Origin of the sequence: Pseudonocardia terrae (genome assembly GCF_021343995.1) — a bacterium.
Taxonomy (GTDB): domain Bacteria; phylum Actinomycetota; class Actinomycetes; order Mycobacteriales; family Pseudonocardiaceae; genus Pseudonocardia; species Pseudonocardia terrae.
Genome location: NZ_JAJTTE010000054.1, coordinates 1 through 44008, shown reverse-complemented (window position 1 = coordinate 44008; position 44008 = coordinate 1). Strand labels below are relative to the sequence as shown.

46 protein-coding genes are annotated in these 44008 nt (G+C 74.4%); 16 read left to right on the top strand and 30 right to left on the bottom strand.

The window, feature by feature from the left end; all coding sequences use genetic code 11:
• Window positions 1-629: 629 nt before the first annotated feature.
• The 4 genes from LWC33_RS27800 to LWC33_RS27785 all read right to left on the bottom strand — a co-directional run bounded on the left by LWC33_RS27800 (window position 630) and on the right by LWC33_RS27785 (window position 3378).
• Window positions 630-1163: a hypothetical protein gene (locus LWC33_RS27800; protein WP_233307648.1), complete on the bottom strand. Its 534-nt coding sequence runs from the start codon at window positions 1161-1163 to the stop codon at window positions 630-632.
• Between the two features lie 71 nt (window positions 1164-1234).
• Window positions 1235-1687, bottom strand: a complete 453-nt coding sequence (locus LWC33_RS27795) for a hypothetical protein (protein ID WP_233307647.1) — start codon at window positions 1685-1687, stop codon at window positions 1235-1237.
• Complete coding sequence (locus LWC33_RS27790; RefSeq protein ID WP_233307646.1) at window positions 1684-2430, bottom strand: SDR family oxidoreductase; 747 nt, start codon at window positions 2428-2430, stop codon at window positions 1684-1686. Before LWC33_RS27790 ends, LWC33_RS27795 begins: the two co-directional genes overlap by 4 nt.
• 15 nt (window positions 2431-2445) lie before the next feature.
• Window positions 2446-3378, bottom strand: a complete 933-nt coding sequence (locus LWC33_RS27785; RefSeq protein ID WP_233307645.1) for an RNA polymerase sigma-70 factor — start codon at window positions 3376-3378, stop codon at window positions 2446-2448.
• Between the two features lie 76 nt (window positions 3379-3454).
• On the opposite strand from LWC33_RS27785, the gene LWC33_RS27780 reads away from it, so the two are divergent.
• The 4 genes from LWC33_RS27780 to LWC33_RS27765 all read left to right on the top strand — a co-directional run bounded on the left by LWC33_RS27780 (window position 3455) and on the right by LWC33_RS27765 (window position 6880).
• On the top strand, window positions 3455-4531 hold the full coding sequence (locus tag LWC33_RS27780) for a serine hydrolase domain-containing protein (protein ID WP_233307644.1): 1077 nt from the start codon (window positions 3455-3457) through the stop codon (window positions 4529-4531).
• A gap of 4 nt (window positions 4532-4535) precedes the next feature.
• Window positions 4536-5414, top strand: coding sequence for an RNA polymerase sigma factor SigJ (sigJ, locus tag LWC33_RS27775; RefSeq protein WP_233307643.1), 879 nt, complete (start codon window positions 4536-4538; stop codon window positions 5412-5414).
• A 73-nt stretch (window positions 5415-5487) separates the two neighbouring features.
• Entirely contained in the window at window positions 5488-6213 is a 726-nt protein-coding gene (locus LWC33_RS27770) for an HNH endonuclease family protein (protein ID WP_233307642.1), read from the top strand.
• 133 nt (window positions 6214-6346) lie between these two features.
• Window positions 6347-6880, top strand: coding sequence for a DUF732 domain-containing protein (locus LWC33_RS27765; protein WP_233307641.1), 534 nt, complete (start codon window positions 6347-6349; stop codon window positions 6878-6880).
• Here LWC33_RS27765 and LWC33_RS27760 read toward each other — a convergent pair.
• The 4 genes from LWC33_RS27760 to LWC33_RS27745 form a co-directional block, all read right to left on the bottom strand.
• Window positions 6862-7452 carry a carboxymuconolactone decarboxylase family protein gene (locus LWC33_RS27760; RefSeq protein ID WP_233307640.1) on the bottom strand — a complete coding sequence of 197 codons (591 nt, stop codon included), beginning with the start codon at window positions 7450-7452 and terminating at the stop codon, window positions 6862-6864. The two genes, LWC33_RS27765 and LWC33_RS27760, sit on opposite strands and share 19 nt — an antisense overlap.
• Before the next feature lie 70 nt (window positions 7453-7522).
• Window positions 7523-8935, bottom strand: a complete 1413-nt coding sequence (locus LWC33_RS27755) for a deoxyguanosinetriphosphate triphosphohydrolase family protein (RefSeq protein WP_233307639.1) — start codon at window positions 8933-8935, stop codon at window positions 7523-7525.
• 11 nt (window positions 8936-8946) lie between these two features.
• A complete protein-coding gene (locus LWC33_RS27750) occupies window positions 8947-9564 on the bottom strand; it encodes a YdcF family protein (RefSeq protein ID WP_308191019.1) in 618 nt (205 codons plus the stop codon).
• A gap of 152 nt (window positions 9565-9716) precedes the next feature.
• The gene (locus tag LWC33_RS27745) at window positions 9717-10760 is read right to left on the bottom strand and encodes an XdhC family protein (RefSeq protein WP_233307638.1); all 1044 of its coding nucleotides are present in this window, start codon (window positions 10758-10760) and stop codon (window positions 9717-9719) included.
• Between the two features lie 208 nt (window positions 10761-10968).
• Between LWC33_RS27745 and LWC33_RS27740 the strand changes: the two genes are divergently transcribed.
• The 3 genes from LWC33_RS27740 (at window position 10969) to LWC33_RS27730 (ending at window position 14322) form a co-directional block, all read left to right on the top strand.
• On the top strand, window positions 10969-12336 hold the full coding sequence (locus tag LWC33_RS27740; RefSeq protein ID WP_233307637.1) for a hemolysin family protein: 1368 nt from the start codon (window positions 10969-10971) through the stop codon (window positions 12334-12336).
• Complete coding sequence (locus LWC33_RS27735) at window positions 12333-13319, top strand: CNNM domain-containing protein (RefSeq protein WP_233307636.1); 987 nt, start codon at window positions 12333-12335, stop codon at window positions 13317-13319. The genes LWC33_RS27740 and LWC33_RS27735 overlap by 4 nt, the downstream gene beginning before the upstream one ends.
• Before the next feature lie 136 nt (window positions 13320-13455).
• Window positions 13456-14322, top strand: a complete 867-nt coding sequence (locus LWC33_RS27730; RefSeq protein ID WP_233307635.1) for a type IV toxin-antitoxin system AbiEi family antitoxin domain-containing protein — start codon at window positions 13456-13458, stop codon at window positions 14320-14322.
• Between the two features lie 69 nt (window positions 14323-14391).
• On the opposite strand, the gene LWC33_RS27725 is transcribed toward LWC33_RS27730, so the two are convergent.
• Window positions 14392-15789 carry a glycine--tRNA ligase gene (locus tag LWC33_RS27725; RefSeq protein ID WP_233307634.1) on the bottom strand — a complete coding sequence of 466 codons (1398 nt, stop codon included), beginning with the start codon at window positions 15787-15789 and terminating at the stop codon, window positions 14392-14394.
• 87 nt (window positions 15790-15876) lie between these two features.
• Window positions 15877-16203 (bottom strand): antibiotic biosynthesis monooxygenase, encoded by a 327-nt coding sequence (locus LWC33_RS27720; protein ID WP_233307633.1) that lies wholly within the window; start codon window positions 16201-16203, stop codon window positions 15877-15879.
• Window positions 16204-16310: 107 nt separating this feature from the next.
• Here LWC33_RS27720 and LWC33_RS27715 point away from each other — a divergent pair, with 107 nt between their 5' ends.
• Window positions 16311-16682 (top strand): ArsR/SmtB family transcription factor, encoded by a 372-nt coding sequence (locus LWC33_RS27715; RefSeq protein WP_372476704.1) that lies wholly within the window; start codon window positions 16311-16313, stop codon window positions 16680-16682.
• Window positions 16679-17080 carry a Fur family transcriptional regulator gene (locus tag LWC33_RS27710; RefSeq protein WP_233307631.1) on the top strand — a complete coding sequence of 134 codons (402 nt, stop codon included), beginning with the start codon at window positions 16679-16681 and terminating at the stop codon, window positions 17078-17080. The genes LWC33_RS27715 and LWC33_RS27710 overlap by 4 nt, the downstream gene beginning before the upstream one ends.
• Window positions 17081-17108: 28 nt before the next feature.
• Here the strand turns inward: LWC33_RS27710 and LWC33_RS27705 are convergent, their stop codons facing one another.
• Complete coding sequence (locus LWC33_RS27705; RefSeq protein WP_233307630.1) at window positions 17109-17882, bottom strand: SDR family NAD(P)-dependent oxidoreductase; 774 nt, start codon at window positions 17880-17882, stop codon at window positions 17109-17111.
• Window positions 17883-18077: 195 nt separating this feature from the next.
• On the opposite strand from LWC33_RS27705, the gene LWC33_RS27700 reads away from it, so the two are divergent.
• The gene (locus LWC33_RS27700) at window positions 18078-18692 is read left to right on the top strand and encodes a hypothetical protein (RefSeq protein ID WP_233307629.1); all 615 of its coding nucleotides are present in this window, start codon (window positions 18078-18080) and stop codon (window positions 18690-18692) included.
• A 30-nt stretch (window positions 18693-18722) separates the two neighbouring features.
• Here the strand turns inward: LWC33_RS27700 and LWC33_RS27695 are convergent, their stop codons facing one another.
• The 3 genes from LWC33_RS27695 to LWC33_RS27685 are packed head-to-tail and all read right to left on the bottom strand — an operon-like array spanning window position 18723 to window position 21074.
• Window positions 18723-19919 (bottom strand): multidrug effflux MFS transporter, encoded by a 1197-nt coding sequence (locus tag LWC33_RS27695; protein WP_233307628.1) that lies wholly within the window; start codon window positions 19917-19919, stop codon window positions 18723-18725.
• Window positions 19912-20289, bottom strand: a complete 378-nt coding sequence (locus tag LWC33_RS27690) for a hypothetical protein (RefSeq protein WP_233307627.1) — start codon at window positions 20287-20289, stop codon at window positions 19912-19914. Before LWC33_RS27690 ends, LWC33_RS27695 begins: the two co-directional genes overlap by 8 nt.
• A complete protein-coding gene (locus LWC33_RS27685) occupies window positions 20286-21074 on the bottom strand; it encodes an isoprenyl transferase (protein ID WP_233307626.1) in 789 nt (262 codons plus the stop codon). The genes LWC33_RS27690 and LWC33_RS27685 overlap by 4 nt, the downstream gene beginning before the upstream one ends.
• A 62-nt stretch (window positions 21075-21136) precedes the next feature.
• Here LWC33_RS27685 and LWC33_RS27680 point away from each other — a divergent pair, with 62 nt between their 5' ends.
• Window positions 21137-22051 (top strand): hypothetical protein, encoded by a 915-nt coding sequence (locus tag LWC33_RS27680; RefSeq protein WP_233307625.1) that lies wholly within the window; start codon window positions 21137-21139, stop codon window positions 22049-22051.
• Window positions 22052-22162: 111 nt separating this feature from the next.
• On the opposite strand, the gene recO is transcribed toward LWC33_RS27680, so the two are convergent.
• Window positions 22163-22954, bottom strand: a complete 792-nt coding sequence (gene recO, locus LWC33_RS27675; RefSeq protein ID WP_233307624.1) for a DNA repair protein RecO — start codon at window positions 22952-22954, stop codon at window positions 22163-22165.
• A gap of 136 nt (window positions 22955-23090) precedes the next feature.
• On the opposite strand from recO, the gene LWC33_RS27670 reads away from it, so the two are divergent.
• The gene (locus LWC33_RS27670; protein ID WP_233307623.1) at window positions 23091-23399 is read left to right on the top strand and encodes a hypothetical protein; all 309 of its coding nucleotides are present in this window, start codon (window positions 23091-23093) and stop codon (window positions 23397-23399) included.
• 62 nt (window positions 23400-23461) lie between these two features.
• Here the strand turns inward: LWC33_RS27670 and LWC33_RS27665 are convergent, their stop codons facing one another.
• The gene (locus LWC33_RS27665) at window positions 23462-24295 is read right to left on the bottom strand and encodes a class II glutamine amidotransferase (RefSeq protein ID WP_233307622.1); all 834 of its coding nucleotides are present in this window, start codon (window positions 24293-24295) and stop codon (window positions 23462-23464) included.
• Window positions 24296-24425: 130 nt separating this feature from the next.
• Here LWC33_RS27665 and LWC33_RS27660 point away from each other — a divergent pair, with 130 nt between their 5' ends.
• Window positions 24426-24935 carry a HugZ family pyridoxamine 5'-phosphate oxidase gene (locus tag LWC33_RS27660; RefSeq protein WP_233307621.1) on the top strand — a complete coding sequence of 170 codons (510 nt, stop codon included), beginning with the start codon at window positions 24426-24428 and terminating at the stop codon, window positions 24933-24935.
• On the opposite strand, the gene era is transcribed toward LWC33_RS27660, so the two are convergent.
• The 8 genes from era to dhaK all read right to left on the bottom strand — a co-directional run bounded on the left by era (window position 24911) and on the right by dhaK (window position 33969).
• Window positions 24911-25837, bottom strand: a complete 927-nt coding sequence (era, locus tag LWC33_RS27655; protein ID WP_233307620.1) for a GTPase Era — start codon at window positions 25835-25837, stop codon at window positions 24911-24913. The genes LWC33_RS27660 and era overlap by 25 nt on opposite strands.
• A gap of 28 nt (window positions 25838-25865) precedes the next feature.
• Entirely contained in the window at window positions 25866-27113 is a 1248-nt protein-coding gene (gene lhgD / locus LWC33_RS27650) for an L-2-hydroxyglutarate dehydrogenase (RefSeq protein ID WP_233307619.1), read from the bottom strand.
• Window positions 27110-27466, bottom strand: a complete 357-nt coding sequence (locus LWC33_RS27645) for a cytidine deaminase-like protein (RefSeq protein ID WP_233307618.1) — start codon at window positions 27464-27466, stop codon at window positions 27110-27112. The genes lhgD and LWC33_RS27645 overlap by 4 nt, the downstream gene beginning before the upstream one ends.
• On the bottom strand, window positions 27453-28838 hold the full coding sequence (locus tag LWC33_RS27640; protein ID WP_233307617.1) for a hemolysin family protein: 1386 nt from the start codon (window positions 28836-28838) through the stop codon (window positions 27453-27455). The genes LWC33_RS27645 and LWC33_RS27640 overlap by 14 nt, the downstream gene beginning before the upstream one ends.
• A gap of 28 nt (window positions 28839-28866) precedes the next feature.
• On the bottom strand, window positions 28867-29424 hold the full coding sequence (ybeY, locus tag LWC33_RS27635) for an rRNA maturation RNase YbeY (protein WP_233307616.1): 558 nt from the start codon (window positions 29422-29424) through the stop codon (window positions 28867-28869).
• Window positions 29425-29523: 99 nt separating this feature from the next.
• On the bottom strand, window positions 29524-32343 hold the full coding sequence (gene ptsP, locus LWC33_RS27630; RefSeq protein ID WP_233307615.1) for a phosphoenolpyruvate--protein phosphotransferase: 2820 nt from the start codon (window positions 32341-32343) through the stop codon (window positions 29524-29526).
• 4 nt (window positions 32344-32347) lie between these two features.
• Entirely contained in the window at window positions 32348-32974 is a 627-nt protein-coding gene (dhaL, locus tag LWC33_RS27625; protein WP_233307614.1) for a dihydroxyacetone kinase subunit DhaL, read from the bottom strand.
• Window positions 32971-33969 carry a dihydroxyacetone kinase subunit DhaK gene (gene dhaK, locus LWC33_RS27620; RefSeq protein WP_233307613.1) on the bottom strand — a complete coding sequence of 333 codons (999 nt, stop codon included), beginning with the start codon at window positions 33967-33969 and terminating at the stop codon, window positions 32971-32973. Before dhaK ends, dhaL begins: the two co-directional genes overlap by 4 nt.
• A gap of 91 nt (window positions 33970-34060) precedes the next feature.
• Between dhaK and LWC33_RS36270 the strand changes: the two genes are divergently transcribed.
• Window positions 34061-34825, top strand: coding sequence for an IclR family transcriptional regulator (locus LWC33_RS36270; protein ID WP_233307612.1), 765 nt, complete (start codon window positions 34061-34063; stop codon window positions 34823-34825).
• A gap of 384 nt (window positions 34826-35209) precedes the next feature.
• On the opposite strand, the gene LWC33_RS27610 is transcribed toward LWC33_RS36270, so the two are convergent.
• From LWC33_RS27610 to hrcA, 6 genes are all read right to left on the bottom strand, one after another.
• Window positions 35210-36268, bottom strand: coding sequence for a PhoH family protein (locus LWC33_RS27610; RefSeq protein ID WP_233307611.1), 1059 nt, complete (start codon window positions 36266-36268; stop codon window positions 35210-35212).
• A gap of 199 nt (window positions 36269-36467) precedes the next feature.
• Complete coding sequence (locus LWC33_RS27605; protein ID WP_233307610.1) at window positions 36468-38090, bottom strand: thiamine pyrophosphate-binding protein; 1623 nt, start codon at window positions 38088-38090, stop codon at window positions 36468-36470.
• A gap of 7 nt (window positions 38091-38097) precedes the next feature.
• On the bottom strand, window positions 38098-38871 hold the full coding sequence (locus LWC33_RS27600; protein ID WP_233307609.1) for a cyclase family protein: 774 nt from the start codon (window positions 38869-38871) through the stop codon (window positions 38098-38100).
• Between the two features lie 170 nt (window positions 38872-39041).
• Window positions 39042-39806, bottom strand: coding sequence for a 16S rRNA (uracil(1498)-N(3))-methyltransferase (locus LWC33_RS27595; protein ID WP_233307608.1), 765 nt, complete (start codon window positions 39804-39806; stop codon window positions 39042-39044).
• Window positions 39807-39813: 7 nt separating this feature from the next.
• Window positions 39814-40974, bottom strand: coding sequence for a molecular chaperone DnaJ (gene dnaJ / locus LWC33_RS27590; RefSeq protein ID WP_233307649.1), 1161 nt, complete (start codon window positions 40972-40974; stop codon window positions 39814-39816).
• Window positions 40975-41039: 65 nt separating this feature from the next.
• Window positions 41040-42059, bottom strand: coding sequence for a heat-inducible transcriptional repressor HrcA (gene hrcA, locus LWC33_RS27585; protein ID WP_233307607.1), 1020 nt, complete (start codon window positions 42057-42059; stop codon window positions 41040-41042).
• 330 nt (window positions 42060-42389) lie between these two features.
• Here hrcA and LWC33_RS27580 point away from each other — a divergent pair, with 330 nt between their 5' ends.
• Both LWC33_RS27580 and LWC33_RS27575 read left to right on the top strand, forming a co-directional pair.
• Window positions 42390-43256 (top strand): DMT family transporter, encoded by an 867-nt coding sequence (locus tag LWC33_RS27580; protein ID WP_233307606.1) that lies wholly within the window; start codon window positions 42390-42392, stop codon window positions 43254-43256.
• A gap of 58 nt (window positions 43257-43314) precedes the next feature.
• Window positions 43315-44008 (top strand): LolA-like protein (locus LWC33_RS27575; protein WP_504937562.1); only part of this gene is annotated, 694 nt, incomplete at its 3' end.

The window sequence follows — 44008 nt, the reverse complement described above, 5'->3', positions numbered from 1 at the left end:
GGACCGACGATTTCCGACCCTCCACGTCCACGAACCACGATCATGGGCAGAGCGGTGGGACTCCGACCGCCCGCGCCGGCGACCAGCCGCGAGCCGCCGACAGCCCGCTCCGACCACCGAGGCCGGGATCCGCCCGAGTCGAGATCACCGCTTTTGGACGTGGACCGACGAATTCCGACCCTCCACGTCCACGAACCACGATCATGGGCAGAGCGGAGGGACTCCGACCGCCCGCGCCGGGGACCAGCCGCGAGCCGCCGACAGCCGCTCCGACCACCGAGGCCGGGATCCACCCGAGTCAAGATCACCGCTTTTGGACGCGGACCGACGATTTCCGACCCTCCACGTCCACGAACCACGATCATGGGCAGAGCGGTGGGACTCCGACCGCCCGCGCGGGGGACGAACCGCGAGCCGCCGAACCCGCCGCCTGATCCGCAGCCACCGCCTCATCCGCAGCCACCGCCTGATCCGCAGCCACCCCCTGATCCGCAGCCACCCCCTGATCCGCAGCCACCGCCTGATCCGGAGCCGTGATGAAGGGCGAAGGGGTGGTCCGCCGGACCCGCGGACCCCGTTCTTCCCTTGATCACGACGGCCGGGGCCACCTCCGGCCGCGCACCACGAACTCAGCTGAAGCGGGAGACCCGGCGCTGGAGCGGGATGACCGGGGCGAGTGCGGTGCGCTGCAGGGGCAGGCTGATCTCCCGCGCCGCGCCCCGGACCGTCAGCGTGCGCCGGGTCTGCTCGGGTGCCGCGACGGGTTCGGCCTGCTCGGCGGGGCCGGCCTGCACGGGCACGTCCACGCCCGCCGGTGTGCTTCCGCGCTCCTGCACGGGCACCTCCACCCGCGGCGTCGCACCCTTCGGCGCCCTCTCCGACGCCGCACCCTCCGGGGCAACACCCCCCGGCGCCACGCCCTCCGACGCCGCACCTGCCGACGCCGCACCTGCCGACGCCGCACCCTCCAGGGACATCGCGACGGACTCGACGGACGCCGGGACCGGCAGGGTGCCCACCGCACCACCGGGGAGTCGCCGCCTGCGGGGGCCGACCAGGTCGGCCAGGAGCGGCGCGCCGGCGACCAGGAGCAGCACGGCGATCGCGGCGGCGGCACCGAGCGCGGTCAGCGTGTCGGCGAAGGGTCCGGCGGAGTAGCTCATGCCCTACGAATCTGCCCGAAGAAGCTGAGCGTTACATCAGTCGGAGGTAGGAGGAGGCGAAAGATGCTCCGTCATTCGGAGGAGTGAACGACACGCCGGTGCGACACACCCACGCGGAGTGTCGCGACGAGGACCGCCACCCCCACCCCGAGCTGCAGCGCGAACCCGACCGTCTGGGCCACGGCGTCGACGGCCGGGAACCCGTGCAGGTGCAGGCTGTGGAACACCGCGTGCGGCACCGTCGCGGTCAGGAACGCCAGCAGCACGACGACGGTCAGCCGCCGCTCCGGCCGCAGGGCCGCCCCGACCAGGGCGACGGTGAGGGCGAGGCTCAGCGCCCCGACGTCGCGGACCAGGTGCTCGTTGTACGGCGGCAGCAACGACACCCACGGGTGCCCGGGCGCCGGGAAGCCCACGTAGAACCACGCCGGGGCGAACAGCGCCCACGCCCCCACCACGACCTCGGTGAACGCGAGGAACCACAGTCCGGCGCGCACCGCCGGCCCGGCCACGACCGGCCTCACCGCCCCACCCCCGCAGCCTGCAGGTACTGCTCGAAGGTGATCCGGCCGGCGGCGTGTTCCGGCGCCAGGTTCGCCCCGCCCCGCACCGCGGCCGCCAGCCGTCCGGGCACCGGGAGGGTCACGACCCGGCGTCGTCGGCCATCGGCGGCGAGCCAGGCCCGGGCGAGGTCGTCGAACGCCCGCACCTCCGGCCCGCCGAGGTCCGCGACCCGACCGGCGGGCGGACCGGCGGCCAGCGCGGCGAGCCGCCCGGCGACGTCCCGCACGTCGACCGGTTGGAACGCCACCCCGCGCGGCACCGCCAGCACCCCCGGCACCCGGCCGAGCGCCCCGAGCATCGCGACGACGAGGTCGTGGAACTGCGTGGCGCGCAGGATCGTGTGCGGGAGGCCCGAGTCGGCGAGCAGCCGCTCGACGGCCAGCTTCTGCCGGTAGTAGCCGAACGGGATGCGGTCGATCCCGACGATCGACACGTACACGAGGTGCGGCGAGCCGTTCCGTCGCACCGCCTCGACCAGCCGCGCCGAGGTCTCGACGTCCTTGCGCCCGGTCGCGCAGTGCACCACCACGTCGCAGCCGCGGACGGCGGCGTCGATCCCCTCGCCCGTCGCGAGGTCGCCCACCACGTGTCCGTCGCCGGGCCTGCGGCTGAGCACCCGGGCCGGCCGCCCGTCCTCCCGCAGCCGTTCGACCAGGACCCTGCCGAGGGTGCCCGTCCCCCCGGTCACCAGCGTGTCCGCCATGTCGGACTCCTTCCGTCAGGAGAGGTGACCGGGCAGCGCCTCCGAACGTGACAGCTGCCCCGCGAGGAAGGCGAGCTTGTCGGGGTTCAGCACGAACCGCAGCCCCGTGACCTGCGATCCCGACCGCTCGATCGCGAGCACCGAGGTGAGCCCCCCAGAGCGCAGGGCGAGCACCGCGGGCTCCCCGTTCACCTGAGCGACCCGCCCCTCCAGGCCGGCGGTGAACTTCGCGAACACGCCCGCCAGGAACCGCGCCACCTCGGCACGGCCGCGCACCGGTCGTCGTGCGGCGCTGACCCGGCCACCGCCGTCCGACCAGGCGGTGACGTCGGCGGCCAACAGGGCCTCCAGCTCGGCGATCTCGCCCTCGCGGGCGGCCGCGAGGAACCTCTCGACGAGGGCGCCCCACGCCGCCGGGTCGGCCTCCGGCGGGTCGGCGGGTGCCTCGGCGAGGTGCCGCCGGGCACGCGTGTGCAGCTGACGCGAGTGCGCCTCACCGATCTCGAGGATCGCCGCGACCTCGGCGTGCGTGTGCCCGAAGGCCTCCCGCAGCACGTAGACCGCGCGCTCGAGCGGGGTCAGCCGCTCCAGGGTCACGAGCAGCGCCAGCGACACCGACTCGCGTTGCGCCGCCGTCTCCGCCGGCCCGACCGCGGGATCGGTCGTGAGGATCGGTTCCGGCAGCCAGGGCCCGACGTACGCCTCGCGGCGGGCCCGTGCCGAGGTCAGCCGGGTCAGGCAAAGCCGGGTCAGCGCAGTCGTCAGCCAGGCGCCGGGGTTCGCGACGGCCGCGTGGTCGACGCCCGACCACCGCAGCCAGGCGTCCTGCACCGCGTCCTCGGCGTCCTGCGCCGAGCCGAGCAGGCGGTAGGCGAGCCCGAACAGGCGCGGCCGCTGGTCCTCGAAACCCGCCAGCGCGTCCCCGTCGAGATCCCTGTCGAGATCCATGTCGAGAAGACTGCCATCGCTCCGACCGATGACCGACGGCGGCGGCGCCGGTCCACCACCCCGGAGAGGAGTCGACATGACCGACGTGCAGGAGATCGTGGCGGAGAAGGCGGAGGAGCTGGTGCGGTCCGGCGGCGAGCGGGGCCTGCAGGTCGCCGCGTACGTCGACGGACGGCCGGTGGTCGAGGTAACCGCGGGCGTCGCGGATCCCGCCACGGGCCGGCGGGTCGAGCCCGGGACGCTCTTCTCCAACTGGTCGATCGGCAAGGGCGCCACCGCGACGCTCGTCCACCGCCTGGTCGACGACGGCACGCTGACCTACGACACCCGCGTCGCCGAGGTGTGGCCGGAGTTCGCGGCCCACGGCAAGGACGCGGTCACCGTGCGGCAGGCGCTCGACCACAGCGCCGGCGTCCCCGGCCTGCCCGCCGGCGTGACGGTCGACGACGTCTGCGACTGGTCCCGCATGGTCGCCGCGCTGGAGCAGGCGGAGCCGTGGTGGGAGCCGGGCACCGCCGTCGGCTACCACGCGTACACCTTCGGCTTCCTCAACGGTGAGATCGCCCGCCGGGCGAGCGGCCGCGAGCTCGCCGACCTGCTCGGTGACCTGACGACGGCGATCGGGTTCCCCGGCGAGATCCGGTTCGGCACGGCCGACACCTCGGCCCTGGCCGTGCTCGAGGACGCGCCGATGCCGGAGACGGCCGACTTCACGCTGCCCGAGGACATGCTCCGGGCCGTCCCGATGGCGCTGTTCCCGACCGCCGCGCTCGGCGCCGACCCGCGGATCCTCGCCGCGGACATCCCGGCCGGGGCGAAGGTCTCCGCGCGGGGGATCGCCCGGATGTACGCGGGCTGGCTCGACGGCACCGTGGTCTCCCGCGGCCTGGCCTCGGGGGCCTACACCGAGTCGTCGTCGGGGACGGACCGGGTCTACGGCAACCCGAGCCGGTGGGGCCTCGGGTTCGGCCTGGGCCTGCCGTGGGACCAGGAGGGCACGCCGCGGGTGTTCGGCATGGCGGGCGCGGGCGGCACTTGGGCCGGCGCCGACCCGGACCGCGGCGTCGCCGTGGCCGTTACGCGGAACGTGATGAGCATGGACTTCGAGACCGTCCGGGTACTGGTCACGGCGGTGCTCGACGCGGTCCGATAGGCGGGTGGACTTCGAGGAGCTGCGGCCGCACCTCCTGCGCGTCGGGTACCGGATCACCGGCAGCCTGGCCGACGCCGAGGACGCCGTGCAGGAGGCCTGGCTGCGCTGGTCCGCCCACGAGGCGGAGGTGCGGGACCCGCGGGCCTGGCTGACGACCGTGGTCGGCCGGATCTGCCTGGACCGGCTGACCTCGGCGGCGGCCCGGCGGGAGACGTACGTCGGGCCGTGGCTGCCCGAGCCGCTGGTGACCGCGCCCGACGACGAGGGCCCGCTCGCCGCCGTCGTCCGCGGGGAGGACCTGCGACTGGCCGCCCTGTTGCTCCTCGAGCGGCTCACCCCCGCCCAGCGGGTCGCCCTGGTCCTGCACGACGCGCTGGGCGAGGCCCATGCGGAGATCGCCGCCGTGCTGGGCTGCAGCGAGGCGGCGGCGCGGCAGCACGCCGCGCGGAACCGGCGGATCGTGGCCGGGGCCGGGCCGCTCCCACCCCGGGTGCCGGCCGCGGCCGAGGAGAAGGTGCTGGCCGCGTTCGCCGACGCCCTGGCCCGCGCGGACCGGCAGGCGCTGCTCGGGGTCCTGCACCCGGACGTCGTGCTGACCAGCGACGGCGGCGGCGCGGTGCGGACGGCGCTGCGGCCGGTCGTCGGGGCCGAGCCGATGGTCCGGCTCCTGGCCGGCCTCCTGCGGCAGTACGGCGCCGACCTCGACCCGGCCGGCTGGATCCCGGTGCGGGTCAACGGCGAGCCCGGCTTCGCCACCCCGGCCACGGCGGGGGTGACGGCCTCGGCGACGGCGATCACCGTCGTCCTCGACGAGGCGGGCGAGCCCCGCATCGCGGCGGCCCGGCAGGTGATGAACCCGGCGAAGCTGCGCGTGTGGTGGTGACACGTGTGGCAGTGATGCAGTCGTCACGGCGTGTCACCACGGCGCCCCGGCTGCGGGACGGCAGGATCGTCCGGTGCACGGCGCCCGGATCCTCACCGCAGTCCTTCTCGTCCTCCTGACGGCGTCCGGGTGTGCCACCCTCGCCGACCGGTACACGCCCTTCACCGCCCCGGCCGCGGCACCGACCGGCACCGCCGCACAGGCCCTGGAGAAGCTCGCGGTGAAGGGGCGGGCCCCGAAGACCGGGTACGCTCGCGACCAGTTCGGCCCCAGCTGGTCCGATGTCGACCGCAACGGCTGCGACCAGCGCAACGACGTCCTCGCCCGGGACATGACCGGCGAGACCTTCAAGCCCGGTACGCACGACTGCATCGTCCTCACGGGCACGCTCGCGGACCCGTACACCGGGAAGACGATCTCCTTCACCCGCGGCCAGGGCACGAGCGAGGCCGTGCAGATCGACCACGTCGTCGCCCTGTCCGACGCCTGGCAGAAGGGCGCCCAGCAGCTCGACGCCGACACCCGCAAGCGCCTCGGGAACGACCCGCTGAACCTCCTCGCCGTCGACGGGCCCACCAACAACGCGAAGAGCGACGGCGACGCCGCGACCTGGCTCCCGCCGAACCGCGCCTTCCGCTGCGACTACGTCGCCCGGCAGGTCGCCGTGAAGGCCAAGTACCAGCTGTGGGTCACCCAGGCCGAGCACGACGCCATCGCCGGTATCCTCGCGGGGTGCCCCGGTGAGCCGATCCCGGTGGACGACACCGTGCCGGGCGCGGTTCACTCCTCCGGGGCGTAAGGCCCGCCCCCGAGAAGGCGATGAACCGGGGGACGGGGTTTCGCGGCAGTCGGGGGGAACGATGGCCGGGCACGAGAACGGGCACCCGGTGCCGCGCCAGCGCGGACCGGTGGGCACACCGCCGGGATCCCCCGTGCCCGCCGGCCCCCCGGGGCGTCACGTCTCCGGGCCCCGCCACGCCCCACCGCAGGTCCCCGCGCCGCGTGATCCGTCGCTCGGGCAGCGGTTCGCACCCTCCGCCCCGCCGCCCGGGTACGGGGTGCCGGGGTACGGGCCGCAGCCCTACACCCCGCCGCTCCCGCCCGCGCCGGCCTCACGCGTGCCGCGGTGGGTGCTGCCCGCCGCGCTGGTCGCCGTGATCCTCGGCGCCGGCGCCGCCATCGGCGGGATCTCCGCGGCGGCCCTCGCCACCGGCACCGGCGACACCACGACCGTCGCCGCCGGCACCGGGGACCGCGCCTTCCTGGCCGCGGTGTCGACCCGGCCGGCGCTGGCCGAGGTCCCGCCGGACACGTTGATCGAGGTCGGTCACGGCGTCTGCTCCTCGCTCGAGGGCGGGGCGACCCGCGGCGAGCTGGTCTCCGCGGCGGTCTCGGCGGGCTTCGGCACCCGGGACGCGCAGGTCCTGGTCGACGCCGCCCACACCAGCTACTGCCCGGCGGTCTGAGCCGCACGCGGTGCGCCGAGCCGCACGCGGCAGGCCGCGTCGAAGCCCTGGTCGACGATGCCGAGGGCGTTGTTCGCCCGCGCCCGCTGGTTCTCGACGGCGATCGCCTGGGTCAGCTCCAGCAGCCCGGCCCGGCCGAACTCCCGCTCCAGCTCCGCGACCTGCGCGTCCGTGACGGTGGGCGGCGTGGCGGTCATCGCGTCGGCGTAGGCCACCGCGAGCCGCTCGGCCGGCGAGTAGAGCGGGTCGGTGGCGTAGTCGTCGATACGGGCCAGGCGGTCGACGTCCAGCCCGTCGAGCCGCTGCAGCATGGTGCCGAAGTCGACGCACCACGAGCAGCCGACGACCGTCGCCGTCCGGTACACCGCGAGCTCCCGCACCCGCGCGGGCAGCACCCGCGCGGCCCGCTCGTGGGCCAGCTCGCTCACCAGCCCGGACCAGAACAGCCCGCGGTGGTGCCGGGCCACGGCGAAGGGCTCCGGCACCGCGCCGAACCTGCGGCGCGCCAGGCGGTAGACCAGCCGGCCGAGCACACCGGCCTCGGCCTCGGGAACGGCGGGAATGCGTGCCATGTCGTCCTCCTCGGGTCGGGTACCGGGGAGACGCCGTCGCGGTGACGTCCGTGACGCGCTGTGCCTCAGGTCACTCGGGAGGCCGGCACAGGCGCCGGTGCCAGGCGGTCGCGCCGGCGTCCGTCAGCACCGCCACCTGGTCGACGACGACCCGCAGCCGGGCGGCGTCGTCGCCGGCCGCGGCCCATTCCCCCGCCCGCACCGGGTCGAGGCTGGCCGGCGCCCCGGCGAGCAGGGCGGCGCCCAGCTCCTTCAGCAGCTCGCGCTGCCGCGCCTGCATGCGGAGCCGCTCCGGGTCGCTCATCACGTACCGCAGGGCGACGGCCTTGAGCAGCGCCACCTCGGCCGCCGCCTCGGGCGGGACCACCAGGTCCGCGGTGTAGCGGAGCACCGGCCCGTCGCCGTGGGCGTCGAGCGTGGCGTCGGTGGCGGCCCGTACGAACCGCCCGACGAGCTCGCTGGTCAGCCGCTTGAGCGCGGCGTGCGCGACGGCGGGCGCGGTCGCGGTGTCGAACCCCTTCACCGCGCTGACGACGGGCAGCCGCGCGAGTTCGGCGGCCGCGACCTCGCAGGCGGCCGGGTCGGCGCCGAAGTGCGTGGCGGCCAGGAGCGCGAGCACGGCGCGCTCCTCCGGTGCGGCCAGCGCCGCCAGGTCGATCCGGCCGGAGAGGATCCCGTCCTCGACGTCGTGCACGGAGTAGGCGACGTCGTCGGACCAGTCCATGACCTGGGCCTCGATGCAGCGCCGGGCTCCGGAGGCGGAGCTTGCGGAGCCGACCGTCGACCCGGAGGCGGAGCTAGCGGGGCCGACCGTCGACCCGGAGGCGGAGCTTGCGGAGCCGACCGGCGGCTCCGGCGCTCCTTCGCGCACCCAGTCGAACACCACGCCGTCCTCGGCGTAGGCGCCGAACTTCCGCTCCTCGCCGCGCCGCCGCCAGGGGTACTTGCAGCTGGCGTCGAGCGTCGCGCGGGTGAGGTTGAGGCCCCCGGGGTGCTCCCCGGCCTCGTCGACGACGGCGACCTTCGGTTCGAGCCGGGTGAGGATCCGCAGCGTCTGGGCGTTGCCCTCGAACCCGCCACAGGCCGCGCCGAACTCGTCGAGCGCGCGCTCGCCGTTGTGCCCGAACGGCGGGTGCCCGATGTCGTGCGCGAGCCCGGCCGTGTCGACGACGTCCGGGTCGCAGCCCAGCTCCTCGGCGATCCCCCGGCCGATCTGCGCGACCTCCAGCGAGTGGGTCAGCCGGGTCCGCGGGATGCCGGTGATGTCGGCGGCCTCACCCGGCCCCACGACCTGCGTCTTCCCGGCCAGCCGGCGCAGCGCCGCGGAGTGCAGCACCCGGGCGCGGTCCCGGGAGAACGGCGAGCGCTTCTCCGCGCGGTGCTGCTCGCCGAGCCCGGACCCCTTGGGGGGCTCGGGGAGCAGGCGGGCGCGGTCGTGGTCGTCGTACCCGCGGCGGGCGGGCACCGGGACCGTCGCGGTCATGGCCGGCGCCCTCAGCCGAGCCCGGTGTTCTCGGTCTCGGCCGAGGCATGGGTGAGCCGGTAGTACAGCAGCGCGGCGGTCTCGCGGAGGATGTAGCGCGCCTGCGTCTCCCGGGTCTGCACCACGGGCCCGCTGCGCGTCGGCGACGTCCAGGCCTCCAGCCCGGAGTCGCGGGCCATGGTGCGGGCCCGCAGCGAGTGCCACGGGTCGCTGACGATCAGGGCGGTGTTCCAGCCGTCCTGGCTCGCCCGGGCCGCGACGGCCTTGAGGCTCCCCAACGTGTCCGCGCCCTCGGCGACCGTGGTGATGGCGCTCGCGGGCACGCCGTTGCGCTCCAGGTACCGCGTGCCGGCCTCGGCCTCGGTGTACTCGTCGCCCGCGCGGTTGCCGCCCACGGTGACGATCCGCGGCGCCAGGCCCTCCTGGTACAGCGCCGCCGCGTGCCGCAGCCGCGCGGCGAGGATCGGGCTGGGCTCCCCGTCGTACTGCGCCGCCCCGAGGACGACGACGGCGTCGACCGCCCGGTCCCCGTCCACCCGGGCGGTCTGCCAGACCCGGAACATGGTGCCGCCCAGGATGATCGCGGCGGTGAGCAGCGTGCCGACCACCAGCCGGGCGGCCCAGGTCAGCCCGGTGCGGGGGCGGGACGTGGGTGCGGTGGGATCCGGGTCGACGTCGGGACGCCGGGGGTCGCGCACGTGCCGGAGCCGGACGGTCTCCGGCTCACGAACACCCCGGCGGGCACCCCGGACGGCACCCCGCCGGTGCCCGATCGGTGCGCTCACCCCCCGATCTTCCCGTCCGACGTGCCCAACGCGCGGGCGGCGCGCCCGGCGCGGGCTGCGATGACCTCGGCGACGATCGAGACGGCCGTCTCGGCGGGGGTGCGGGCGCCGAGGTCCAGGCCGACCGGGCCGTGGATCGTCGCCAGCTCCTCCTCGGTGACGCCGGCTCCCAGCAGCCGCTCGCGGCGGGCGGCCTGGGTCCGGCGCGAGCCGAGGGCGCCGAGGAAGCCCCGGCCGCGGCGGATCCCGTCGAGCAGCATCGCGTCGAACCGCGGGGCGTGGTCGAGGAGGACGACGACGTCGGCCTCGGTGAAGGCGGAGACCGCGGCCCGGGCCTCGTCGAGCTCGGTGACGGTGCGGCCGGCCCAGCCGAGCAGCGCGGCCTGTGCGAGCAGCGCCTCCCCGATCGCGCCCGAGCCCACGACCAGCACGGACGGCACGGGGACCCACAGGTCGAGCAGGATCTCGGTGTCGCCGACGGTCCGGCGCTCGGTCACGGTGGCGCCGCGGCGGAGCAGGTCCCGGGCGGCCTGGGCCGCCTCGGCGTCGAGCCCCGGGGTGCCGTCCCCGAGCGTGCCGTGCACCTGCTCCAGGTCGGCGCCGGTGAGCACCAGCGCGGCCGCGCCGTCGATCGTCGAGACCAGCGCCGCGGGACGGGCCTCGTCGAGCGCGGCGCCCAGGGCCTCGGCGAGGGCCGGGGGCAGGGGGTGGCCGAGCAGCGTCGCGCCGCCCGCGCACGCCAGCCCCGCCTGCAGCGCCGCGCTCTCGGCGACGTGCGCGGTGCGGGTCTGCGGGAGCCCGGCCGCCTCGCCGGCCAGCGGGACGGCGGAGTCGTCGAGCGCACCGAGGTAGAGCAGGCCCGCGGTCTCGCCGCTCGCGGTCCCGGCCAGCAGCTGGCCGGACTCGACCGTGCCGAAACCGTGTCGGTCCAGGACCCGAACGACGCCGATCGAGCCGGCGCCGCCCGCGGCCCAGCGGCGCAACGCGGCCCCCAGCTCACGGCGGGGATCGGGGGCCGGGGACGTGGTGGGGGCGGTCACGAGCGCCAGGGTAGCCATCGGGACCGACGACCGGGCCCCGCCCCGACCGGGTGCTGCTGCGGCGCGCCGGGAACCGGGACGGCACCGTCGTCGTTGTCCGGGAAACGGACTTTCCACCCACGACTCGTCCCGGAGCCATGGACCCCTCCTGTAGTACCGGCACCGTCCTGCGCGGACGGACACGCCCCTCCCCCGCCGGGGCGATCGCGTGACGATCCTCGGCATCCTCCTCGGTGTGCTGGTCGTCGTGGGCATCACGGCCCTGACCGGCTTCTTCGTCGCCCAGGAGTTCGCATACATGGCCGTCGACCGGTCGCGGCTCAAGGCCCGCGCGGCCGAGGGCGACACGGGCGCCGAGCGCGCCCTCGCGGTCACCCGGCGCACCTCGTTCATGCTGTCCGGTGCGCAGCTGGGCATCACCGTCACGGGCCTGCTGGTCGGGTACGTCGCCGAGCCGCTGATCGGCGAGGGCGTCGGCACGCTGCTCGGCGGCGCCGGCTGGGCCGTCGCGGCCGGCACGGTCTTCGCGCTGCTGCTCTCGACCGTGGTGCAGATGGTTTTCGGCGAGCTGTTCCCGAAGAACCTCGCGATCGCCCGCCCCGAGCCCGTCGCCCGCCGGCTGGCGCTGCCCACCACGATGTACCTGGGTGCGTTCGGCTGGCTCGTGCGGGTCTTCGACGCCGCCTCGAATTTGCTGCTCAAGGCCCTGCGCATCGAGCCGGTGCACGACGTCGAGCACGCGGCCACCCCACGTGACCTCGAGGCGATCATCGACGAGTCCCGCGACAGCGGTGACCTGCGTCCCGACCTGTCGACGATGCTCGACCGCGTCCTCGACTTCACCGACCGCCCCGCGCGGGCGGCGATGATCCCGCGGCCGCGTGTCACCTCGGTGCGGGCGGACCTGCTCGTGCCCGAGCTCGCCGAGGCGATGGCCGCGGGGCACTCCCGCTACCCGGTGCTCGACGAGACCGGCGAGGAGGTCGTCGGCGTCGTCTGCCTGCGGGACCTGCTCGCCCTCGAGGGGCGCGACACGTCGGCCCTGCGGGTCGCGGAGGTCATGCGCCCCGCCGTCGTGGTGCCGGCCTCGCTGCCGCTGCCCGCGGTCGTGGCCGCGCTGCGCGAGGCGGGCGACGAGTTCGCCTCCGTGGTCGACGAGTACGGCGGCCTGGCCGGCGTGATCACGCTGGAGGACATCGCCGAGGAGCTCGTCGGCGAGATCACCGACGAGCACGACCCCGCGCTCGCCGACCGCCCGGTCGGCGCCCCGGACGGCTGGGTCGTCCCCGGCACCCTGCACGTCGACGAGGTCGAGCGGCTGATCGACACCGACCTGCCCGCGGGCGACTACCAGACCGTCGGCGGCCTGGTGATCGCCGAGCTGCAGCGGCTGCCCGAGCCCGGCGACGTCGTCACCGTGCTGCTGCCGCGGGGTGCCGAGTCGGAGGAGCCCGCCCGCGAGCTGCGGATCGAGGTCCTGGAGGTCGCGCGGCGGGTGCCGGAGCAGGTCCGGGTGCGGGTGGTGGAAGCCGTGGACGCCCTGGAGGCCGCGGTTCCGGCGGAGGTGGAGCGATGACCGCCGTGTCGATCGTCGTGTCGATCGCGCTGGTGGCGCTGTCGGCCTTCTTCGTGGCCGTCGAGTTCGCGCTGGTCGCGGCCCGTCGGTACCGGCTGGAGGAACAGGCCGGGCACAGCGCCTCCGCCCGCGCCGCCCTCCGCAGCGCCAAGGACATCTCGCTGCTGCTCGCCGGTTCCCAGCTCGGCATCACCCTGTGCACGCTCGGTCTCGGTGCGGTCGCCAAGCCGGCCGTCGACCACGCCCTCGAGCCCGTGTTCGTCGGGTGGGGGCTGCCGGCCGGCGCCGCGAGCGTCGTGTCGTTCGTGCTGTCACTGGTCGTCGTGACGTTCGTGCACCTCGTCGTGGGCGAGATGGCGCCGAAGTCCTGGGCCATCGCGCACCCCGAGCGGTCGGCGACCCTGCTGGCGCTGCCGATGCGGGCGTTCATGTTCCTCACCCGGCCGGTGCTGGTGGCGCTCAACGGGATGGCGAACTGGTGCCTGCACCGCGTGGGCGTCGAGCCGGTCGACGAGATGGCCTCCGGCCGCAACGCGGACGACCTGCGCCAGCTCGTGGACCACTCCGCGCGGGCCGGCGCACTCGACGAGGAGCGGCGCGACCAGCTCGTCACCACCCTCGAACTGGACCGGGCGCCGGTGCGCTCGCTGGTGCACCCCGACCCCGCGGGCGTGTCCCCCTCGGACACCGTCGCGCGGATCCGCGAGGTCTCCCGGGAGAGCGGGCACCTGCGGCTCGTGGTGCGGGACGGGGACCGCGTGACCGGCTTCGTGCACGTCCGGGACACTCTGGGCAAGCCGGGAACGGTGCGCGCCCGCGACCTCGTCCGGGACATCCTCACCTTCCCGGCCGACACCCCCGTCCACCAGGCCCTGGCCACCATGCGGGAGAAGCGGGGCCAGCTGGCGCTGGTGACGGAGGGCGACACCTTGCTCGGCATCGTCACGATGCAGGACGTCGTCGACCGCCTCCTCCCCGCCTGACACTCAAGATCACCGCTTGCGACCGCGAACCGACGATTCTGACGGCTCTCCGGTCGCAGGCGGTGATCATTCACAGAAGTGACGGGTACGCCCGAACAGGCTCGGGGGCCGTCGCGGGCGGGTCATCCTCGCGAGCGTGGATCTCGACGCCCTGCTCCGCCGGCAGAACGGCGTGCTGTCGTTGGATCAGGCACGGGCATGCGGCCTGTCCGACCGCACGATCGAACGCCGTGTCGCAGCCGGACGTTGGGTGCGCCTGCACCCACGCGTGTACCTGGTGAGCGGCTACGCCCTCGACACCGCCGGACGCATCCGTGCGGCCTCGCTGTGGCTGGCCGACGACGCCGTCGTCTCCGGACCGGCGGCCGCCTACTGGCACGGGATGCTCGATCGGCTCGACGGCGATGTGGACGCGACGATCCCGGCCCGGCTGCACCGCTCGGCACGCCCCGGGGTGCGCATCCGTCGCCGCGACCTCAGCTCTGTCGATCGTTGCCGGCGTCGTGGTCTGTGGGTGACCGCGATCCCGCTGACCGCGCTGGAGACGGCGGCGCGACTCCCGGACGGGGCGGCCTTCCTCGATCGTGCCCTCCAGCGGTACACGTCCTTCGCGGATGTCCACGCGGCCTACAACCGCATGCTGGGTGCCCACGGCTCGGCACGCGCGGGTCGGTTGCTGCGGGCCGCGGCCGACCGGGCGAACTCGGAGGCGGAGCGCCTCCTGCTCGGGATCCTGCGGGAAGGCGGCGTGGCCGGCTGGGTGCTCGGCCATCCCTTCGGGCCGTGGACCATCGACCTCGCGTTCGTCGAGCGCCGGCTGGCGATCGAGTTCGACGGCTGGGCGTGGCACACCGATCGCGACCGGTTCGTCAGCGACCGCCGCAAGGGCAACGCGCTGGTGGGCGCGGGCTGGACGCTGCTCCGCTTCACCTGGGCGGATCTGACCGAGCGACCCGACCGGGTCCTGGCACAGGTCCGCAGCGCGCTCAAGCGCGCAGCATGATCATCGCCTGCGGCCGGAGAACCGTCAGAATCGTCGGTCCCCGGTCGCAGGCGGCGATCAAGAAGTGCGTCAGCAGCCCAGGAGCCGCTGGGCGAGGTAGCCCTCCACCTGGTCGAGCGGGATGCGCTCCTGCGCCATGGTGTCCCGCTCCCGGATGGTGACGGCCTCGTCCTGCAGGGTGTCGAAGTCGACGGTGATGCAGAACGGGGTGCCGATCTCGTCCTGGCGGCGGTAGCGGCGGCCGATGGCGCCGGCGTCGTCGAACTCGACGTTCCAGTGCTTGCGCAGCGCGGCGGCCAGGTCCCGCGCCTTGGGCGAGAGGTCCGCGTTGCGGGACAGGGGCAGCACGGCGGCCTTGATCGGGGCGAGCCGGCGGTCGAGCCGGAGCACGACGCGCTTGTCGGTGCCGCCCTTGGCGTTGGGCGCCTCCTCCTCGTGGTAGGCCTCGATGAGGAAGGCCATCATCGAGCGCCCGACGCCGGCGGCCGGCTCGATGACGTACGGCCGGTACCGCTCCTTCGTGTTCTGGTCGTAGAAGGAGAGGTCGACGCCCGAGTGGTTCGAGTGCGTCGTGAGGTCGAAGTCGGTGCGGTTGGCGATGCCCTCGAGCTCGCCCCACTCCTGCCCGGTGAACTCGAACTTGTACTCGATGTCCACGGTGCGCTTGGAGTAGTGGGAGAGCTTCTCCTTCGGGTGCTCGTAGTGGCGCAGGTTCTCCCGCGCGATCCCGAGGTCGACGTACCAGTTCGTGCGCTCGTCGATCCAGTACTGGTGGAGCTCCTCGTCCGTGCCCGGCTCGACGAAGTACTCCATCTCCATCTGCTCGAACTCGCGCGTGCGGAAGATGAAGTTGCCGGGGGTGATCTCGTTGCGGAAGCTCTTGCCCATCTGGCCGATGCCGAACGGCGGCTTCTTGCGCGAGGTCGTCTGCACATTGAGGAAGTTGACGAAGATGCCCTGGGCGGTCTCCGGGCGCAGGTAGTGCAGGCCCTCCTCGGACTCGACCGGCCCGAGGTAGGTCTTGAGCATCATGTTGAAGTCGCGGGGCTCGGTGTACTGGCCGCGGGTCCCGCAGTTGGGGCACGGGACGTCGGACAGGTCCTCCTCCGACGCCTCCTTGCCGGTGCGCTCGGTGTACTCCTCGGCCAGCTGGTCGGCGCGGAAGCGCTTGTGGCAGTGCTGGCACTCGACGAGCGGGTCGGTGAACACGCCGACGTGCCCGGAGGCGACCCACACCGGGCGCGGCAGGATCACCGACGAGTCGAGGCCCACGACGTCCTCGCGGCCGGTGACCATGGACTTCCACCACTGCCGCTTGATGTTCTCCTTGAGCTCCACACCGAGGGGCCCGTAGTCCCACGCCGACCGGGTACCGCCGTAGATCTCACCCGACGCGAAGACGAATCCGCGGCGCTTGGCGAGCGCGACGATGGTCTCGATCTTGGCGGAACTGGGCTTGCTGGCCACGGAGGATCTCCCGGGAACGGTCTGGGGCGACCCCGCCGGATGCGGGGGCGGAATCTCCAGGGTATCGACCGGCACGAACGGGTTCGGCTAGTCCCCCGCCCGCAGCGACGCCCGCCGCTCGACGACGCCGCCCGTGGCCCCGAGCAGCGTCTCGTACGTGGCCGGGGAGTCGGCCAGCGCCTCGGACAGCAGCGGGACGACGTGCTCGCGCACCGGGAAGGGCGACAGGGCCCGCCGGTAGGCGTCGACCCCGGTGAACCGCACGGTGAGCACCCAGTGCGCCGGGTCGTCGGCGGCCCGGCCCGCCTCCCCGCCCAGGCAGCCGGCCTGCGCGGTGAGCAGCTCCAGCGCGTGCGCGAGCCGGTCGGCGAAGCTCCCGGGATCGGCGGGGGCGAAGCGACACACGAGCAGCACCCGCGGACCCTACCGCGTAGTTGAAAACGCCTATCATGGCCAGTGCGGCCCGGCGAGGCTCCGACGCGACCGAGGGCGCGGCCGCCGCCCCCGGGGACTGGACGGTCATGTCGATCACGCCGCCCGACACCACCCATGCGAGCACCGCGCACGGGAGCACGCTGTGCCCGGCGGCCGGGCCCGCCCCCGTCCACCCGCCGCGCACCCTCGCCGCCGCGGGCGACCTGCTCCGCGCGCTCGCCGCACCCGTCCGGATCGCGATCGTGCTGCAGCTGCTCGACTCCCCGCGCTGCGTGCACGACCTGGTCGACGCCCTCGGCGTCACCCAGCCCCTGATCAGTCAGCACCTGCGCGTGCTCAAGTCCGCCGGGGTGGTGGAGGGCGAGCGCAGGGGACGCGAGGTGGTGTACTCGCTGGTCGACGACCATCTCGCGCACATCGTCGTCGACGCGGTGGCGCACGTTCAGGAGGACGCATGACCACAGGCGGCACCAGGGTGCTGCGGGCGACGAAGCAGCGCGCCGCCGTCTCCGCCCTGCTCGACCGGCTCCCCGACTTCCGCTCGGCCCAGGAGATCCACGAGGAGCTGCGGCGCAGCGGCGAGGGCATCGGCCTGACGACCGTGTACCGCACCCTGCAGACGATGGCCGACGGCGGCGAGGTCGACGTCCTCCGCAACGCCGGCGGCGAGGCCGTCTACCGCCGGTGCGCGTCCGACGAGCACCACCACCACCTGGTCTGCCGGCGCTGCGGCGCCGCGGAGGAGATCGACGCGCCGGCCGTCGAGGAGTGGACGCAGCGGGTCGCCCAGGAGCACGGCTTCACCGAGATCTCGCACACCGTGGAGATCTTCGGCGTCTGCCGGTCCTGCGCCTGATCGGCAGGACCGGCAGCCGCCGGGACCGTCAGGACTTCGGGGGCATCCGGATCGCGCCGTCGAGCCGGATCGTCTCGCCGTTCATGTAGTCGTTGGTGAGCACCTCGACCGCCATGGAGGCGTACTCCTCGGCCTTCCCGAGCCGGTTCGGGTAGACGACGCTCTGGCCGAGCGCGGCCTTGAAGGCCTCCGCCTTCTCGCCCTCGCCGTAGATCGGGGTGTCGATCAGGCCGGGGGCGATGGTGTTGACGCGGATGCCGTGCCGGGCCAGGTCGCGGGCCATCGGCAGGGTCAGGCCGACCACGCCGCCCTTCGACGCCGAGTACGGCGTCTGGCCGATCTGGCCGTCGAAGGCCGCCGCGGAGGCGGTGTTGAGGATCGCGCCGCGCGAGGTGCCGTCCTCGAGCGGGTCGGTCTTCGCCATCGCCGACGCCGCGAGCCGCGCGCAGTTGTAGGTGCCGGTCAGGTTCACCCGCACCACGAACTCGAAGGTCTCGAGCGGGACCGGCTCCAGGTCGCGGCCGATGATCCGGGCCGCGCGGCCGAGGCCGGCGCTGTTGACCAGGATGCGCAGCGGGCCGAGCTCCGAGGCCGCCTCGACGGCCGCCTTGACCTGCGCCTCGTCGGCGACGTCGGCCTTCGCGAACACGCCCCCGATCTCGGCGGCGACCTTCTCGCCCCGGTCCTCGTTCAGGTCGAGCACGACGACCTTCGCCCCGCGCTGGGCCAGCAGCCGCGCGGTCGCCTCCCCGAGACCGGACGCGCCGCCGGTGACGACGGCCGAGGCTCCCGTGATGTCCATCAACGTCTCCTCTCGCACGGCGGCCTCGGTGCCGCCGTGATGCACGTGCATTCTTCTCCCACTCTGCTGTGCCGACGGCGTGCTGTCGACCACATCGGGGCCTCTGCCGGAGTGGCCGGCGTCTCATATCGAGATCCATCCTGGTCCCGGACGGCATTAGCGTGCGCCAGACGCGACGAGGCGGGGAGGCGTGGCATGACCGACGGTGCGACCGACGGCGGGACCCAGGAGGCACCGAGCACGGTGCGCAGGCTCGACACGCCGGAGTCCGGCGAGCTGGCGCAGCTCTCCGCGGTGTTCGAGGACCTGCAGTACGTGCTGCGCTGCTGCGAGCACCTGGTCGCGGCGCTCGCGGTGCCGCGGCCCGACGCGGTGCTGGTCGAGGCGCTGTGGACCGGCGCGCTGGTCGGGTACGTGCGCTGCTTCTCCGGCCGGACCAAGATCCTCACCGACGCCGACGTCGAGTCCCTCGAACTCGACGACGAGGTCGTCAAGTTCCACAAGACGTTCCCGACGCTGCGCGACCACTACGCCTCGCGGCACGTCAACCCGCGCGAGGCGTTCACGATCGGTATCGCGCAGGCCAACGACGGGCACCCGACGGGCGTCGCCGTCGTCTCCGCGCCGCGGCCCCCGGTCGACGACACGACGGTCCGGCTGCTCGGCCGGATCTCCTACGGCCTGTCCGGGCTGGTCGACGGCCGGATGCAGGAGGTCCAGGCGCGGGTACTGGAGAACGCGCGGCAGATGACCGCGGCCCAGCTCGCCGAGCTGCCGCTGGTGCACCTGTCCGAGTCGCCCGTCGGCTAGCCGGTTGGTGGATCGACCGGCGGACGCTCCCTAGGAGCGCGAGGGCTCGCGGCGCGGGAGGAACAGCGCCGCGACCCCACCCGCCACCGCGACGGCGAGGATGGTCACCGCCATGGCGGGTGCCGTGGCACCACCGGTGGAGACGAGGGGCGGGACGAGCGCACCGAACGCGAACTGGGACAACCCGAGCAGCGCGGACGCCGAACCGGCGACGGCGCCCTGCCCGGCCAGGGCGAGCGCGGTGCCGTTGGGCAGCACGATCCCCACGCTGGACACCACCAGGAACAGCGGCGGCAGCACCGCCCAGACCGAGTCGGTCGCGAACACCCCGACGGCCAGCGCCGCGCCGCCGACGACGGCCGTCCCGACCGCCGTCCAGAGCAGCCGGACCGGGCCGAGTGCCGCACCCAGGGCGGCCGACAGGCGTCCGGCCGCGACGATGCCCAGGGCGTTGACGGCGAACACGATCCCGTAGGCCTGCGCGCCCAGCCCGTAGCCCTCCTGCAGCACGTAGCTGCCCATGGCGATGTAGGTGAACATCGCGCAGCAGACCAGCGAGAGGACGAGCGTCGGCACCAGGAAGGTCCGGTCCCGCGCGACCGTGACGACGGCGCGGCCGGTCGGCCGGAACCCGCCGGTGTGCCGGCGCTCGGGCGGCAGCGTCTCGCGCTGGGTCAGCGCCGCCCCGAACAGGACCGCGCCGATCAGTGAGAGCGCGAGGAACAGCCCCCGCCAGTCGGTGAGGTGCATCAGCTGGCTGCCGATCACCGGGGCCAGCACGGGCGCGGCCCCGCTCACGATCATCAGCAGCGAGAACACCCGCGCGGCCGCGTCGCCGGAGTAGAGGTCGCGCACCATCGCCCGCGCGATCACGATCCCGGTCGCGCCGGCAAGGCCGGTGAGCAGCCGCAGGACGAGCAGCACCTCGATCGTGGGGGCCACTGCGCACAGTGCCGCGGAGATCGCGAAGAGCGCCACGCCGAGCAGCAGCGGGACCCGGCGGCCGGTGCGGTCCGTCAGCGGCCCGACCAGCAGCTGCCCGCCCGCCAGCCCGATCATGCAGAGCGACATGGACGCCTGACCGAGCGCCTCCGTCGTCCCCAGTGCCCCGGTGAGCTGGGGCAACGCCGGGAGGTAGAGGTCGAGCGAGAGCGGGCCGAAGGTCGACAGCCCACCGAGGGCCAGGACGCGACCGGCGGGGACCCGGTCCTTCGCGGTCTCAGCCAACGAGCGCGTTCCGCATGCTCGACGCGCTGCTCACGACCAGCATCAGGAGCGTCCCCATCGGCCCCTCCTCCAGCCCGGCGGCGGGGAAGGCGTACCGGAGCGTGACGTCCCAGCCGTTGTCCCCGCGCACCACCCGCGGGGTGCCGAACAGCCCCTCCCCCACGCCGAGCGCCACCCGGCGGGGGATGTCGTCGTCCGTGAGGTCCCAGGCGACGACGCAGGTCAGGTTGAGGACGGGCAGCCCCTCCTCCAGCTCCGTGCCCTGCACGACGCAGAGCACGCCGCCGTGCGCGAACGTGAGGGCGCCGTCCTCGCCCACCTCGACGTCGTGGTAGCGCTCCAGCGCCCGGCGGGCGGTCTCCAGGCTCACGGGGACCCTGCCGTGCCGGCCTGGTCGATGGCGCCGCCGAACCGGCGGTCCCGCTTCGCGTAGATCTCGATCGCCTCCCAGATGTGCCGGCGGTCGAAGTCGGGGAAGAGCGTGTCGAGGAAGACCATCTCGGCGTAGGCGCTCTGCCACAACAGGAAGTTCGACGTCCGTTGCTCGCCGCTCGACCGCACGAACAGGTCGACGTCGGGCATGTCCGGCTCGTCGAGGTACTTCGCGATCGTCCGCTCGTCGATCGCGGAAGGCTTGATCCGGCCCTCCTGGACGAGCCGCGCGATCTGCTGCACCGCGTCGGCGATCTCCGCCCGGCCGCCGTAGTTCACGCACATGGTCAGCGTGAGGACGTCGTTGTGCCGGGTCTTCTCCTCGGCGACCTCGAGCTCCTTGATCACCGACCGCCACAGCCGCGGCCGCCGCCCGGCCCAGCGGACCCGCACGCCCATGCTGTGCATCTCGTCGACCCGACGACGGATGACGTCCCGGTTGAAGCCCATCAGGAACCGCACCTCGTCCGGGCTGCGCTTCCAGTTCTCGGTGGAGAAGGCGTAGGCGGACAGCCACTTCACCCCGATGTCGATGCAGCCCCGGGCGACGTCCATGAGCGAGGCCTCGCCGCGCCGGTGCCCCTCGATCCGGGGCAGGCCGCGGGCGTTGGCCCAACGGCCGTTGCCGTCCATGACGAGGGCGACGTGGTTCGGGACCAGCTCCGGCGGGATCGCCGGCGGCCTGGCTCCCGACGGGTGTGGCGGCGGGGGCTGGAAGGGCACGACCACACAGCCTACGTCCGCGCTCCCTGGACTCCCGGGCCGGTCTGGAGTACGCACTGCTCATGGGGGCCTGGTTCACGGAGACGATCGTCGCGACCGGGCGGCTTCCGCTCTTCTGCTTCCTCTGCGCGTTCCTCGTCGCCTTCCTGTTCATCCGGTTCAGCGTCCGGATGATCCGCGCCCAGGTGTCGTGGTGGCCCGGCAACGTGAAGCCCGGCGGCCTGCACATCCACCACGTGGTGTTCGGCATGGTCATGATGCTGGTCGCGGGCTTCGGGCTGATCGCGCTGGCCGAGGTGAGCACGCTGGTCCCCAACGTGATCCTGGCGAGCCTGTTCGGGATCGGCTCGGCGCTGGTGCTCGACGAGTTCGCGCTGATCCTGCACCTGTCCGACGTCTACTGGAGCACGCAGGGCCGCAGCTCGATCGACGCCGTGTTCGTCGCGATCACGGTCACCGGGCTGTTCGTGTGCGGGCTGCACCCGCTCGGGTTCAACGACGACTTCATCGACGTGGAGTCGGGCGAAGTGGTCGACATCGTGCTGACGTTCGTGTTCTTCGCCCTGCAGCTCCTGCTCGTCGTGGTCACGCTGGCCAAGGGCAAGCTGTGGACCGGGCTGCTCGGGCTGTTCGTCACCCCGCTGCTGTTCTTCACGGCGATCCGGCTGGGCCGGCCCGGTTCGCCGTGGGCGCGCTGGCGGTACCTGACGCGGCCCAAGAAGATGGAACGCGCGGTGCGCCGGGAGAAGCGCTACCGGGTGCCGATCGTGCGGGCGAAGATCGCGGTGCAGGAGGCGATCGCGGGCCGCTTCGACGCCGACCCGGAGCAGCGCCACGCCGTCACCGAGGCCGCGCACCGGGAGGCGGAGCGGGCGGCGGTCGACGCCGCCGAGGCGGTCCGGCGGGCGGGTCCGATCGGCGCGCCCCGCGTCGTGGACGCCGTCCCCCCACCACCCGAGCGCGTCATGGAGCCATAGCGCTGAAAACCAGGCCTTCAGAACGCGTTATGGAACCATAACGCTCAGTAACGGAACCTCGGAACGCGTTATGGAACCATGACGCCAGTACCGGGTCCCGAGGCCGTGGGCTCAGGCGATCGGGGTCGCTCCCGGCGCGGCGGCGGCGGTGGGATCGCCGCGGCGCTCGACGAAGGGCAGGGAGCGGAGCTGGCGCTCGAGGTGCCACTGCAGGTGCGCGGCGACCAGGCCGGAGGTGTCGCGACGGGTGGGGGCCTCGGCGGCGTCGGCGACCTCCCAGTCGCCGTGCAGCAGGGCGTCGAGCAGGGTGAACACCGCCGGGCCCGGCAGGACCGAGCCGGGCGGTCGGCAGACCTCGCACACCGCGCCGCCGCCCGCCACGCTGAACGCCCGGTGCGGCCCGGGAGAGGCGCACTTGGCGCACTCGGTGATCGCCGGCGCCCATCCCGCGTGGCTCATCGCGCGGAGCAGGAACGCGTCGAGGATCAGCGAGGCGTCCCGCTCGCGGCCGGCGAGCGCCCGGATCGCGCCCACGAGCAGCAGGTAGACGCGCAGGGTCTCGCCGCTCTGCCCACTGCCTTCCTCGGACACCAGTCGATCGGCCGTCTCGAGCATCGCGCAGCCCGCGGTGTAGCGGGAGTAGTCGGAGACGACGCCGGTGCCGAAGGCGTCGAGCGTCTGGCACTGGGTGATGACGTCGAGGCTGCGGCCGGTGTAGCACTGCACGTCGACGTGGTTGAACGGCTCGAGCCGCGCGCCCCACCGCGACCGGGTCCGGCGCACGCCCTTCGCGACCGCCCGGATCTTGCCGTAGCGCCGGGTCAGCAGCGTGACGATCCGGTCCGCCTCGCCCAGCTTCTGCACGCGCAGCACCACACCGGTGTCGCGGTACAGGGTGCTCACCGGGAAAGCCTACGACTTCCGCCGCGCACCCCCGCCGCGACCGGCCGATTGACCACGATCCGCGGCGCGAGGATCCTGGACCTCCCCGGTGGGCGGTCCGGGTGATCGGCCAACAGCGGCCGGACGAGGGGGACCCATGACCGTCATCGTCATCACCAGCCTGCCCGGGGTGACCGCCGACGCGCTCCGCGAGGCGAACCGCGACCACGACACCCGGATGCAGCGGATCGTCCGGGATGCGCAGTCCCACGGGTGCCGGCACCACGTCTTCGCCGAGGCCGAGGACGGCAGCGTGGTGGTGTTCGACGAGTGGACCAGCCGCGAGGACTTCCAGGCGTTCTTCGACGGGCAGCGGGAGATCCCGGACGTGATGCGCACCGCCGGGGCGACCTCGGCCCTCACCGCGGCCAGCTACCGGATCATCGAGACCACCGACAGCTTCTGAGAAGCAAGCGGGCTCGCAGCGGAGGCGACTTCGAACGAGGGGGCGACCCCCTGCACAGGGCCCTACGCCGGCGGCCGGGGCCGGAAGGGGTGCTCGACGTCCGGCCCCTTCTGCAGCACGAGCGCCGTCGACGGCGGCACCTCGTGCCAGAGTCCCGGCAGGTCGGAGAGCGGTTCCGAGACGACCGCCCGGGACTCGTCGGAAAAGTGCTGCCAGCGCTCGTCCTCGGGGTAGAGCCGGCGCAGCGCGTCGACCTCGCTGCTCACGAACAGCGTGTTGACGACGGGGCCGCTGGCGTATCGGACGGCGTAGAGCCGCTCGCCGTCGGCCACGCCCAGCGTCATCTGCAACGGGTGCTCGGAGCCCACCGCGCGGCCGGCGGCCTCGACGTACCCGGCCATGCGCTCGAGCGCGGGCAGCGGCTCCTCCTCCAGCCCGAACGTGAGCGCGAGGTGGAACAGGACCTCCGAGTCCGTGCTGCCGCCGATGTTGCCGAAGAGATCGGGCCGGACGGCGAAGAGCAGGTCCCGGCGTAGCTCGGCCCAGCGGTCGACGAAGCCGTTGTGGACGAAGATCCAGTTGCGATACCGGAAGGGATGGCAGTTCGTCTGCTGCACGGGCGTGCCGGTGGCCGCGCGGACGTGGGCGAGGAACAGCCCGGACTGCACCACACCCGCGATCTCGCGCAGGTTCTGGTCCCCCCACGCGGGCGACTCACTGCGGTAGAGCGCCGCCTCCGGCCCCTGTCCGTACCAGCCCAGCCCGAAGCCGTCGCCGTTGGCGATCGTGCTGTCCGGGGCGGCGCGCCTGCTCTGCTCGATGAGCGAGTGCCGGGTGTCGTAGATCAGTTCCTTGGGCCCGATCGGGCTGCCGTAGTAGCCCAGCCACCGGCACATCGGCGCCTCCCTGGTCGCGTCAGCGTCAGGCTCGTATACCCGGTGCGCCCGGCGCCTCACCCCGGCGGGACGACCTTGACAGGCGCCGGCGCAGAAGTAAGGGTCACCTCAGCCGGCGCGGAGGTGACGGGTGGGCGAGCTGGAGGAGGTCCGGGCGCTGCTGTCCGGGCAACGGTCGGGGACGCTGGCGACGATCGGGTCCGCGCCGGGGCCGATGAGCACCTCGGCGAGCGCCGCGGCCGCGGGCTTCCCGTTCGGTTCCGTGGTGGCGTACGCGCTCGACGCCGACGGGTCGCCGCTGCTGTGCCTGTCCGACCTCGCCGAGCACAGCCGGAACCTGGCGGCCGACCCGCGGGCGTCGTTGCTGGTCGCCGAGCCGGCCCCGGGGAACACGGATCCGCTCGCCGCGCCCCGGGCCACCCTGGTGGGCCGGGTGTGGGTCCTGCACGGCGACGAGCGCACCCGCGGCCTGGCGGCCTACCGCCGCACCTTCCCCGACGCCGGGTACATCGACTTCGCCGACTTCCAGCTCTACCGGCTCGAGGTCCGCACCATCCGCTTCGTGGCCGGGTTCGGCCGGATGGCGTGGCTGGAACCGGATGAGCTCGAGCCGGGTCAGAAGCCCAGCTTGCGCAGCTGACGCGGGTCCCGCTGCCAGTCCTTCGCGACCGTGACGTGCAGGTCGAGGAAGATCTTGGTACCCAGGAGCGCCTCGATCTGCTTCCGGGCAGCCGTGCCGACCTGCCGCAGGCGCTCGCCCCCGCGGCCGATCACGATGCCCTTCTGACTCTGCCGCTCCACGAAGATCGTGGCGTGCACGTCGAGCATGGGGTCGTCGGCGGCCCGGTCCTCGCGCTCGATCATCTCCTCGACGACGACGGCGATCGAGTGCGGCAGCTCGTCGCGGACCCCCTCCAGGGCGGCCTCGCGGACCAGCTCGGCGACGAGGGTCTCCTCCGGCTCGTCGGTCAGCTCGCCGTCCGGGTAGAGCGGTGGGCCCTCCGGCAGCTTCGCGACCAGCAGGTCCGCGAGCAGCTGCACCTGGTACCCGCTCTTCGCCGAGCAGGGCACGACGTCGGCGAACTCCATCAGCCCGGTCATCTGCGTGAGCCGCTCGGCGATCTGCTCGGGCTGCGTCTTGTCCGTCTTCGTGACGACGCCGACGACCGGCGTGCGGCCCGCGACCGACTTCAGCTCGTTGACGATGAACTCGTCGCCGCGGCCGACCGGCTGGTCGGCCGGCACGCAGAACCCGATGACGTCGACCTCCGCCCAGGTCTCGCGCACGACGTCGTTGAGCCGGGAGCCGAGCAGGGTCCGGGGCTTGTGCAGGCCCGGGGTGTCGACCACGACGAGCTGCGCGTCGGGCCGGTGCACGATGCCGCGGATCGCGTGCCGCGTGGTCTGCGGGCGCGAGGAGGTGATCGCGATCTTCTGGCCGATCAGCGCGTTGGTCAGCGTGGACTTGCCCGCATTGGGCCGGCCCACGAAGCAGGCGAAGCCGGAGCGGAAGTCCTCGGGCCAGGACCCGAAGGCGGTCATGATGCCTCGCTTCGCACGTCGGTGCGGGTCACAGCGGACCCGGGTTGTCGCCGGTCAGCCGCTCGAGGATCTCGCGGCCGATGGGCAGGGCGGCGGTGGCCGCCGGAGAGGGCGCGTTGAGCACGTGCAGGATCGAGCCCGGCCCCCGAACCCCGTCGGCGCCGCCCTGCTCGACGAGCAGGAAGTCGTCGACGAGCGTGCCGTCGGGCTTCACCGCCTGCGCCCGCACCCCCGCACCCGCGGGCGTGAGGTGGCGCGCCTCGACCTCGGGAAGCATCCGCTGGATCTGGGTGACCATAGCCGCCCTGGACAGCGACCGGTGCACCTCGCCCAGCCCGTACCGCCAGTGCCGCTTCGCGACCCGCAGCATGCCCGGGTAGACCAGCGAGCCCAGCAGCTCCTTCGGCTTGACCGTGCCCCACGAGTAGCCCTCACGCGCCAGCGCGAGGACGGCGTTGGGCCCGGCGTGCACGTGCCCGTCGATCCCGCGGGTGGCGTGCACCCCGAGGAACGGGAAGGCCGGGTCCGGCACCGGGTAGATCAGGCCCTTGACCAGCTCGGCGGCCTCCTCGGTGAAGCCCGAGTACTCCCCGCGGAACGGTATGATCCGCACCCCCGGGTCGGCGCCCGCGGCGCGGGCGAGCTCGTCGCAGCGCAGCCCGCCGCAGACCACGACCCGCTCCCCCAGCAGGTCGCCCTGCGCGGTGCGGACCACGACGTCAGGCCGGGCGGACGTCTCCCGCCGCACCATCCCGGTGACCGCGCGGCCGAGGTGGATCTCGCCGCCCTCCTTGGCCACCAGCTCGCCGAGCTTCTCGGCGATCGCCCGGTAGTCGCAGAGCCCGGTCGACGGCACCCACAGCGCCTCGAGCCCACGGACGTGCGGCTCCCGCTCGCGGATGCCCGCGGCGTCGAGCCGCTGCGTCTCGACGCCGTTGGCCTTCCCGCGCCGCTCGAGCTCCGCCATCCGCGGCAGCTCCTCGGGATCGGTGGCCACGACGAGCTTCCCGCACCTCTGGTGCGGCAGGTCGTGCTCACGGCAGAAGGCGATCGTCTCGGCGCACCCGGCCACCGCCAGCCGCGCCTTGAGCCCGCCCGGCGCGTAGTAGAGCCCGGAGTGGATGACGTTGGAGTTGTTGCCGGTCTGGTGGTTCGCCAGCCGCGGCTCGCGCTCGACGACGGCGACGCTCAGCCCGCTGCGGACCGCCGCGTGCGCCGTGGCCAGACCGACGATCCCGCCGCCGACGACGACCAGGTCGTACCGGGGGGTGCTCATGCGGACGTCAGGACCCTCACGACGGCGCCGGACGCGTCGGCGACGATCACCGGGGCGGCCGCGGTGAGGTCCCGCACCGCGGCGACGGAGGCCTCGTCGGCCTCGCCGCTCTCGGTGACGACGGCCGCGGCCTCGAGCCCGGGCGCCCCGCTGGACACGGCAGCCGCCACGGCCGCCTGCAGGGCCGTGAGCCGTAGGGACGGCAGCGCGACGGACGCGGCGGCGTAGGTGCGGCCGTCCGTGTCGCGGACCGCGGCGCCCTCCGCGGCGCCGGTACGGGCGCGCGAGGAGCGCGCCAGCGTGACGATCTTGGCGTCCTCGGCGTCGAGCTCGGGGGGGTTACTGCCGGACATCGGTCTCCTCCCGGACGTCGGCCTGCTCGGCGGCGTCCTCCTCGGGGTGGTCGGCGGCTTCGGTGGGTTCGGGCACGGCCAGGGGCGTGACCAGCACCGAGGTGATGCGGACGCGGCCGCGGGCGTCCTTGCCGCCCTCGCCGCGCAGGTGCAGCAGGCCGTCGACCTCGGCCTGGGCGCCGGGCAGGGGCACCTTGCCCAGCCGTTGGGCGAGCAGCCCGCCCACGGTGTCGACGTCGGCCTGCTCCAGGGCCTCGCGCAGCAGCTCCTCGCGCTCGGTGCCGCTGAACTCGCCGGCGAACAGCTCGGTCAGGTCCTCGACGGGCAGCCGGGCGGCCAGCCGCAGGGTGCCGCCGTCGAGCCGCTGGACCTCGGGCACCTCGTCGGTGTCGTACTCGTCGGAGATGTCGCCGACGATCTCCTCGAGGATGTCCTCGATCGTGACGACGCCCGCGGTGCCGCCGTACTCGTCGACCACGATCGCCATGTGGTTGCGGGTGCGCTGCATGTCCTTGAGCAGCTCGTCGATCCGCTTGGAGTCGGGCACGAACACCGGCGGCCGCACGACCTCGACCAGCCGCGCGTCGGGCCGGTCCCAGCCCGCCCCGACCAGGTCCTTGAGGTAGGCGACGCCGATGACGTCGTCGATCCCCTCGCCGAGCACCGGGATCCGGGAGTAGCCGCTCTTCAGCGCGAGCCGGACCACCTTCTGCACGGGGGTGTCCTGCTCGGCCCACACCACGTCGGGCCGGGGCTGCATGACGTCCCGGACGATCGTGTCGCCCAGCTCGAAGACCGAGTGGATCATCTTCCGCTCGCCCTCCTCGACGACGCCGCTGGTGCTGGCCATGTCCACCAGCTCGCGCAGCTCGACCTCGGAGGAGAACGGGCCCTCGCGGAAGCCGCGGCCCGGGGTGATCGCGTTGCCGACCAGGATCAGCAGCTTGGTCAGCGGGCTGAGCAGGGTCGCGATGATCCGCACCGGGGCGGCGACCGCCAGCCCCAGCGCGTACGGGTGCTGGCGGCCGAGCGTGCGTGGGCCGACCCCGATCAGGACGTAGCTGACCACCACCATGATCACCGCGGCGAGCAGGACGCCGACCCAGGCGGGGTCGAACCAGCTCGCGAGCGAGACCGCGAGCAGCACCGTCGCGACGGTCTCGCCCATCAGCCGCAGCAGGATCAGCAGGTTGACGTAGCGGGCACGGTCGTCGACCACCTTCGACAACGCCCGCGACCCGGGCCGGTTCGCCCGCACCAGATCCGTCACGCGCGTCCGGGAGATCGAGGTGAGCGCGGCGTCGGCCGCGCCGCACAGCCCAGCGACGGGGATCAGGACGATCGCGACGGCGAGCAGGCCAGCGGCGTTCATCGGTCTCCTGCGGTCATCGGCCGGACGGTCAGCGCGGTTCGGCGGGGCCGGCCGGGTCGTCCAGGCCGACGGTGCCCAGCACCCGCGAGTCGCTGCGCCGCTGGGCCTCGCGGGCGGCGGCCTGGGCGCGCCCGGTGCGCCAGTCGTGGAGCAGCTTGTTCTGCAGCGCGAACATCTCGCGCTCCTCGTCCGGCTCGGCGTGGTCGTAGCCGAGCAGGTGCAGCACGCCGTGCACGGTCAGCAGGTGCAGCTCGTCGGAGAGCGTGTGGCCGGCCTTGACCGCCTGGTCCTTGGCGAACGCCGGGCAGAGCACGATGTCGCCGAGCAGCGCCGGGCCGATCTCGGGGGCGTCGGGGCGGCGGGTGTCGTCGACCAGCTCGTCCATCGGGAAGGACATGACGTCCGTGGGCCCGGGCTCGTCCATCCACCGTTCGTGCAGCTCGGACATGGTGTCGAGGGTGACCGCGGTGATCGCGAGCTCGACCGCCGGACTGACCCGCATGGCGTCGAGCGCGTACCGGGCGACGGACACGATCAGCGACTCGTCGACGGCAACGCCGGACTCGTTGACGACCTCGATGCTCACGGCGGTACTCGGACCAACTCTCTCGGCGCGACCGGGAAGGAACTCTTCACGAGGGTAGTCGCACCCCGGCCGGGACCGGCCGGTCGGCCGCGGTGGTGGTCAGCCGCGGTCCGCGAGCAGGGCGCGGACGGCGGCGGGGTCCGGCGCGGCGAGGGCCCGGCCCGCCAGTGCGGCCGCCTCCCCGGCGTCGATCCCGCGGACCGCCTCCTTGACGAGCGCGACCGCGGGCGGCGCGACCGACAGCTCCCTGACCCCGAGCCCGACCAGCAGCGGCGCGGCGACCGGATCGGCCGCGAGCTCGCCGCACACCGCGACCAGGGCGGCCCCGGCGCCCCGGCAGGTGGCGTCGACCAGGCGCAGGACGGCCGGCGAGAGCGGATCCGCGAGGGTCGCGACCTCGGCGGATCCGCGCTCGGCCGCGAGCGTGTACTGGGTGAGGTCGTTGGTGCCGATGCTGAGGAAGTCGACGGCGGGGGCGAACGCCGCCGCGGTCAGCGCGGCCGCGGGGACCTCCACCATGATCCCGATCTCGAGGCCCGGCGGCCGCCCGCGGCCCTCGGCGGCGATCGCCTCGCCGAGGGCGGCCCGGGCCGCGTACAGCTCGGCGGGGACGGTGACCATGGGGAACATCACGCTCACCGGGGTCGCGTGCGCGGTCCGGACGATCGCGCGGAGCTGGTCGGCGAGCAGGTCGGGTCGCCGCAGGGCCAGCCGCAGCCCGCGGACGCCGAGGAACGGGTTCGCCTCGGCGGGCATCGGGACGTAGGGCAGGGGCTTGTCACCGCCGACGTCGAGGGTGCGCAGGACGATCCGCCGCCCGCCGAGCGCCTCGGCGACGGCCCGGTAGGCCACCTCCTGTTCGTCGACGCCGGGGGGCTCGGCGCGGTCCAGGAAGAGGAACTCGGTCCGGACCAGGCCGGCGAGGTCGGCTCCGGTGCCGGCCGCGCTCGCGGCGTCGGCGCCGACGTTCACCCCGACCAGGACGTCGGTGCCGTCGCGGGTACGGGCGGGCTCGTCCGCCCGGGCGCGGGCGGTGGCCTCCTGCTCGGCGCGCTGGGCCAGCCGGGCCCCGAAGACGGCCCTGACCTCGGCGGACGGGTCGACGACGAGGCGGCCGGTCGTGCCGTCGAGCGCGAGCGGGGTGTCGGGGGCGAGATCCAGCACGGCGGGCCCGGCGCCGACGACGGCGGGGATGCCGCGGGCGCGCAGCAGGATCGCGGCGTGCCCGGTCGCGCTCCCGCCGGCCAGGACGACCCCGACCACCGCCTCCGGGTCGAGCACCGCCGCCTCCGCGGGGGTGAGGTCGGCCGCGACGAGAACGGCGGGTGGGATGAGTGCGTCCGTGCCGCGAGTCGGGAGATCCGGCGGTGCGGGTCGGGAGCTGCTGGCCAGCAGGGCGCGGAGCACCTCGTCGCCGACCGCGCGGACGTCGGCCGCGCGGGCGCGCAGGTACTCGTTCGGCAGCGCGGCGAGCGTGCTCTCGGCGGCGACGACCGAAGCCGCCCAGGCCGCGGGGGCCGCGGCACCGGACGCGATCGCCTCGCGCGCGGCGTCGACCAGGGCCGGGTCGTCGAGCATCGTCAGGTGGGCGTCGAAGATCGCGCCCTCGGACGCGGGCGTGGCGTCGCGGACGGTGGTGATCGTGCGGCGGGCCTCGTCGAGGGCCCGGTCCAGGCGCGCCCGCTCGACGTCGGGGTCGTCGGCCTTCTCGTCGGGGACCCGCAGCTCGACGGCCCGGTGCAGCCGCGCCGGACCGATCGCGATGCCGGGTGAGGCGGGCAGCGGGCCGCTCCCCTGTCCGAGCGCCCCTCCGACGCCCGGCAGTCCTGCGGCCGGCCCGCCGGCCGGCGACGCGGGAGGTACCGACGCTCCCGTGGCCGGGGCCGGCGCGGCGGTCGGCGGTGCCGCCGGCGCGGTCGGCGAACCAGTGGTCGTCGGCGTGGTCGCCGACGTGGTGGTCGGTGCGGTCGCCGACGTGGTGGTCGGTGCGGTCGCCGACGTGGTAGTCGGTGCGGTCGCCGACGTGGTCGTCGGTGCGCTCGCCGACGTGGTCGTCGGTGCGCTCGCCGACGTGGTGGTCGGCGCGGTAGCCGACGTGCTTGTCGCGGATGCCTCGCCGAACCCCTCGGCGGCGAGGGCGAGGAGGGCGTCGACGGCCTCGCGCGCCTCCGGGCCGCGCGCCCGGACCTCGATCTCGTCCCCGGCACCGGCGTCGAGCGAGGCCACGCCGGTGAGGCTGGCGGCGGCCACGGGGCCGCGGCCCGTCCGGGAGGCCAGCAGCTCCACTCGTGCGTCGAACCCCCGCAGGGCCTGGACCAGGAGGGCGGCGGGCCGCGCGTGCAGGCCGTGCGGCGGCGTCACCACGAAGGTCCCGCTGGCCTCCGCTCCCCCCTCACCGAGACCGGGCTGCGCCGCCCCTGCGTCCGGCGGTTCGCCTGATCCGGGCTGCGCCGGTGCCGCCTCCGGCGCTTCGACCGGTCCGAGCTGTGCCGCCTTCGCGTCCGCGCCCGCTGCCGCCTCCGCCGCGACACCGGCCCGGTCCGCCCCTCCCGCCGCCGCGACGGCCGCCGCCACCAGCCCCTCGACCAGCGGGGCCGGGCAGAGCAGGACCCGGTCCCGCGCCGTCGGGTCGTCGAGCAGCTCCAGCGCGAGCTCCGCGGACAGCACCGCGCTGCCGAGGTCCATCAGCACCACGACCCCGGCGCCCGTGTCGGCGGCGGTGATCGCGCCTGCGACCTCGGTCGCGTCGGTGCCGAAGGTGGTGGCGTCGAGCCCGGCCGCCACCTCGATCCGGACCGCCTCCCCCGCCGGCCCGTGCAGCATCTCGCGAGCCAGGGCCACGGCGGCCTCGCCGAGGGCGCGGCTGTGCGACACGGCGACCAGGCCGACCGCCGGGTCCCCGGTGGAGCCTTGCGTCACCCGCTCATCCCAGGGTTGCGGCCGCGGCGGCGACGAGCAGGGCCACCGACGTCGCCCCCGGGTCCTGGTGCCCCACGCTGCGTTCGCCCAGGTAGCTGGCCCGGCCCTTGCGGGCGAGCATGGGGATGGTGGCGTCCCGCCCCGCGTCGGCGGCCGCCGAGGCGGCCCGCAGCGCGTCGCCCAGCGAGGCACCGCCGTCGAGGGACTCGTCGAGCGCGTCGAGGGCCGGGGCGAGGGCGTCGTACATCGTCTTGTCCCCGGCCTCGGGCCGCCCACGGGCCACGACGCCCTCCAGCCCGGCCCGGAACGCCTTGGCGAAACCCGCCGCCTCGAGCTCGGTGACCTCCCCCGCCGCCGTGCCGAAGCGCAGGAACAGCGTGCCGTACAGCGGCCCGCTCGCCCCGCCGACCTTGCTGACCAGCGTCATCCCGACCTGCTTGAACAGCGCACCCGCGGTCGCCGGCGGGTTCGCGTCGAGGGCCTCGACCACTGCGCCCATGCCGCGGGCCATGTTGGCGCCGTGGTCGGCATCGCCGATGGCCGAGTCCAGTGCCGTCAGCTCGTCGCGGTGCTCGGTCACCTGCCGGGCGAACTCGCGGACCCAGGCCGACAGCTGGTCCTGTGTGGTCATGCGCCCCACCGCAGTCCAGGGGTGTCGACCGGCGCGTCCCAGAGGCCGAGGAGATCGTCGTCCGCCCGCAGCAGGGTGACGGAGCAGCCGGCCATGTCCAGGCTCGTGATGTAGGGGCCGACCAGCGAGCGCGCGATCCGCACCCCGGCCCGCTCCAGCAGCGTCGCGACCTCGCCGTACATGAGGTACAGCTCCAGCAGCGGGCTCGCGCCCATGCCGTTGACGAAGCAGATCACGGGCTCCGAGGTGAAGTCGGCGTCGGCCAGGATCGGCTCGACGAGCATCTCCGCGATCTCCTTCGCGGGCGCGATCGGCACGCGACGACGACCCGGCTCGCCGTGGATGCCGATGCCGATCTCCATCTCGTCGTCGGGCAGGTCGAAGGTCGGCCGGCCGGCGGCGGGCACGGTGCACGAGGTCAGCGCCATGCCCATGCTGCGGCCGCGCTCGTTCACCTTGCGCGCCACGCCGGCGACCTCGGCGAGGCTGCGGCCCTGCTCGGCGGCGGCACCGACGATCTTCTCCAGCAGCACGGTGGTACCGACGCCGCGGCGCCCGGCGGTGTAGAGGCTGTCCTGAACGGCGACGTCGTCGTCGACCACCACCGCCTGGACCTCGACGCCCGTCTTCGCGGTGGTCAGCTCGGCCGCCATGTCGAAGTTCATGACGTCGCCCGTGTAGTTCTTCACGATGTGCAGCACGCCGGCGCCGCCGTCGACGCCCTCCGTCGCGACGACCATCTGATCGGGCACGGGCGAGGTGAAGACCTCGCCTGCGCAGGCGGCGTCGAGCATGCCGCGGCCGACGAACCCGCCGTGCATCGGCTCGTGGCCCGAGCCGCCGCCGGAGACCAGGCCGACCTTCCCCTGGACGGGCGCGTCGCCGCGGAAGACGACCCGGTTCTCGAGGTCGACGCGGAGCCCGGGATGCGCCGCCGCCATCCCGCGCAGAGCCTCGACGACGACGTCGGCCGGGTCGTTGATCAGCTTCTTCATGGGGTCCTCCGTCGCACCCGAAGCCCGTTCGGCTATGCCGAAGACCTGCCGGACGCTACTGTGAGCTGGCTCACGACACAAGGAGCGAACGGTGATCCAGTCCGTGGACCGGGCCCTACGGGTGCTGGCGGTGCTGCAGGGCGCGCGGCGGCGGAGCCTCGGGGAGATCGCCGCGGGCTGCGGGCTGGCACCGTCGACGGTGCACGGGCTCGTCCGCACGCTGCTCGCGCACGGGATGGTGGTGCAGGAGCGGGACTCGGGCCTCTACCGGCTCGGCCCCGCGACGCTCCGGCTCGGCAACGTCTACCTCGACAACCTCGAGCTCCGCGCCCGCGCCCAGCCGTGGGCGGAGGACCTCGCGCGCCGCACGGGGTGCGCGGTGCGGGTGGCGGTGGCCCTGCAGCGCGACGCGATCGTGGTCGGCCACGAGCCGCGGCCCGACGGCAGCCGGCAGATGACCGAGGTCGGCATCGTGGTGCCGGCGCACGCCTGCGCGGTCGGGAAGGCGCTGCTGGCCTACGGCGCGTGCGAACCCGCGGACCGGCCGCACCGGATGACCGGCGAGACCGTGACCGAGGCGCGGGAGCTCGACGCCCAGCTGGCCGCGGTGCGCCGTACCGGGCTCGCCACCGAGGTCGAGGAGGCCGTGCTCGGCGAGTGCGGCCTCGCCGCCCCGGTCGCAGCGGCCGACGGCGTGCTGGCGGGCGCGATCGGGCTCGTGGTGCCGGCCGGGGAATGGCCGCTGCCCCCCGGCGCCCCGGACGCCCTGCGCCACACCGCCCGCGCGGTCTCCCGGGAGCTCGGCGCCGCCTCCTGGCCCCCGGTCGTCGAGGGGCGGGACGAGGCGGCCTCCTGATCACCGCCCCCGACCGAGCGCCGACAGTCCTGACAGCTCAGCGGTCGCAGACGACGATCATGATCGCCGGTTCGGACCCTTCGCGGCCACGGGCGGCGTGAAACGGTCTCAACCAGCGATCATGGCCAGCAGGTGGCGAGCAGACAGGGACGCTCACCCATGATCGCCAAGCCGGACCCGTCCCGGCCACATGCGGCCGTTGACGGTCCCAGCCGGCGATCATGGCGAGCTCGGGTACAGGTAGCGCCGACCACGACCCAAGATCGCCATTCGCGACCGATCCCGGCCATATGCGGCCGCGAACCGTCCCGACCGGCGATCATGGGCAGCGGGTGGCGTCGACCGCCTCCCTCTGACCACAGCGAGGCCGGCGCCACGTCCCGCTCAGCGGCGGCGGGAGCGGCGGTCCTGGGGTGGGCCGGTGCGGGGGGCGGCGCTGCGCAGCTGGCCTCGGTTCTGGTCGGCGTCGAAGCGGGCGTAGGCGTCGACGATGTCGCTCACCAACCGGTGCCGGACGACGTCGCTGCTGGTCAGTTCGGGGAAGGCCACGTCCTCCACCCCGAAGAGGATGTCCTGGACGACCTGCAGGCCGGACCGGTTGTTGCCGCCCGGCAGGTCGATCTGCGTGACGTCGCCCGTGACCACGATCTTCGAGCCGAAGCCGAGCCGGGTCAGGAACATCTTCATCTGCTCGGGCGTGGTGTTCTGTGCCTCGTCGAGGATGATGAACGCGTCGTTCAGCGTGCGCCCGCGCATGTACGCCAGCGGCGCGACCTCGATCGTCCCGGCCGCGATCAGCTTCGGGATCGACTCCGGGTCGATCATGTCGTGCAGCGCGTCGTACAGCGGACGCAGGTAGGGGTCGATCTTCTCGTAGAGCGTGCCCGGCAGGTACCCGAGCCGCTCCCCCGCCTCGACGGCCGGGCGCGTGAGGATGATCCGGTTGACCTGCTTGGCCTGCAACGCCTGCACGGCCTTGGCCATCGCCAGGTACGTCTTGCCGGTACCGGCCGGCCCGATGCCGAAGACGATCGTGTGCGCATCGATCGCATCGACGTACCGCTTCTGGTTCAGCGTCTTCGGCCGGATGGTCTTCCCACGGCGGGAGACGATGTCCAGGCTCAGCACCTCGGCCGGCGACTCCCCGCGCACGGCGGCGACCGCCGGGTCCGCCTCGCCGAGCATCTCGACGGTGCGGCGCACGGTGTCCGAACCGACCTGCTGGCCGCGCTCGGCGAGGGTGATGAGCTCGGTGAACACCCGCTCGGCGAACGCCACGTCGGCGGGCTCGCCCGAGAGGGTCAGCTCGTTGCCCCGGACGTGCACGTCCGCGGCCAGCAGCTCCTCGGCGGTGCGCAACGACTCGTCTCTCGAGCCGAGCAGCGCGAGCAGCGCGGTGTCCGGGACTGCGATGCGGGACTGGACGGGGTCCGGCTGCGTCACGTGGTCTGGTCGCCTGCTTCCTGCTGCTCTGCTCCGGGCCCGCCTCGGCCCGCTCCTCCTGCCGATGTTACCGCCGGGCACCGACGATCCGCCCCGCCATTCGGCCCGTCGCACGCCCGGGCGGCGGAGCAGCGGGCTAGGCCGTGGTGAAGAAGTCGCGATCGATGGGCTTCGTGATCAGGGACTTCTTCACCACGGCCTAGTGCCCGCGGAAGGCCTCCTGCAGCCACCAGGACCCGCCGTCGGACGCGATCTTGGCGTCGACCAGCAGGGCCCGGCTCCGGGGCCCGGCCAGCCAGTCCTCGACGCCCTTGAGGTCGGCCGGGGTCCGGACGGTCACCGCGTCGAGCCCGTAGCCCCGCCCGATCGCGGCGATGTCCGTCTCCGGGAACCGCACGGTGGTGTGGTCGGCCCCGGTGAAATGGTGCACCTCGGCCCCGTAGGCCCGGTCGTCGTAGACCACGACCACCATCGGGATCCCGAGCCGGGCCACCGTGTCCAGCTCGGCGGCGCCCATCAGCGCCCCGCCGTCGCCGAGCGCCGCGACGGCCAGCCGGTCCGGCCGGGCCAGCGCCGCGCCGACCGCCGTGGCCAGGCCGAGGCCGATCGACTGGTAGCCCTGCGTGAAGCAGAACCCGAACTCGTCGGGAACCTGCAGGTAGGCGGCCGGGTAACCCATGAAGTTGCCGGAGTCGACGGCGACGACCCGCTCGACCGGGAGCAGGTCGTCGAGGGCGATCGTCAGCGTGCGCGGGTCGATGCCCTCGGGCCCGGTGAGGTCGGTGTACGGGACGTCCCGCAGCCGTCCGCGCTCGGCGATCGCCGCCCGGACCTCGGGCGTGCGGTAGCCCGTGCGGCGGGAGACGGCGCCGAGCAGGTCCGCGGCGGTGGCGGCGACGTCGCCCACCAGCCCGAGGTCGACGGGCCGGTGGGCGCCGAGCGCGTCGACGTCCAGGTCCACCTGGACCACCCGGGCCGCGTCGCCGATCAGCCGGCCGTGCCGGGTCGTCCACATCGTCAGCGCGCACCCCCACGCGACGACGAGGTCGGCGTCGGCGATCAGCTCGGCGGTCAGCGGCGAGGCGAACCCGCCGGAGATGCCGAGCGTCCACGGGTCGTCGTGGAACAGCCCGGAGGCCACCGCGGAGGTGGCCAGCAGCGCGCCGGACGCCTCCGCGAGGGCGCGCAGCTCCTCCCGGGCCCCGCGGGCCCCGCGGCCGGCGACGAAGACCGGCCGCTCCGCCCCGGCGAGCAGCTCGGCCAGGGCGGCGACCCCCTCGGCCGACGCCCGCGGCGGGGCGACGGGCGGGAGCACGGGCACCGGGGCGGGCTCGGCGGGCGCGGCCTGGACGTCGAGCGGCAGGTTGAGCACCACGGTGCGGCGCTGCTCGACCGCGGTCCGGTACGCCCGGGCGGTGTCGGTGAGCGCGGTCTCCGGCGAGTGCACCCGCTCGGCGACCGCACCGACCGCCGTGACCAGCGCGTCCTGGTCGATCCGGAAGTTGGAGCGCACCGCGGACCCGGCGGTGTCGGCGGCGAGGACGAGGAGCGGGGTCCGGCTCTTCGCGGCCTCCGTGACGCCGGTGAGCCCGTTGGTCAGCCCGCATCCCTGGTGGACGCTGAGCACCGCGGGGAGCCCGGACATGCGGGCGAAGGCGTCGGCCATCGTCGCCGCGCCGCCCTCGTGCCGGGTCGCGGTGAACGGCACCCCGGCTGCCCGCAGGGCGTTCGTGACGTGGAAGTTCCCGCTCCCCACGACCCCGAACACGTGCCCGACGCCCAGCTCCGCGAGGGTCCGCCCGACCAGTTCCGAGACGTTCACCGGACGATCAGCGCTCCACCAGCGCCAGCACCCGCGCCGGCGAGCCCGAGCCGCCGACGATCGGCAGCGGCGAGGTGAGCAGCACGGCCCCGGTCGGCGGCAGCGCGGCGAGGTTCTGCAGCTGGGTGAGCCCGTACTTCCCCGCCCCGAGCAGGAAGGAGTGGCACGGGAAGGGCGGGTCGAAGGAGTGCGCGGCCCCGGCGTCCGTGCCGACGGTCTCGGTGCCGAACCCCATGATCGGCGCCTCCTCCGCCAGCCAGGTCGCGCACTCGACCGAGACGCCGGGGGTGTGCGGGCCGTTCTCGTCGGCGTTGAGGAAGGCCTCGGCGTCGGCGGAGCGGGCGTCCCAGCCGGTCCGGTAGAGCAGCCAGCCGCCCTCGGGCAGCGGGCCGTGCTCGGCCTCCCACGTCTTGACGTGGTCGATCTCGAGCAGGAAGTCCGGGTCGGCGGCGGACTCGGCGGAGAAGTCGAGCACGGCGGCGGGGGCGAGCAGCCGCGCCGCGGGCACCTGCGAGACGTCCTCGCCGTCCCGGCCGGTCACCCAGTGCACGGGGGCGTCGAAGTGGGTGCCGCTGTGCTCACCGGTGTGGATGTCGTTCCAGTACCAGGCCGGGCCGCGCTCGTCGTAACGGCTGATCTCGGACAGCGAGAACGGGATCGTGTTCGCGAACGGCGGCGGCAGCTGCAGGATCGGCGTACCGGAGTGCAGCGGGGCGGTGAGGTCGACGACCTCGACGCGCCGGGAGGACAGGGCGGAGAGCAGCTCCTGCAGGACGGGCATGGCCGGAACCTACTGAGTCCCCGTGGCGCGCCGCGACGACCGGGGGGAGGATCGTCGCGGCGCGGCCGCCTCGTGGACGGCTCCCGCGGCATCGGTATCCGAGCTGCGGGACCGGTGCTCACCAGGGGGGTGGGTGAGCCGCCCCGAGCCTAGACCAGCTCCTTGCGCAGTCACGCAGTCGGTGCGGTGTGCGCCACGTGGTCCCGATCACGCCACCGTTCGGTCAGCACGCCGATGGCCCCGAGCGCCACCGCGGCGGCGGTCGAGGCGCGCAGCACCTCCGGCCCCAGCCGGACCGTGCGGGCGCCGGCGGCGGTGAGCACGGCCAGCTCCTCGTCCGAGACGCCGCCCTCCGGCCCGACGACGAGCAGCACCTCGCCCTCCGCCGGCAGGTCGGCGGCCGAGAGCACCGCGTCGGCCCTTTCGTGCAGCACCAGGGCGGGTCCGCCGCGCGCGACGAGGTCGGCGGTGGTGACGGGGTCGCCCACCTCGGGGATCCACGGCCGGCGGGCCTGCTTGCCGGCCTCGCGGACCGTCGAGCGCCAGCGGGCCAGCGCCTTCTCGCCGCGCGGGCCCTGCTCCCAGCGCGCGACGCACCGCGCCGCCCGCCACGGCAGGATCGCGTCGACGCCCGCCTCGGTGGCCAGCTCCACGGCCAGCTCGCCGCGGTCGCCCTTCACCAGCGCCTGCGCGAGCACGACGCGCGGGGCGGGCGCGGGATGGTGGGCCACCTCGTCGAGCGCGAACTCCACGGAGTCCTTGGCGACGGCGACGGCGTGGGCCCGGGCGACGGCACCGCGGCCGTCGCCCAGCTGCACGACCTCGCCGACCCGGATCCGCTTGACCGCGGCGGCGTGCCGGCCCTCCGGCCCGTCGAGCACGACGGTCCCGGCCGCAGGCAGCTCCCCCACCAGGAACAGCGGGGCGGTGCTCACCGGCCGCCTACCGGAAGGAGTCCCGCAGCCGGGCGAACAGCCCGTGCCCGTTGCGGGCGCCGACGGCCAGGTCCGGCTGCTCCTCGCCACGCAGCTTCGCCAGCTGCCGCAGCAGCTCGGTCTGCTCCTTGTCGAGCTTGGTGGGGACGGTGACGTCGACGTGCACGATCAGGTCCCCGTGCCCGTCGATCCGGCCGGTGGAGCGCAGCCTCGGCATGCCCTTCCCGCGCAGCGTGCGCAGCGTCCCGGCCTGCGTGCCCGGCTCGACGTGCAGGTCCTCGGTGGAGCCGTCGAGCATCGGCAGCGGGAGCGTGGCGCCCAGCGCGGCCGCGGTCATCGGCAGCGGCAGGCGCACGTGCAGGTCGGCGCCGTCGCGCTGGAAGACCTCGTGCGCGATCTCCTCGACCTCGACGTACAGGTCACCGGCCGGGCCGCCGCCCGCGCCGACCTCGCCCTGGCCCGCCAGCCGCACCCGCATGCCGTCGGCCACGCCGGCCGGGATCCGGACGCCGACGCTGCGCCGCGAGCGCACCCGCCCGTCGCCCGCGCACTGCCGGCACGGCTCCGGGATGACCTCGCCCAGGCCCCGGCACGTCGGGCAGGGGCGCGACGTGACGACCTGGCCGAGGAACGACCGCTGGACGCTCTGGATCTCGCCGCGGCCGTCGCAGGTCTCGCAGGTGTGCGGGCGTGTGCCGGGAGCGCAGCCGTCGCCGCCGCACTCCGAGCAGAGCACCGCGGTGTCGACGGTCAGCTCGCGCTGCACGCCCGTGGCGCACTCCTCCAGCGTCAGCTGCATGCGGATGAGCGCGTCGGCCCCGGGCTGCACCCGGCTGCGCGGCCCGCGCGAGCGGCCGCCCGCGGCACCGCCGAAGAAGGCGTCCATGATGTCGCCGAAGCCGAACGCGCTGAACGGGTCGCCCCCGCCGGCGCCGCCGCCACCACGACCGTTGTCGAGCGGGTCGCCGCCCAGGTCGACGATCCGCCGCTTCTCCGGATCCGTCAGGACCTCGTAGGCCGTGCTGACCTCGCGGAAGCGCTCCTGCGCGCCCGGTTCCGGGTTGACGTCCGGGTGCAGCTCCCGGGCCAGCTTGCGGTAGGCCCGCTTCAGTTCGGCGGCATCCGCGCCGGGCTCCACGCCCAGGATGCCGTAGTAGTCCCGTGCCACCCTCGAAGTCCCCATGATCCTTCTGTGCTCGACAGCTCAGCTCAGCTCGGTGAGTCCCGCGACTCCTAGCGCCCTGTCAGGATCTCACCCACGTACCGGGCGACGGCGTGCACCGCCGCCATCGTGCCCGGGTAGTCCATCCGGGTCGGTCCGACGACCCCCATTCCGCCCACGACCGTGCCCGGCCCGTAGCCGATCGACACGACCGAGGCCGTGTGCAGGTCGGCCGACTCGTTCTCCTCACCGATCCGCACCGTGACCAGGCCCGGGTCCTGCGCCGCGGCCAGCAGCTTCAGCACCACGACCTGCTCCTCGAGCGCCTCCAGGACCTGCCGCAGCGACCCCGGGAAGTCCGCGGAGTTGCGCGTGAGGTTCGCGGTGCCGCCCAGGACCAGGCGCTCCTCCGGGTGCTCCACCAGCGTCTCGATCAACACCGTGGAGACCGTGAGGACGACGTCGCGGAGCTCGTTCGGCGCCGACGGCGGCAGCTCGGCGACCCGCGCCGACGCGTCGGCCAGCCGCCGGCCGGCCAGGGCCTGGTTGAGCAGGGCACGCAGCCGGGAGGTGTCCTCCTCGGTGACGACCTGCCCCAGGTCGACCATCCGCTGGTCCACGCGCCCCGAGTCGGTGATCAGCACCAGCATCAGCCGCGCGGGCGTGAGCTGGACGACCTCCAGGTGGCGGACCGTGGAACGGGTCAGCGTCGGGTACTGGACGACGGCGACCTGCCGCGTCAGCTGCGCGAGCAGCCGCACGCTGCGGCGGAGCACGTCGTCGAGGTCGAGCGCGCCCTCGAGGAAGGTCTGGACGGCCTTGCGCTCGGCGGCCGACAGCGGCTTGACCTGCGCCAACCGGTCGACGAAGAGCCGGTAGCCCTTGTCGGTCGGGATGCGGCCCGCGCTGGTGTGCGGCTGGGCGATCAGCCCCTCCTCCTCGAGCGCGGCCATGTCGTTGCGGACCGTGGCACTGGAGACGCCGAGGTTGTGCCGGTCCACGATCGCCTTGGAACCCACGGGTTCCTGGGTCGAGACGTAGTCCGCCACGATCGCCTGGAGGACCGCGAAGCGGCGTTCGTCGGCGTTCACCGCACACACCTCCCTGCTGACCCGCACACGTCACCGGACGTTCGTCCAGTCTATGCGGAAGGAACCCGCCGCCGCCCGGACGCGAGGTGTGACCCGGCTCAGGATTCTGCGCCGCCCCCGCTCAACCCTTCCGGTCGCCGGGAGCCTTGCGATCGGCTGTCGACTCGGCCTCCGGAGCGCGCCTACCTGGGGTTCTGGCCGGTGACGCGGCGTGACGCTGCTCGCGCGGGGTTTCACCACCGCGCCGACCAGGTATCGCCCGGCCTGCCCGCGCACCGGCTCGGGCCGGCGGGCGGACCCGCCGACGCGGACTGGACGGGGGGATGGGCGGTGACGGGTCTGGCCATCGGCCTGGCCGCGGGGGCGGGGCTGGCCGCCGCGGCGGGCGACGTGCTCCAGCGCAGCTCCGCGCGGCACGAGACCAGCGACCCGCACGAGTCGGTGCGGCTGCTGGTGCGGCTGCTGCGCCGGCCCCGGTGGCTGCTCGGGGTCCTGGTCAGCCTCGCGGGGCTGGTCTCGCACATCACGGCGCTCTCACTCGGTCGGATCGCGTCGGTGCAGCCGCTGCTGGTCACCGAGCTGCCGCTCGCCGTGCTCGGGTCCGCGCTGTTCCTCGGGGGCCGGCTCGGGTGGCGGGACTGGGCCGGCGTGGTCCTGCTGGCCGCGTCGCTGGGCGGCTTCGTCGCCCTGCTCGACCCCGGCGGAGGGCAGCCGCTGGACGTGCCGGGGTCGGTGTGGGCGATCGGCGCGGGGGTGCTGCTCGCCGTCATGACCGGGCTGGCCGTCGCCGGCTGGCGCACCGGCGGGGAGACCCGCGCCGCGCTGCTGGGCGTCGCCAGCGGGGTGGGCTACGGCCTGACCGGGGCGCTCTTCGCCGGCGCGGGCCGGCGGATCGCCCACCTCGGCCCGGCGGCCGCGCTCACGACCTGGCAGACCTACGCGGCGGTGGCCGCCGGGCTGGTGTCGTTCTACCTGCTGCAGAACGCGCTGGCCGCGGGCTCCCTCGTCGCCGTCGAGCCGGGGACCACGCTGACCAACCCGATCGTCGCGGTCGTCTGGGGCGTCGTCGTGTTCGGCGAGACGACGGCGACGGGCGCGCGGCTGGCCGGTGCCCTGGGGTGTGCCGCGCTGATCGTCGTCGGGGTGTTCGTGCTCGCCCGCTCCCCCGCGTTGCAGAGCCACGCGACGCCCTCGTGAGCCGCGCGTACGCGGGCTTCACCCGTGGCTGGCAGTCTGGAGGGGGATGGCTGCTCGGGTGACGCGACGCTGGGTGCTGGTCGCCGCCGGCACCGCGGCGATCGTCGGCGCGGCCGCGGTCACGCTGCCGGCGGCCGGATCGGACGAGCCCGCCGAGGCCCTGCGCGCCCGCGTGCTGGCCGGGATCCCGCCGCACGTCGGGTACGCCGAGAGCACCGGACGGCTAGGGCTGCCCGAGATCCCGGCGCTGGAGCAGGTCACGGCGCGGTTCACCGGGGTCACTCAGCTGCGGGCGTACGTGGCGGGCCCGGACCTCTGGCGGGTCGACGAGCTCACCCCGGCGGGCGAGCGCGACACCTACCGCCGGGACGGGCGCGAGTACCTCTGGGACTTCGGCGCGAACCAACTGACGACGGTCGAGGGCGAGACCCCGGTCCGGCTGCCCCGCGCCGCCGACCTGGTCCCGTCCGAGCTGGCGCGCCGGCTCGTCGGACTCACCCGGGCCGACCCCGTGACGTCCGTGGATCCGCGCCGGATCGCGGGGTACTCGGCCGCGGGGTTCCGGATCACGCCCGCCGACCCGGCCACCACGGTCGGTCGGATCGACGTCTGGTGCGACCCCGGGTCGGGCCTCCCGCTCCGCGTCGAGGTGGCCGCGCGGTCCGACGACCGGCCCCTGCTGTTCACCGAGTTCCTGGAGGTCGCCCTGACCACCCCCGACGACCGCACGCTCACCCCCGCCGTGCCGCCCG

Bases quoted from the DNA above. Each gene is read 5' to 3' on its own strand.
- lhgD (WP_233307619.1), bottom strand. From the start codon at position 27,113: ATGAGCACCCCCCGGTACGACCTGGTCGTCGTCGGCGGCGGGATCGTC.
- dhaL (WP_233307614.1), bottom strand. From the start codon at position 32,974: ATGACCACACAGGACCAGCTGTCGGCCTGGGTCCGCGAGTTCGCCCGG.
- LWC33_RS27680 (WP_233307625.1), top strand. From the start codon at position 21,137: ATGGGGGCCTGGTTCACGGAGACGATCGTCGCGACCGGGCGGCTTCCG.
- dhaK (WP_233307613.1), bottom strand. From the start codon at position 33,969: ATGAAGAAGCTGATCAACGACCCGGCCGACGTCGTCGTCGAGGCTCTG.
- LWC33_RS27640 (WP_233307617.1), bottom strand. From the start codon at position 28,838: ATGAACGCCGCTGGCCTGCTCGCCGTCGCGATCGTCCTGATCCCCGTC.
- LWC33_RS27755 (WP_233307639.1), bottom strand. From the start codon at position 8,935: ATGACCGCGACGGTCCCGGTGCCCGCCCGCCGCGGGTACGACGACCAC.
- LWC33_RS27710 (WP_233307631.1), top strand. From the start codon at position 16,679: ATGACCACAGGCGGCACCAGGGTGCTGCGGGCGACGAAGCAGCGCGCC.
- LWC33_RS27800 (WP_233307648.1), bottom strand. From the start codon at position 1,163: ATGAGCTACTCCGCCGGACCCTTCGCCGACACGCTGACCGCGCTCGGT.
- LWC33_RS27790 (WP_233307646.1), bottom strand. From the start codon at position 2,430: ATGGCGGACACGCTGGTGACCGGGGGGACGGGCACCCTCGGCAGGGTC.
- era (WP_233307620.1), bottom strand. From the start codon at position 25,837: ATGACCGCCTTCGGGTCCTGGCCCGAGGACTTCCGCTCCGGCTTCGCC.
- LWC33_RS27700 (WP_233307629.1), top strand. From the start codon at position 18,078: ATGACCGACGGTGCGACCGACGGCGGGACCCAGGAGGCACCGAGCACG.
- LWC33_RS27645 (WP_233307618.1), bottom strand. From the start codon at position 27,466: ATGTCCGGCAGTAACCCCCCCGAGCTCGACGCCGAGGACGCCAAGATC.
- LWC33_RS27760 (WP_233307640.1), bottom strand. From the start codon at position 7,452: ATGGCACGCATTCCCGCCGTTCCCGAGGCCGAGGCCGGTGTGCTCGGC.
- LWC33_RS27735 (WP_233307636.1), top strand. From the start codon at position 12,333: ATGACCGCCGTGTCGATCGTCGTGTCGATCGCGCTGGTGGCGCTGTCG.
- LWC33_RS27600 (WP_233307609.1), bottom strand. From the start codon at position 38,871: ATGCCCGTCCTGCAGGAGCTGCTCTCCGCCCTGTCCTCCCGGCGCGTC.
- LWC33_RS27785 (WP_233307645.1), bottom strand. From the start codon at position 3,378: ATGGATCTCGACAGGGATCTCGACGGGGACGCGCTGGCGGGTTTCGAG.
- LWC33_RS27715 (WP_372476704.1), top strand. From the start codon at position 16,311: ATGTCGATCACGCCGCCCGACACCACCCATGCGAGCACCGCGCACGGG.
- LWC33_RS27705 (WP_233307630.1), bottom strand. From the start codon at position 17,882: ATGGACATCACGGGAGCCTCGGCCGTCGTCACCGGCGGCGCGTCCGGT.
- LWC33_RS27670 (WP_233307623.1), top strand. From the start codon at position 23,091: ATGACCGTCATCGTCATCACCAGCCTGCCCGGGGTGACCGCCGACGCG.
- LWC33_RS27780 (WP_233307644.1), top strand. From the start codon at position 3,455: ATGACCGACGTGCAGGAGATCGTGGCGGAGAAGGCGGAGGAGCTGGTG.
- LWC33_RS27665 (WP_233307622.1), bottom strand. From the start codon at position 24,295: ATGTGCCGGTGGCTGGGCTACTACGGCAGCCCGATCGGGCCCAAGGAA.